The following is a 57,671-nucleotide window of genomic DNA, read 5'->3' as shown; positions in this document are numbered from 1 at the left end:
GACATACTCCTTTTTCATGACAACACGATTGCCTTGTTTGGAAAACGTACAAGACAAGTCTGCCCAATGGGTATGCGACGCAAAAGGAGCAGGGAGTTCCTGCACACGCATTCCTTTTGGTACAGAGAGACTGACCTTGCGCACATTCTTCAGTTTCATACCTATCATATAGTCGGAAACCCGCTTGGCAGTATCTACTTTCTCCAACAACACATCTTTGTCCTGATTCATATCCACATAGAGATATTGGTCTGCCGACACTCCCACGTTTCCTTTATAAAAAGAGGAAGAGATGGCGAGCTTTTCGTCTTGGGGCCTACTACCTTTGAGCACCACATCCCTCATTTCGTCCTTATTGCCGTCCATTCCCAACAAACGAGACAGAAATTGCTGTCTGTCATCTTGCGCAGCTGCGTCGTATGCCGACATGACCATGGCTTTCATATCTCCTTTCCAAGAAGAATTCAGAGTGCCCTTCATGGCATAATTGCCATCCTTCTCTACGGAAAGTGCACAATCGTATTCCACAGATGAGGAACAAGCTTCCAGGGGCAATGTGGGCAACGTATAGACCCGGCATCCTTCTCCTTCTTCCACCAAAGCCTGTCGTCCCTGAATATTTGTAGGAATATACCCTAAGGGTATGTAAGAATTGGTGGCATCAAGATAATAGGGCTTACCCTGATAGAACACCGTGCATATCGCATGATTGACAGAGGAAATGGTGGGTACTTCATGCGATGTATAAGGAATGTCATCTGTTCCGATATCTGTCTGTCGCGCATCAAAACCCTGAGCTTTCAACAAGGTTTTCAGCAAGAGCGACATGGCCTTACAGTCACCATATCGCTTACGGATCGTTTCGGCAGGAGTGGCTGGCTGATGGGCAGAAACGCCGGCCTCGTATGCCAAATAGCGTATGTGGCTTTGCACCCAGGCAAAGGTGTTGGCAATTTTCTCCTTGTCACTCTTTGCTCCTTGGGCTATCTCTGCAAGGATTTCCGCTTGGTTGGGAATCGTACAGTCGACATCTGCCATTTTCTTAGACCAAGCGAACATATCCTGTTCATCCTTGAACGAACCTATTACGAGCAAATGAGGAACAGTATAGCCCCAGGCTGGAGCTCCCTCCTCGGAAACTGGCACAGACAAGCCGTGCATGACATAGGTAAACACGGAGTCGCCAGCCTCATCGGCCACAGCTGTCTTGACCACATCGGCAGGAAGATTACACTCCTTGAGATGATATTGAGATAAAGCCTTCGGTATAACCACCTGGACGGTTTTGTTCTCTACATAATAGTCTTCGGGAAAAGAGATTCTCGTGAAATAAACAGCATCGGTAAAGGTTCGTGCAAAAGAGGCCTTCAAAGTCTTACCCACCTTGGGTATCCGATAATTGAAATAACAGACCTTGGTGTCATCAAAGAAGATATTCTCAGGTGTAGCTGACTTATATTGTGCCGTGCCCTTGGAGGAAGCTTTGTCCAAACGGATAAAATCTCCATAGTAGACATTCGGCTGAACAAGTGCTGCATATTTTGTCACGCCATATTCCAAATCCGTCGTATTCGAGATGACAGGAATACCATCGGAATTCACCTTAAACTTATACCGATCCACACAGTTTACTATATGCACATTGTCGTCCACGCCTTGAGCCGCAGCAGACAATACGCTCAGAAAACACAGATAAATAAATACAGGTTTTATTGTCATCAGAATGGTGTTATGAATTAAATGCCCCCCCGAAGTATAAAACAAAGGAAGGGCATTTTATATTATTCAAGTTTCTAAAGTTCAATCACTTAGAACTCTGCGTTCTTAGGAGTACGTGGGAAAGGAATCACGTCACGGATGTTCTGCATACCTGTAACAAAAAGAATCAGGCGCTCAAAACCGAGACCGAAACCAGCATGAGGACATGAACCATACTTACGGGTGTCGAGATACCACTCCATATCCTTCATTGGGATGTTGCGGTCCTTGATCTCGCCCATCAGCTTGTCATAGCTCTCCTCACGGACAGAACCACCGATGATCTCGCCTATCTGTGGGAAAAGCACATCGGTACCCTGAACGGTCTGGCCGCTCTTGCCACCGAAGCCACTCTCCTCCTCGTCTATCTTCATATAGAAAGCCTTGATGGCCTTAGGATAGTTGGTCATGATAACAGGCTTCTTGAAGTGCTCCTCTACCAAGAAACGCTCGTGCTCTGAAGCCAAGTCGTCGCCCCACTCACATGGGAACTCAAACTTCTTGCCATTGGCAATAGCCTCCTGCAAGATGCGGATACCTTCAGTATAGGGCAGATGAACGAATTCGGAGTTCAGCACACTTTCCAATCGGGCAATCAGACCCTTGTCAATCATCTTGTTCAGGAATGCAAGATCGTCCTTGCAGTTGTCGAGTGCCCAGCGGATGCAGTACTTGATGAAATCTTCCTCCAGTTCCATCAAACCAGCCATGTCCAGGAATGCCACCTCAGGCTCTACCATCCAGAACTCTGCCAGGTGGCGGGGAGTATTACTGTTCTCTGCACGGAAAGTTGGACCGAATGTATAAATAGCACCAAGGGCTGTGGCACCCAACTCGCCCTCCAACTGACCTGAAACAGTCAATGAAGTCTGCTTGCCGAAGAAATCATCAGAGTAGTCTATCTTGCCATCCTCTGTCTTCTTCAGGTTGTAGAGGTTCTTGGTAGTTACCTGGAACATCTGACCTGCACCCTCGCAGTCGCTGGCTGTGATGAGAGGTGTATTGAAGTAGAAGTAGCCATGCTCATGGAAGTAGGTATGGATAGCCATCGCCATGTTATGACGAATACGCATCACGGCACCAAAGGTGTTGGTACGGAGGCGCAGGTGAGCATACTGACGCATGTACTCAAAGCTCTGACCCTTCTTCTGCATAGGATAATCGCTTCCGCAGAGACCGTAAATTTCAATGCTTTCGCACTGGATTTCAACACTCTGTCCGGCACCCTGACTTTCAACCAAAGTACCTACTGCACTGATGCAGGCGCCAGTGGTAATCTGACGGAGCTGATTCTCATCGACCTTGGATGGGTCGACTACTATCTGAATATTATTAATAGTAGAACCATCGTTAAGAGCGATAAAATCGACTGCTTTGCTACTACGATGGGTACGCACCCATCCCTTTACATTCACGATTGAGCCATAGGCTGTGCTCTTGAGCAAGTCTACAACCTTAGTTCTTTTTACTGTTTCCATTGTTAATATTATGCTTCAAGGAGTTAAAGAAGTTAAGGAGCTAAGGAGTCAACTCCTTAACTCCTTAACTTCATATTATTGTTTCTTATTCAAAAGCACCCATGCGGAGCATGTCAACTTCCTTCTCTGTGAGGAAGCGCCAGTCGCCACGACGGAGGTTCTTCTTAGTCAGACCGGCAAACTGTACACGGTCGAGCTTGGTGACACGATAGCCAAGGCTCTCGAAAATACGACGAACGATACGGTTCTTGCCACTATGGATCTCGATACCTACCTGTGCCTTGTCGTTGTCATCAGCATACTCTACTGCGTCTGCCTTGATCTCGCCATCCTCAAGAGTGATACCGTCACGAATCTGCTGCAGGTCGTGAGCTGTCACGTTGCGGTCGAGATGTACGTGATAAACCTTCTTCTTCAAGAACTTAGGATGGGTAAGCTTGCTGGCCAGGTCGCCATCGTTGGTCAAAAGAAGCACACCTGTGGTGTTGCGGTCAAGACGGCCTACTGGATAAATACGCTCTGGACAAACATCCTTCACGAGATCCATCACTGTCTTGCGCTGCTGAGGATCGTCGCTTGTTGTCACATAGTCCTTTGGCTTGTTGAGAAGCACGTAAACCTTCTTCTCCAAGCTGACAGGAGCATCGTGGAACTTCACTTCGTCGGTACGCAGAATCTTGGTTCCCAACTCGGTTACTACCTCACCGTTGACAGTAACCACACCTGCCTGAATAAACTCATCAGCCTCACGGCGTGAGCAGATACCGGCATTGGCGAGGAACTTGTTCAAGCGCAATGGCTCGTTAGGATCGATGTTCTCCTCCTTATATTCAATACGCTTCTTGAGATTATATTTTGCATTGGGATCGTAGCCTGGTGTGTGTGGACGACCATATCCACCACGGTTGTTGTAGCCACCGCCCTGTGGACGACCATAACCGCCACGGTTGTTGTAGCCACCGCCCTGTGGACGACCATATCCGCCACGGTTGTTGTTGTAGCCACCACCTTGTGGACGACCATAACCGCCCTGCTGACGAGACTGATAACCGCCACGGTTGTTGTTGTAGCCACCACTCTGTGGACGACCATAACCGCCCTGCTGACGAGGCTGATAGCCACCCTCTTCATCATTGTTGTTGAAACGAGGACGATAACCACCCTGTGGACGATTCTGATATCCGCCACGGTTGTTGTTGTAGCCACCACCCTGAGGACGGCCATAACCGCCCTGCTGACGAGGCTGATAACCACCACGCTGCTGATAACCACCTTGGCGATGTTCACCATTGTTCTGCTGAAGAGCCATTCCGAAACCTTCTGGGCGGAATCCACCTTCATTGCTGCGATCGCTGCTGTAAGCACGCTGCGAGTTGATACGAGGACGCTGTGGGCGTCCGTTACTGCGATAATTTTTCTGATAACCGCCTGCTGGGGTATAACCCTCACGGGCACCTTCATTCGCAGTCGATTCGCTCTGAGGTTTGTTGTCAAATTCTGAATCCATTTTCCTTTTTCTTTCTTAAAAGCCTCACGGCTGGGTTAATAACTTTTTTAAAAAATAATTCTTTTAGTTCTTTATATATATATATGGTATATGATAAATACTTCGATAGGTAGCGATTGGGAATTGAAGATTAATATCTGTTAGATTCCTGTATAGTTGCTGGGGGTGATAGCCATCAGTTCTGCCTTCACACTGTCGCTCACATTCAAGCCCTGGATGAACTCATGAATGGTCTCCTCGGTCATGTGCTTGTTGGTGCGGGTAAGCGCCTTCAATGCCTCATAAGGATGTGGGTAAGCCTCGCGACGCAAGATGGTCTGAATGGCTTCTGCCACTACTGCCCAGGTGTTGTCGAGGTCTTCCTGCAACTTCTCTTCATGAAGAATGAGCTTGCGAAGTCCCTTCAAAGTGCTCTGAATGGCAATCACACTGTGACCGAAAGGTACACCGATGTTACGCAATACGGTACTGTCGGTGAGGTCGCGTTGCAGACGGCTTACAGGAAGTTTCTGTGCCAGGAACTGGAGTATGGCATTGGCTATGCCCAGGTTGCCCTCGCTGTTCTCATAGTCTATAGGATTCACCTTGTGAGGCATGGCACTTGAGCCTACCTCGCCAGCCTTGATCTTCTGCTTGAAGTAATCCATAGAGATATACATCCAGAAGTCGCGATCGAGGTCGATAATAATGGTGTTGATACGACGAACGGCATCAAAGATGGCACCCAAATAGTCGTAATTGCTGATCTGTGTGGTGTACTGCTCACGCTCCAAGCCCAGCTTCTCGCTGACAAACTTATTGCCGAAAGCACGCCAGTCGTACTGAGGATAAGCCACATGGTGAGCATTGTAATTGCCGGTAGCACCACCAAACTTGGCAGTCACCTTGCATGCCTTCAAACTGTTGAGCTGCTCGGTAAGACGATAGACATACACCATAATCTCCTTGCCCAAACGGGTTGGAGAGGCTGGCTGACCATGAGTCTTGGCAAGCATTGGTACATCCTTCCACTCATCGGCATAGGTCTGCAGCTGAGCTATCAACTCCTCTACCTGTGGATAAAAAACATCCTGAAGTGCTTCCTTCACAGAAAGAGGCACACTGGTATTGTTGATGTCCTGAGAGGTCAAACCGAAATGGATAAACTCCTTGTAAGCATCCAATCCGCCAATCTTATCAAACTCTTCCTTGATAAAATACTCTACAGCCTTGACATCGTGGTTGGTAACCTTCTCGATATCCTTGACACGCTGCGCATCATTCTCATCAAAGTTCTGATATATCTCACGCAAACGAGCAAACAAAGCAGAATCGAAAGAAGCAAGCTGCGGCAAAGGCAACTCACACAAAGTGATAAAATACTCAATCTCTACACGAACACGATATCGTATGAGCGCATACTCGGAAAAATAGTTTGCGAGTGGCTCTGTCTTTCCCCTGTAACGTCCATCTATAGGGGAAATTGCTGTCAGTAAATCTAAATTCATAACCAATACGTATTATTTATAGGGTGCAAAGGTAAAAAAAATCAATGAAAAAGCCGAACAAATAATGATAAATTAGCTTAAAAAGAAAAAAGTCTTGCAACTTTTATGTTGCAAGACCTTCATTTGTGGGCGTTGACGGATTCGAACCGCCGACCCTCTGCTTGTAAGGCAGATGCTCTAAACCAGCTGAGCTAAACGCCCTTACTTTTCGTAAGCGGTTGCAAAGGTACTAACATTTTTTGTATCCACCAAACTTTTAGCCAACTTTTTTCATTTTTTCTGCAAAAAAGTTGTTTTTACTATCTTTTTTGCCTCTTTTCGCCCTTCAAAAGTCAGATACGCCACCTTTTCATCGTGGCATATAAACCCTTGCCGTTTCCCGTGATTTGAAATTGATAAAAGACAGTCATCCCAAAAACGTGATTTCTATGGATAGGCTTTACCTTACAGAACTTTTGAGTCTTCAGGGCGTGTGGGATAAAACTTGGGAAACTTGAGCTGGATAATATGAAAGATGTATTGAAAATAACTGCCTGCGCATAAATGTTTTTTGCGGAAAAAGTATCATAGTATCATTATTTAGTACGATAAACTTATAAACATCTGATATACTGCACAATATAAGAATGATACTTTTTCGTTTATTTTACAGAAAGTATCATAGAAGTATCATAAATCACAAGAAACATCATTAAATTCGGCTTTGAGTCGATTTAAAAGACTAAAGTTTCAAAACTTTAGCACCTACTCTTCCAGTATGTAAAGAATGCATATACAAACTATGAATAAGAAGAAAGATTGACAAGCTGGATTAGGAATAAAATCACATAAGCCGTTCTGTAAGAGACCATCAGGTGGCCTGTCTTGCCCGTCAAGTGGGCACTCAGTGAACAAGCGCTGGGCATCGACTGAACAAGCGTCGGGCATCGACTGAACAAGCATCGGGCATCGACTGAACAAGCATCGGGCATTGATTGCCCGTGCGGTGTGCACAGAGTGCCCAAAAGTCAGGCGATTCTTGGGCACTCCTTGTAGATCGGCGGCTTTGCTTTTATACATAATGCCTCATGACGATTTTGTGATACTTAGATGACGTTTTTTATGATACTTCTATCAGATTTATGATACTTCTATGATACTTCTTGTAAGATAATCCAAAATGTATCATTTCTCTATCTTATTATATATCAGCAATTTATCTCTACGTTCTGCCAAAAGATGATACTTTGACACTTTTTTCATAAAAAAAACTTTTAACGTACGAGCACATACTCAACGGTAAATCCAAAAAGTATCTGATATGAAATCTTATAGATACAAGTTTCGCAAGTAAGCCCCACACGCCCAGAACCAACGGTCACCGGCGCGTAGCGGAATTGAAAATCGCTGGCCGAAGGGTAAAGCAAAGGTAAAGGGCAGAAGCTCATAGAAGTTGCACGCCCTGAAAGGGCAGAAGCTCTTAGCCCAGGGCAGCGCCCTGGGTATAATGGCAATCAGCAAGGCGCCCTGTAAGGGCAAAAGCTTTGTTAATTGCTTGGTATTGAAAGCTTTTGCCCTTACAGGGCGACAGGTTTGCGTCCATAAACACCCAGGGCGATGCCCTGGGCTAAGAGCTTCTGCCCTTTCAGGGCGTGCTGCTTCAAGGAGCTTCTGCCCCTTCAGGGCGTGCTGCCTGCGTTTAGCCTGCGTGCTGCTTCTTCTCTTTCCTTCGGCAGAGGAGATAAAGCTGCTGAAAGTGGAGATGTAGATTACGAATATCACCATATAATCAAGGGTCTATACGCCACCTTTTCATCGTGGCATATAGACCCTTGTCGTTTTCCCATGAGGTGCGGTAAAAGTCACTGTATTAAGGACTTATACAACATCCTTTTCTTGTTCAGCAGCAAACGCCAGCATATAACTTATCTATTGGAAATATCAAATCCCAATTCTTTCCCCAAACGATATTACCAAACTCTATCTTGAACTTTTTGAATTTGTTTTCATTCAAGTAAGAGTTATATTGCGGATGTGGGTGATTTCTGATAAAAGCACCTACATCTATCGTCTTAATGGTATCATCATTAAAGTGTAATTCAACTTTTAATGGCGCCACATATTTTGCAGAAACGATACTTAAGTTCATAATTTCTTCGTTATTTTAGTTGAACGTATTCTTTTCTTATAAATAAAGAAGTTTACCCATTTATCAACTATATTCTTATAGTACTTCTTCACAAAGGCCTCTGCTGTAGCAGCATCCTTCTCACTTAAAGGTGGTATCTTGTTAGAAGTTCTTCTATGAATTTCAACAAGTTCACCATTTTCTAATATTATCTCGAAAATAGCTTCATGTCCATCCTTCATTACATGAACGTGTATTGGTTCATGCTCATTTGAATAGAACAGAAAGATAAATCCGAAGTATTCAAATATCTTTGGCATCGCAACCTCCTTTTTTAATCTATCTTGATTACAAATTTACGACTTTATTTTGAAAACGCAAAGAAAACGGGAGAAAAGTTTCGGGAAAAGTTTGGATTCCCGTATTTTATAAGATAAAGGATAGCCATCCCATACCAATACTAATCCGGAATACATCGGTAGGGAACAAATACTCGTTTATTGCTTTCTGTTCTCATAATAAATAATGTTTAAGAACCTCACGATTTACACAAAGGTACTTCAAACCATGAAAACAGGCAGCACGAAACCACCACACTGCCATATCATCCACTCAACAGGTATCAAGACACGATGAAGGGTCTATACGCCACCTTTTCATCGTGGCATATAGACCCTTGTCGTTTTCCGATAATGATGTTAATTTCATTCAAATATTTGGCGTTATCAAGATTTTGAAGTATATTTGCATCCAAAAGAATTTAAATGTGAATCAAATGGTTAAGCATTTATTAAATTAGAAAAGGTTTTATCATTCTTTTAAATAGAGTCGCCCTTTGCGGCATGGATTTAAAAAACAGATGATTATGAAGCAGGTAGAAGAAAGATACATCAGCTTGCTGACCGATTTCGGTTTCAAGCGAATTTTTGGAACAGCAATGAACAAGGATTTGCTCATTTGCTTCCTCAACAGCTTGTTTAATGGCAAACAGGTTGTGAAAGACGTATCGTATCTGAACCCAGAGCACGTGGGAGATGTCTATACCGACCGCAGAGCCATCTTTGATGTATATTGTGAGGGCGAAAACGGCGAGAAGTTCATCGTAGAAATGCAGAATGCCTACCAGACGTATTTCAAGGATCGCGCCCTTTTCTACTCAACCTTCCCTATCCGTGAACAGGCACCAAAGGGGAATGAATGGGATTTCAAACTCAATCATGTCTATACCGTAGCCCTGCTCAACTTCAGCATGAACGAGGACGCCTTCGACAAGGAGAAAATCCGCCATCATGTGCAGTTGTGCGACACAGCTACCCACAAAGTATTTTACGACAAACTCGAATATATTTATGTAGAGATTTCCAAGTTCAACACACCCCTGGAAGAACTGGATTCTCTATACGAGAAGTGGCTCTATGCACTGAAGAACCTCTATAAGCTTACCCAGCGCCCTAAAGAGCTGTGTGATAAAGTCTTCGACCGCCTCTTCGAGGAAGCCGAGATAGCCAAGTTTACTCCGCAGGAAATGAGGGAGTACGAGACCAGCAAGATGGCATATCGCGACATCAAGAATTCCGTAGACACAGCCAAGCGTGAAGGTCTTGCGGAGGGTATTGAAATCGGTATGAATCAGAAAGCTCAGGATATAGCAAAGAATATGCTGGCAATGGGACTTTCTGCCGAACAGGTTGCCAAAGCTACCCAGCTGTCTTTGGAAATCATTAAGAATCTGAGCAATTCATAAAAAACAGAAAGCAGAGATGTAGATTACGAATGTCACCATATAATCAAGGGTCTATACGCCACCTGTTCATCGTGGCATATAGACCCTTGTCAACCAAGTTAATTGCAGATTTACTATATTATTCGGGCTTTGTATCAAAGAAACCGATAAACTCATCAAAATCTCGAAGAATGTCATTCAACTTAGGATTACTCTTTTGAACTATAATGGCTATGTAATTATCAACTTCTTCATCTCTAAGAATAGAAACCTTGACACAAAAACGATCTCGTTTATCGAATTCGTTAAACCATCTGGTAAAAAGGCGAGCTCGCATAGCCTGTCTGCTATCACCCGTTTCACATTGATATAGTAGAATATCGGGATTCGTAAGAAAGAATTCCTCTATAATACATTGTATAGTTGCTTTAACTTTAGAATCGTTAGGAGAATTCTTCTTGTTTTCATTGAGAATACCGAATTCATACGCTTTTTCATCCTCCCAAATATTATTGTTTTCAACAAATTCTATTCGATACTGAACACCATAATCTGTCAAGAACTTATATGCTCCATTATCTATTCAGACCTTATAAGGAGAATGAAAATTGAGGCGAGTTAAGTTAAAGGCATGCATAACAGTCTGCAGCCTCCTCTCGTGCTTTAGCAAAGTCTATTTGAGCCTTTGCTTCCATTTCTTTTTTACGTCTAACCATATCTCGTAATACAGCAATTGCTTCTTCACGAGTTTTAATTTTTAAAGCCATACTTATTCATTTTAAAGTTCTACTTCATGTTGATTGCAAAGATAAGCTTTTATTTTGAAAGTGCAAAGAAAACGGGAGAAAAGTTTCGGGAAAAGTTAGGATTTCAAAACCACTGCCCACACCCATATCATCCACCCAACAGGTATCAAGACACGATGAAGGGTCTATACGCCCACCTTTTCATCGTGGCATATAGACCCTTGTCGTTTCCCGTGAAGTGCGGGTGAATATATGTTGCTGAGCAACTTATACTCCTTGCCCAGCTTAGGAGTTAAATAATCTACTTTATTATTCAAATTTATATCTACACGTTATGGACTTAAATTCATACCCAAGGAATTTTTTGCTGACATGTTCATTACTAAGATCATAATCTGTAATAATATCAGCAGTCCAACAATACCTACCTTCGGCTTCGCCATCATTCATAGCTTTCTGGTCTTTTGACAAAACCAAATCGATGTATTTAGTGTCGAGACCATCAAAGATACCATTCTCTCTGACATTACCATATACTTTTGTAAGATTGCCTAAAACTACTTTTTGAAGCCCTGAACAATCTGAAAAAGCATTTTCCTCGATTTCTGTAACATCTGGGAGGACTATGGATTTCAGCATGTCAAAATGCAAAAATCCTCTTGAAGGAATCTTCTTACATCCTATCAAAGTAAGGTTTATACTCCCATCCCTTGCATCTTTAAGTCCGATATTTATTGCTTCCAATGTTTCTTTATCCACATCGGGAGCAAGAATGAGATTGATGTAAGTCTTGCCCGCATACAATTCCTTCTTGACGTCTTCCACAATTTGATCGAAAGTGAGACCTTCGTCAGCCAGCGAAACAACAGTAGCATCCAGTGCATAACTCTTAGCATTTACTGTTGCTTGCAAGAATGTATGAGATGCCAAAGGAGCTTCTTCATATTTCACAGTGAATTGGGAATTTGTTACAAAATTACCATATAAATAGGCATTGCCCTTTTCATCAGATGTAAGGGCATATTTTTGATCCCATTTCATATCGCTGCTGCCCGCAGGAGTGTATCTATCGATGGTTACTGTTATTGGCTTATTTGGCATAGTTGCGATGCGGAGGCGTGAATAGTTGCGTGTTGCCTTGGAAAATTCTACGGTTATAGCCTGACCATTAGGGGTGATATTGGCTTCTCCCTCGATGTATTCATCGGTTCCTGCAACCTTACCTTCTTTCAAAACTAATTTGCCGGCTTCCCATTTGTAATTAGGGGCATAATATACATGAGGAAAGGTTGGCACTTCGTCTTCTTTATAAGACAGCTCTCCACTTGCCAATTCCCAGCTACTGCCATTATATTTAAAAGCAGCATACTTAGTCCCGAAAGTCTTACTGGTCATCTCCAGAAGCAACTCATCTCCTTCAGCCCATGAAGTCTTGCCTTCATCAGGTGTACCTATAGCACGAGTCTGTGAATCTCCGAATGCAGGAAATTCACCAACAACCAACTGTACGTTGCTCTTGCCTGTTGTTGCGGTTGGTTCTTCTATATCACTTGTGCATGACGCCATTACTATTGTAACGACTGCCAGCATGATGTATTGAAATATCTTGCGCATAGTTATATCCTCCATTGTTTATTTGAGTTCTTCTTCATTTGTCCATCCAGTCACATTATCTATGCTGATTCTGGTCAGGTCCACTTTGTCTTTTCCTACATCGAGTTTGTAGGTGTAGCGATAGCCCTCTTGAAATTCCGTATTGATCTTCATTTTTGCATAGAAGTTCTTGTCGCCTATCTTGAATTTCACGAATCTTTCATCTTTAATGTATGAACCAGGGATAACGATTGCAGAAAACATACCATCGTCATGCTTACAGGCTTTTACCCAATCAGGATTGCCAGAAGGTGTACCCATTACAAATTTCCCCTGGTCTGGGTCGCTAAAAAATCTAACACTGTTGTTTTTTGAATACACTTGTGGTTCACTAATATCCATATCAGGATAATCCGCAGTTCCAACATGATATACTATCGTGACCAGCGACATGCGATGCTTCATAGGAATGTCTACATAATCTTTAGGGACATCGTACCAATAGCCGTTTATTAAATCTGCAGCTTTCAACTTGGTCTCATCACTTTGGTCTATATGCAAATTATAGATAGAAGGATTGGTTATATCATAAGGATACCAAGCAATCAATTCGCATCTTCCCACTTTTTCCCAGCGAAGTCTTCTGATAGGTTCCCAACGGTATAACCCATTTTCTTCCACATATTTATATTCACCAGTTTTAGTAGTTTCATCACCGAAAATTTGCAGTACACTTATTCGGTCCTCATTCTCCCAACTGTTACCGTGTCCCAATGTATTGACACGAGTCTGCATACCTCCAACAGAGAAAGTGGCATTGATTTCCTGCCCTTTCAGCGTAGGAGCCATATCTTCATTTTGCGTACATGCTGTAAAGCCCATAGCCATAAGGCCCATTACCGCATAGGAAATTCTTTGTTTTATCGTCTTCATAATCTTCAGTTTTTTATTGTTAGTGAGTTAGTGAGCGGCCAAGCTCACTAACCCTGTATTCCCTATTTTCAGTACCTTATTTATCATTACAAAGCTATATCTGCATCTAAATCACCTGAATCACCATTTCCCCAAGGAACTATATTAGCATTTTCTATAGTAATCCCAGTATTTTTAACAGTTATGTTGTATGTATATTTTTTGCCACCTTCAAATTGTCCATTGGTGGATGGTGGTATAGAGGTTGTGTATTTTACTTCGCTATCATTCAACAACAAGTAAATTTCTATATCCATCTTATTGCTTTCAAGGCTTTGCGGCAACATGATATAAGCAAAACTTTCTTCGCTTTCAAAAGATACATCATAAAAAGGACGAGTAAGAGTAGCTCTGTCACCAATAGTTTCAACCGAACCTGTTCTTGTGTCAAATTTACCGCTTGTAAATATTCCTTTCAACTCTACGCGATTGAATTTATAATTGTTATATTTGACACCCTGCCCTGGTTTAATTTTGAATTCAACCAAACTCATACAATGCTTAAAGCGATGTTCGATATCTGTAAAATTCACAATTGGAGATGCTTTGCTTGCAGTAGCTCCTGAGGCAAAAAGTACATCAGCCTTACAAGGTTGGTTTGCTACTACCTCAGCTATATTCCAATTCATTTTACCATCAGTTAAGAATTTGTTATAAGGATAGTATGCACTAAATGTTGTCTCTTTGTTGTCCTTGAAATAGATGATGTTGTTATTGTCAGCAGCTTCAAAAGTACCATCCCCATTTGTTGTTACATACTTTTTGTTGTCTCCTGTTGTATTGCCTGTTGATGTGACATTTACGCCAATGGCATCATTCTTAGACCATGTATCGTCAGTGGTGGCACGTGTGATGTTTTTAACAATATCCGCCTGTACGGTAGCAGCAACAGGACCATTGTTGCCGATACCGTCTTCTTCGTTAGCGCAAGCTGCAAACAGCAATGCTGCGGCAGCGATGTATAAGAATCTAAATTTCTTCATAAATGTTGTATTTTAATAGTTGTTATTGTGCTATATGTTCATTATTGTCTCCTGCCTCTGTCCAAGACTTAATGGTTCCAGAAATATCTACGGCAGAACGACTCAATTTTACTACTGTATAATGGTATCTTTTGCCACCCTCAAGTTTTACAGGCATTGTCCATACAAAAGGAGCGTCGTAACCATTCTTGAGGTCAAACTCTATCACTCGACTTGCTTCTTCTGTAGGGAGCAGGATTGCCTCATACAGCTTGCCAGCTTCGGTAGTTTTCATCGTGATGTCCGCAGGAGTTTCTTCACCAGAGATAGTTCCATCCACAAGATTGAAAGTGGCTTTGGTATTCTGACCTTTCACTGTCACAGTCATTTTCTTAAGGTCTTCTTGCGTGAGACCGTTACCTGGTTGAACATCCAAAATAAGATTGCTTAACTTATGGAAGAACTTCAAGTCAACCTGTGGCGTAGCTTTGTTGCAGCCTTCTGTCTTGGCATACATGAAGTCGATAGCTTCCTGTTTCGTTTGGTCTGTTACATCAAGTGCAACCTTGTAGTCATTGACAGTGGTCTGTGGATAGTAAGAATAGAAGTCCACATCTCCATCTATCGGGAAGAAAATAGTCTTACCACCAGAAACAGGTGAAAAGGCTATACTTCCATTTGACTGATAGCAAACATTGTCAACACCCTCTCTGATTACATCCGCAGAGAGTGTCTTGCCAGCTTCTGTCATGAAGATACCAATCTTGTCACCATCAGCCCAAGCTACACCAGCAGCACGGGTGCTAACGCTGATACCACCAGTAAACTGCACGGCTACCTTACCATTCTGGGTAGAAGGTGCAATATCTTCTGTACTGCATGAAACCATTGCACCAGCCAAGAGTGCAAGGGCGAAAAACTTCGTCATCTTTTTCATATTATCAATATTTTAAAAGTTATTATTATTATTTGATTTCTACTTCATTGTTGAGGTTCGTCCAACCGTTAATGGTAGCTTCCAGATTCATCTTTGGCTGCATTTGGTTGTAGTTGAGTCGCATCTCATACTTTCCTCCAACCTTCATCGCAGGAGCGGTGATGTCATACTCTTGCAAGGTCCCGTTAGGCAGCAAGAGGCGGAGATAAACATGAGAGGCGGGGCTTCCCTGTATGGTCGGCATCAGCCGGATGACTTCCGATTTCAGGGTTGATTCCGTAGCCAAGATAGTAGGTATTTCTACTTCCGTTGGCTCTATGCTCGGCAAACCGTAGTCTCCATCACTGTTCTTCAGTGTAGGGAACAGACACCAGGCTGCATCTAATGCCTTGCCACTCATCTCTGTACCTTTCGGCACATTCTCAATGATGACGGTCAGTTCCGAAAGCACGCTCTTCATCGGGTTTTGCACCACATAGCTGCCTTCCTTGTTATCTATCTTCACATCGGCAACTCCGAAATAGGCATTGTTCCTTACATCCTTAGGATTGGTCAAGCCTATCTGGATATTGTTCCAGTTGGTCAAAGCCCGGGTCTGGTCAGTGGTGAAGAATGGCTCTATGAGATTGGTAATAGCCAATATCTGATAATGCCCTTCAGGAAGAGCGAAGCGTTGGCTTGCCACCTCCTGCGCACTGCCATAATGTTTTTCCTCTACTAATGAACCGTCATCGGCATTGAATATCCAGAGCTTCACATCCTTCACTTCCGTACCTTGGTCGGCTTCATCCGCCCAAGTGAGCGATACTGACAAACCACCCTTATCCTCACCATCATGAACATTATGGTCGCAACTTGCCAACAGGCATGGGACGCATAACAGCACCCATAACCAAATATTAAATCTTCTTTTTGCTTTCATTTTCTATCTTGTTTTATGGGTTACTTATGATTGTCTTTAGTCTCTACTCGGCGAGCCTTATCCGCATCTTGGGTGTCATCGCTACCATTTCCTATTGCAGTAATGCGATTAGCCTCTATGCCATTCTTCACAAGCCAAGTCTTTACGGCTTCTGCACGCTGGCGAGATATACGTTTATTGACAGTCACGCTGCCTTTTGTGTCACACCAACCTGTTACCGTCACCTTCATGTTCGGATTCTCTTTCAATGTTTTGAGAATAGCATTCAATTTAGTCTCTTCATTTTGTTGGATGTCGATACTGTTGAAGGTGAAATATATGACAGGGAAAGTCACCTTTGCAGATTCTTTTATGTCTTGTTCAACAACTCTTGTTTCTGCCTTATCCACAGTTTCTTTCTGATTGACATTCTCCGAAGAAGAAGTTGGTTCTTGTTGTAGAACTTCCTTTTGTGGAACTTCCTTTTGTGGAACTGATGGAGTTTCTGCTACCTTGTTCTTCTTTTTAGAGAGGTTTATCCCCAATCTAACTCCACTTTCCCAAACAAAGTTGTTCTTATGCAGATGTTCTGGCATTCCGTCCATATGTTCTCCAGTAAGACGGGTCAGACCGGAATAGATGCCCAATTTCAGACATGAAGTCAGTTGGTAGCCCACTTGCAAGTCTGCACCATAACCCAAATGCCAGTTGGTAGAGCCTTTCATCACCTTAGCATCATCGGCTATAGTACGGATGTCAGCCTTGGTCGTTACTGCATATATATGAGGTGAAACAGTCAAATCCCATCGGCTGTCAGCTGTTTGATGGAACAACCCAAGAAGATTGATATTTACTCTTGCTCCATATTGCCCCATCCTGACATGGCTTTTCAGATTGGCATATTCCCAACTGTCCATGCCTAAGACACCTGCCTTGTAAAGCACACCGTCGCTCCCCAACCAATAGTTACGTTCTACGCAGCAGTCTTGTGCAGACAAGTTCATCTCTCCATACTTAGCAGATAACTCTGCCGAGAAAATGGAGTTGAAACGATAGCCCCCATATAAGCCAGCAGCCCAACCGAGGTGCGTCTTGTCATGTCCGAAACTTGAGAAAGTAGAGAAACCGAAAGGTATTCCACCCTCAATACCGACGTACCAGCCATGCGATGGGATAAGTACATCTTTTCCTTCTTCAGCTTTCATTATGGAAAGCGGAAGCACTGATGCAAGTATTGCAATCAGCAATCTAATCCGTATTGTCAAATAATTTGCCATATTATTTCGTTTATATTAAATCGTAAAGATAAAGAGTTTTCTCCTAATAATCAAAATGGATGACTACCATGAAGCCTTTTGTTTCATTCTAACCGAAACTCACTCTAAGAAATACAAGAGGTTTGTCAGGGAAATAAAAATGAAAGCCAACAGCAGAAAGATATAAAAGCGTTCTCTCTTGATGAAGTCACGAAAGCTATAGCGAGCCTTCCAATGATTCTCAAGATACATCCTGTAGTCATTTATCATGGCATATCCTAAGATCATACATAATATGAGTATAAACACCCCGATGATGATCAGGGCTAATTCTATCCTTGGCATGGTTTCTATCATTTCTTTCATGTCGCAAATATAGTGTTTTTCATCCGAAAAAGGTGTCGCATTCCTATGTTCAGGTGTCTACTTCCTATGTTTTAGGTGTCTACTTCGTAGGAATGCGACACCCTTTTGGCTGTTTTTTGTAGAAAATTTTGCTTTTTCTTTGGTATTTTACGAAAAAATGGTTATGCTCCATTTGAACCATTTTGTGCTGCATCTGTAGAGTGGAAGTCTCTCCATTCTGTAGGAGAACAGTCTTCTTTTGTCTTGAAGATTCGGTAAAGATGCGTGCGGCAAGAGAATCCCCAACTATTTCAGTAACTTTTCCCCGAAATCTCTTGCTGATATGAAAATTAAACCGTAATTTTGCGGAAAAGTTCATATAAAGACAGGAATTATGATAGAGACAAACGATAGAAGATTGCCAGTAGGCATCCAGTCTTTTGATGTAATTAGAAAAGAAGGATACCTTTATGTTGACAAGACAGATATCATCTGGCAACTTGCCAACAGAAATAAAAAGTATAATTACCTGAGCCGCCCACGCCGCTTTGGTAAATCTGTGCTGGTCGATACACTTGAAGCCTACTTCATGGGAAAGAAGGAACTCTTCGAGGGGCTGAAGATCATGCAGCTGGAGACGGAATGGGTGAAGCGACCTGTCATCAGACTGGATATGAGTCGTGCGGGCGCAGAACCGGAAACTTTGCGCTCTTATCTCGACATCACTTTCGACAGATTAGAGAAGGAATATGGCATTACACCTAAGCCAACCGCCCAGCTTGCCGACCGCTTCAATGCAATAATCGTTGGTTCGTATGAGCAAACTGGCCAACAGGTTGCCATTCTCATTGACGAATACGATTCTCCATTGCAGCATTCCTGGAAAACTCCTCACCACGAAGCATGTACCTCTATTTATAGAGAGGTTTTTGCCATTCTCAAGGCAGATGATAAATACGAGAAGTTTGTCTTCATCACCGGCATCACCAAGTTTACGCAGATTTCTCTCTTCTCTGTACTCAATAATCTGAGCAATATCAGCTTTGAGCCGGAATATGCAGCCATCTGTGGTATTACAAAAGAAGAGGTGCTGCGCGATTTTAAGCCGGAAATCAATAAATTGGCAGAATACGAAAACTGGACATTCGATGAAGCTGTAGCGAAGCTGACGGCATATTATGACGGCTATCATTTCAGCCGCCGCAATATGGTGGATGTATTCAATCCGTTCAGTCTTATCAATGCCTTGGCAGATTCTGACTTGAAGAACTACTGGGCTTCGTCGGGCGCAAACTCGTTGCTTCCAAAGTTTGTGGATGACATGGAGATTCGTTTGAAGGATTTTGATCATAGTGCCCTGTTGGACACAATCATAGAAACTTCTGACGTAACAGGCGGTGGAGCAGAGCTGTTCCTCTATCAGTCGGGCTATCTCACGATTAAGGGTTACATAAACGGAACTTATCTTCTTGGCATTCCTAACTTCGAGGTTCGGCAAGCCTTGAATGAAATCGTGTTGCCAACGCTTGCCATGCGCAAGAATAATGACCTTCAATCTACTCAGGCATTTCTGAATGTTCACCTCAGCCTTGGCAATCTTCCCGAAGCCATGAAATGCCTGAAGGCGCTTATTGCTGACGTGCCTTACAGCAACAAGAAACTTGCCAGCATGGATATGGAGGAGCGCTACCGCCTGATTCTGAGCACCATCTTCAATGCCATCGGTTGCAGGGTAGAAGTAGAAAAGATGATTGCTACGGGCAGAATAGATATGGTGGTGGAAACCACTAACTTTATCTATGTGCTGGAGTTAAAGCTGAGCAACAATGGTGGTGTGGATGCTGCCGAAGAGCAGATGAAAGCCAAGCAGTATGCCGAACCTTTCAAGGCTGATAAGCGCAAGGTGATTGCCCTTGCCATAGAACTGGATGATATGGGAAAGGGACTGGTTGATTGGAAGGAAGTATAATATTGCAAAAAGGGTCTATACGCCCACCTATCATCGTGGCATATAGACCCTTGTCGTTTCCCGTGAAGTGCGGGGGGATAACACCCCGATGATGATCAGGGCTAATTCTATCCTTGGCATGGTTTCTATCATTTCTTTCATGTCGCAAATATAGTGTTTTTCATCCGAAAAAGGTGTCGCATTCCTATGTTCAGGTGTCTACTTCGTAGGAATGCGACACCTTTTTGGCTGTTTTTTGTAGAAAATACGCTGCACCTCAGCAATACATTCAAGCGAGCTTGATGATATTGCATTCGGTTTGCAGTATTTTTCGATAAAGATTTTGCTTTTTCTTTGGTACTTTACGAATAAAAGGTTATGCTCAATTTGAGTCATTTTGTGCTGCATCTGTAGAGTGGAAGTCTCTCCATTCTGTAGGAGAACAGTCTTCTTTTGTCTTGAAGATTCGGTAAAGATGCGTGCGGCAAGAGAATCCACACTCGGCTGAAGACTGTTGATAAGAGAAAGGTAGTTCTGTTTGTTGATTTTATTCGGTAACAGCGAATAGAATTATGCCATTTTATTCGCTGCTACCGAATAAAAAGAGCCTTTAAATTTTGTAGTATCAAATAAAACTCGTACTTTTGCCCCCAAAAATAAGTATATGGAAAAGGAATTGTTTCGAACGATAATAGCTGAGAGCCAAGAATATATAGGTCGTATTCATTTGGTACAGCGTCCTCTATATTTAGAGGAATATGGCAATTATGTGTTTGTAGGAGTAAGACAAGCAGGAAAATCCTATTTGCTATACCAGAGAATACAGCAATTGCTGACATATGGAGTTGATATAGAAGACATCGTGTATGTCAACTTTGACGATGAACGTTTGCAAGGAATGTCGGTTGCAGACTTAGATTTCATATTGCAAGCCTATCATAGCATGTATGAAGGTCAGCCCATCTTCTTCTTTGATGAGATACAGAATGTTGAAGGGTGGGCGAACTTTGCACGCCGTCTAGCCAACCAAAAATATCGTGTCTATATAACTGGCAGTAATGCCAAAATGCTGAGTCGTGACATAGAGACTGTGTTGGGAGGAAGATACCTGGACATCAGCGTGTTTCCATATAGCTTTTCTGAATATCTGAAAGCTGTTGAAGTCTTGCTTTCAAAGAATTGGCAATATGGCCGAAAAGCAAATGAACTGCAGCGCCATTTCCGAACTTACTTTGATTGGGGTGGTTTCCCTGAGCTTGTGCATTTTCAAGAAAAGAGAATATGGCTCAACAGCTTATATAATCGTATTTTCTTTAATGACCTGGTGGTTCGGCACAAAATAAAGAACGAAGATGCCTTACGCCTTTGTGTAAGAAGATTGGCAGAAAGCGTGAAACAGCCATGCTCCTTGAATCGTTTGAGCAATCTGATAAAAGCAACCGGTACTCCATGTAGCCCATCAACAGTAATGGAGTATGTTCGCTATCTGCAAGAATCATGCTTGTTGATTTCTATTGACAATTATGTTTCCAAGTTCGTGGAGAAAGAAACAATTAAAAAACATTATTTTGTAGATAATGGGCTGCTGCATCTCTTCATCAACAATCCGAACACCTCTCTGCTGGAGAACCTTTGCGCAATTACATTATACAAGAAATACGCCAAGGGCTTATACTATTATAATAAAAACATAGAGGTTGATTTCTATGTGCCAGATGAGGGGTTAGCTGTTCAGGCGAGCTATCAGATGAGCGATGGGGAAACCATAGAGCGAGAAGTGAAAGCATTAGTAGCCTTGCATGGTTTGCATCCTCTGAAGAGAGCAATGATAATCACCTATGAGGATGAAGGGGAGATTGTGCGTGATGGACTCAGAATAGAAATAAAACCTGCATGGAAATGGGTATTGGAAGGCCGAAGATAATACACAATACGAGTACAAACACCCCGATGATGATCAGGGCTAATTCTATCCTTGGCATGGTTTCTATCATTTCTTTCATGTCGCAAATATAGTGTTTTTCATCCGAAAATTACGCTAAAATCAGCCGAATAGCTAAAAATGAACTATTTATGAGTTTTTCACCTCAACAGAGGTAATGATTTAGCAACAGTTCTAAATTCTGCAATCTGCATACGTTTGCTGCCTAACAACTCTTTTCGGCTGCAAAAATACAAAAAAATAATGAATCTAAGAATTTTATTAAACAAAAAATATCAAACAGAGAAATATGTTGCAAAAAGCACTGTCTTACTAGTGGTCTGTAAAGTCTAAAAGTTGAGTAAAACGTCGTTCGTCACATACTGATGATTGATGAAATATCACACGTGCCTTACTAAACTTTTAGACTTTACAATCTACTAGTTGTTTATTTTGCGAAATACGTATTTACAACATTTGTTGTTGTATTTTGCAATTTTAGCAACTTGTCGGTAAATTCTAAAACTTTAAACTTAACAGAGAAAGTTTTTGTACCCTTTCCTTCTGATGGAAAAATAACATAAAATGTTTCTACGTTTTCCTGCTGTATTAAGTATGGCTTCTCTATAGTATGAGTCTGTCCATTAAAGGAGAAACTAGTTGTGTATGTCGTATCTTTGAATATAAGACTCGAAGTATAAGACTTTCCTTTTGGCAATTGCAACTCCCATTTTTTACCTTTTAAGCTGTCGATTTTAAATGATTGTGCATGAACTAATTGCCCATTTAGGAACAATAGAGAAATAAAAAAATATTTAAAAATCAACTTCATATTTATTTAATTACTTTATACCTGTTAATACTATATTATAATCTTGTAAAAAATACCCAGCATTAACTGAGTACATACAAGCAAGCTCAGGGTCCATATAAATAGCAGCACCCGTATTGGAGTTATATCCTACACATAACACATTATGGGTAGAGCTTTCTATTTGGCTATTTACATCAGTCATGACGGGATGCTTGGCATCTATTGCAGACTTATAATTTGTAAATGTTTGAGTTTTAAAGAAATGTGTTACAAAAGGCTCGATATAATCCAAAGAAACACCATCAATCAAAGGATTTGAATTATATGTCTGTGTATAATATAGAATATACGCTCCCTCATTTACTGTTCCACCAAAAATTTTATTGTTTGCATACTCCATAATTGATGTTACGCAGGCATTAGGTATTTGCTTTGCCATTGTTGTTGGCAAACTGCTTTTGACAAAGACATCACCTTTTTGTTTTGAATATTTTGTCGGGTTATAAATTATTTGAGTGGAAATCTGTTCTTTCGACACATTGTCTGGCTCGATTAAATCAGTCCCCTTCACATGCGACCAAAAAAGTCACAGGAATAAAAAATAACAAATGTTTTATCTTCATATACATTTTCCTTTCCAAATGGTTTCGTCATTCAATTCTTGCACTTGTAGCAACCATCTTTAAATCTACAAGATTCTATATTTTTTTGCAAATTTACAAAAAAAATATTTTAAGTGTTGAAAAATTAAAATTATTTATCCTTTTTAACAATATATCTTTGTTTGCCTAGAAATATCTTTTTAAATTTTGACGCTACAAAGATAGCGTGATTTTTCTGACATATCCAAATCCTGAGCAACTTTTTGTTGCTCAGGTCTTTAGATTTTTTCTTCTTTATTTATCTTCGGATTTAAGGTTCTTCTATCTTTTGAGATATTCCATTGCTCCTTGAACCATTCAACAATAGGCTGTCTATTGATACACAGAAACAATTGGTTCGGTTTGGTAGAATCAGAGAACACCTTGATTTCTGCATTCTCCACATTGAACTTTCTTCTGTGCTTCTCGGAATAAAGTGAACCGCTAAAGTTGAGTGCCTTTCCAGCAAGGAGCACACTAATTTGTTCAGCCGTGAAGCCTATCCTCTTGCACAAACTTTCTATTTGCAAGTATGCCTCCAACATCGGGAACCAACGCTTGGCTTTGCGGATGATGTTGTTGAGCATCGTTACCTCCGTGGAGTGCTTGCTTTTCAAATCAACGACCTCTGCTTGGTGTTTCTGTTGCATCTCGCCGAGTTGTTGGGTGTGGCTGTCCTCCATTCGCTGCATTTTCCCATGGAGTTCGTCAATGTATTGCTCTCTGTCTGTCACAAGCTCGCACAACTTTTGGTTGTGCTGCTCCACCTCCTTCAATTTTCCACTACCTAAAAGAGAACAAATCTTCGACACAAAGGCAGTCTTGGCTTCCGTCTTAGCAGCCTGTAGTTTCTCCGTGTTGATTTCGCTCTTGGTCTGTTTGAGCAGTCGCTCTGCTTCCTCCACATCGGATTGCAGCAGTTTCATGCAGTTTTGAAGTCTCTCCGTCTCTCGCTTGATGTTACGGTAATACTGTGCCGTGGAGGTATGCCTCGCATCCGACCCACGGACACCTCGCTTCAAGCCATACTTGCCCATGGCTTCAGCATAGCTGTCGTGATAGCCAACCATCTTGTCACGGTTGAGCACATCATCGGCACACAACCTCACGACATTGGCTTTCTTGCGGTATGTCCGCTTGCCCTCTTCCGTTGTCTTGTTCTTCGCCTTTCTCCGTTCGCCAGTCACTATCGGAACGATGGAGGCGTGGAGATGTGGCGTGTGCTCGTCCATGTGGAGAACCACCGACACGACATTCTCCTTGCCGAACGTGTCCTGCAACCACTTCAAGCTGTCGTTGCACCAATCGTCAAGCTGATCATTGGCTGCGATGTTCATCATGTCCTCGTGCGTTCCAGACAGCACGGTTCTAATCACCCTCACCTGGTCATTGGTTATCTTGCGCTTGATGCCTGCCGTCTTGATGCGGTGGGCGATGGCTTCGTCACGACCATACACACCGCTCGGCATCTTGACAAGCTCACGGTTGAGGTGAGTTCTCGTAGGGTCGGCATTGTCTGGTATCACCTTGCGCTCGATGTGGTCTGATTCCCTTGCGTCCGAGCTGCCCTTTGCCTTCTTGAAATCCAAACTGAAATGTCCCATAATAAACTTGTTTTTGAGTTGTACAAATCCGCTTGCCGCATTGCGCCCTGCGCATGGCTCACGGGGTTTCAAAAGGGGATACCCCTTTGCTCAATGGGCGTTTTTAGCGGTGGCGTGCCACTGCGTCAAGAAAACGCCCTATTGAGCTATGGCTTTTCCGTTCAGAATAGCCATTGGAGCAGGAACCGCCTACATGCCCAAGGCTGCGCCTCTCTTCCGAGGTGGAACAGTCCGCTTAACAGGCTGTACTTGGTGTACCGACTGTTTGGATTTCACTCTGCACAGATAGTCGTTCAAGTCGTTGTACTCACTGTACAAGTGGGAGGCATCCCTCACACGATAGCCGAGGGCAGTCTCGATGGCATGCGTTGCCTTCCGCCCTGCTTCATCGTTGTCGAGCAGACAACTGATGCGCTCGTAGCCATGGAGTGCATCAATTGCCTTGTCCACGTTGCTTGTGGAGTTGAGTATCACATAATCCTGCGCATCCAATGACGGACAAGCAGGAAACTTCTCCAAGCGTAACGAGAGAAAAGAAAGATAATCCATCATGCCCTCGAAAACATAGCAAGCGTATCTTGGCTCGCCTTGATGTCGGATATGGGTGATGTCCTTGGGGGACATACACCCCTTGAAGAATCGGTTGCGCACCTCGTAACCGCCCGACTTGTTCTTGAAGCCGATGGCGAAGTAGTTCTTGCCATCATGTGAGAAATGAAGTTCGACACATTCCTTTCGGGCGATGCGCAGGTCAATATTCCGCTCGCTTAGATAGCGCAGGAGTGCAGGATGGTTGAGTTCCCTAACCTCCAATATCTCAAAACTCGGCTCGGAGGCTTGCTGAGGGAAAGAAAAGTCGGTCGGGTGCACATGGGGTGCTTGCTTCTCCAACTTGTCCAAGAGATATGGCAAGCTGTCTGATGCGTAGAGGTATGACGCAAGGGTGATGATGTTGCCGCCCTTGCCCATTCCGAAGTCGAACCAACTGTTCATCGTGGTGTTCACCTTAAAAGATGCCTCGCTTTCGTTTCTCAGCGGTGACTTGTACCAAAGGTTTGCACCCTGCTGCTTGACAGGGCGGTGTCCCAAACTTTGCAGATAGTCTGCAATCTTGATTTGCTTTGCTTCTTGAATGTTCATGTCTTACTGTGGATTAAGTGGTGTATATATTTCTGATGAATTGTTGAAAATAGTATGTATTGATATGATAACCAAAGGCTTATCTTCTCAACAAACTCTCAACAAATGGTTCTTTTCAACAAAATCACTGGGCAAAAGAGAAAGACAGGCATTAGCTGTCATGTTTTCTCTTTTCAACAGTCTCTTTCTTTTGTTGAGAGATTTTTTGAGAAAATGTTGAGCCTTAAATACTTGATATTCAACACTTTTTTCATCATATTCAACAATTCAACAAAATTATATGCTATTTAGCTTGTCCCTCGTTACAGTGTAGAACCTGCCCACACGTTTTGTTGGCGAGTAGTGACCGCTGTTGTTGTAGGTGTACTCGTATGAGGTGTAGGTGAGGGCGTTCTCTGAAGGTTGCAGCTTCCAATTGTCCTGCACTATCTTTCGCACAAGGTGCTTCTCCGCTTTCACGTGGTTGCATTGCAACAAGGCGATTGCGTCATTGAGGCAGAACTGCAAGCTGTCGGTCTGGGTGTTCTCCATGACCTCAAGGAACAGCTCCGACATTTCCACCTCAAGCCTGTTACGGTTGCAGCGTATGATTCTCCTCAGAGCATCGGTCGCTATCTGTTCGGGGGCGAACCACATACGGCTCTTCCGCTCTGTGGACAGCGTTCTGCCTTGCAGATGGAACAGAAAAGCGGGTATCTCCGCCTTCAGTTTCTCCAAGAAGTCGGTATCGTCAGATTGCAACGATAAAATCTTCCTCACCCAATATCGGGTCTCGCCCTCGTCAATGATGACAGGGAGTGATTCGTTGTTGGAGCACAGCACGAACTTGGCAAAGAAGGAAATCTCGTTCCTGTCCTTGCCCTTGGCTTCCACCTTGTACGAGAATGTGGTGCTGAGGTTCTTCAACCGCTCGGAATCCTCCCTGCGGCTGAGCAATACCTCGTCCACGACTATGAGCAGTTTGCCAGCCCAATCGGAGTTGAACTGACTGCGGAAGTCCTCGTTGGTGTTGAATGTCACGTTGTCCTGGAACAATGCCTTCAGAAAGTTCAAGAACGTGGTCTTGCCTGTGTTTCTTTCCTCTGATACAAGCAATAGAATAGGCAGCTTCTGCACTGGTCTGAGATAAAGAAGTTGCAGGTAGTCCATGCCAAGCTCATATTGCTCACCGAAGATGTGACTAACCAACTTCTTGATATTTGGGAAGCCCCCTTGCATCGGCTTATGTCCTATCGGCTCGTATAGGTTGAGGAAACCGTCTATCACCGTGCGGTGGTTCACATGTTCGGGAACAGTACAGAAGCCGTCATACTTGTGAACGTACTTGATGAACTCCTTGCCGTAGTCCTGACGCAAGGTCTCCATGTTCCATGGGATGCGCTTTCTTACCTTTCCTCCATTGATGGTAGGTTGGTCAACCACCTTGTACAAGGTTGTGCCAACACGGATGAACACCTCGTTTGTCGGAGGTGCAGCCTGTGGCTTTGCATTTGCCACGCCTACAAGCTGATTGTTGTCGTTTGTCTTGCTCATAATCTAACCTTTGTGAGTTGATAAATTAAAGTTGCAAAGGTAAGGGCGGAAAATCAAAACGCAAAACACAAACTTGCGCAGAATGGAGAAGTTTGCACCGACAATGTTAAAAGATTGGAAATCAATGTGCTTGATGTAGCCTTTCGGGATAAGATAAAACGAAAAATCCCGAAGAGAGGCTTCCTTGCAAACCTTTCCTCGGGATGAACAAAAATGTATTCCTGCATGTCATACGTTTTATATGTCATACGATAAAACTGTAAAACGTTTGACATCAGCAGTTCTTCGTTCTTCACAGAAATGCTTGATACGACAGTGAATCAGTACGTAGGCAAGTCAATACGACAGTGAATAATAGAAGCGTCAAAGATACAACCAATCTCAGCTAATGGCATTTGTCCCTCCGTAGAGTTGTAGAACAATGGCTGCTTTCTCTTTTGCTCCGTACAGCCTCTTGAAGATGGCATTACGAAGTTGCATAGCCCCATTAGAGGTGAGACGGAAGCAAATGGCAACAACCATAGGGAATCCATACAATGTTTGCCAAATACCCTTGGAAGTTTCTTGTCTTTGTTGGACTTCCGACATAGACAACATGCCTTCTTTATATATGACTTGTATCACAGAGTTGAGTTTTGGGGCGGTAACATGAAGCATATTGACCAATTCTCCCTCACTCATCCACAAGTTCTCCAAGTTGGACGGAATGGAAAGTATTCCATTTCCGTCCACGGTGATTACAGTCCTTTTCATACCATTCCTCCCATAACAGGCAAGTGCCCCTTGATTCGACTTTCAAAGACTGCTATGTCATGGTCAAGTTTGTTGCTTGTCACCTTGGCGTATATCTGCGTCGTGGTGATGTTTGTATGGCCAAGAATCTTGCTCACGCTCTCTATCGGCATACCATATTCCAAGGCTAAAACAGCCCAAGAGTGGCGAGACACGTGAAATGAAACCCGCTTCTTGATGCCACACATTGCAGCAACTTTCTTGATGCGCTTGTTGATGTTGCTAAGATTGCCGATATTGAATACGTGGCTTCCTTTTCTGAAAGACTTGTATCTCTCAATAATCTGCATGGGAATATCCATCAACTTGATTTGAAAAGGTACACCAGTCTTCTGACGCTTGGACACAATCCAAGGAGCACCGTTTATCATGCTGATGTTATCTTCCGTCAAGTTCTTGATGTCGATGAAAGAGATACCTGTCCAACAACCAAAGAGAAAGAGGTCTCTCGCAAATGCCATATTCGGGTCTTCCAACTTCATCTCTGTCATGGCGGTAAGCTCGTCCAAGGTCAAGAACTCACGTTCCTTGTGATCTGGGTCAACGTGGTACATGGCAAACGGATTTCTTGGTATCTTGCCGTTGTAGTGAGCTGCCGTTACGATATGTTTCAGTGGTATGGAGTAAATCCAAATAGAGGACTGCGCAAGTCCTACAACATTCTTCAAGTACAGACAATAGTCACGAATGAACTCCTCTGTAAGCTCATTCATGGACATATCGCTGCGCTTGTACTGATACTTGATGAACTCGGCAACATACTTTCTTACCGTCAGATACTTGCGGTAGGTGTTCTTGGCTCTGTCCTTGCCTACACGCTTGGCAAAGGCTGCGTTCTCCTTGTCAAAGGCTCTGAGCAAGGTCTCGTACTCTGTGCCTATGCCTTGGTAGGCATTTCTCACCATCTCAGCTGTAACGAACGCCTCACGGTCGGAAAGGCGTTGGTAATGCTTGGCGATTTGAGCCTTGATGTTGTCAAGCGCAAAGTTCACCTCCTTGGCTTCCTTGCTCTTGCCAATGGCTCTGTTGCCCTTGGCATCCCAGATAGCCTTGGTCACGCTCTGCTTGCAACTGAACTGTGCGATAGTTCCGTTGATTGTCACTCGTCCCATGATAGGGACAATTCCGTTTCTCTCCTTGCTTCCATTTATATAGAAGACTGTCTTGAAAGTGCATCTCATAATTCTTACTTTTTTGTTCGGTGCAAAATTAAACTATGAGAGCTGCATGACAAAACCAAAACTTACGCAGAATGGGGAAATATGAACCGTCACCGTTAAAAATGCTTATTAGGGCGTTTCTGCGAGGTAATGATTTGAAAGCGTTTCTATTTCATCAATCTGCGTTTTCCGCATTTCCTTGTCTGTGCCACTTAAAGCCAACGGCTGCCACAACCAATTGAAACTCAAAATAAAAGCATCATTCTGCTATTTTTTGCTTTTTTAGGCGTTATTTTCATAAAAAAAGGTGTCGCATTCCTATGTTCAGGTGTCTACTTCCTATGTTTTAGGTGTCTACTTCGTAGGAATGCGACACCCATTTTAACGATTACTTTGTTAATAATCAGAAAAACGCTTGCTTTATGAAATATTATCTGTATCTTTGTGCTGGGATTAAAAAGATTAAGATTATGGCTTCAAAGAGATATCCTTTGGGAATACAAACGTTCTCCGAAATCGTGAAGGGGAATTACTTCTATGCTGACAAGACGGCTATCGTCTATCAGTTGGCCCATTATGCCAAGTTTCATTTTCTGAGTCGCCCACGTCGATTCGGAAAGTCCTTGTTTGTATCTACCCTCCAGGCTTACTTCGAGGGTAAGAAAGAACTGTTCAAGGGACTTGCCATCGAACTGATGGAGAAGGAGTGGACGGCATATCCTGTCATCCACCTGGATCTGAGTTGTGGTAAATATTATAGTTTGGAGAATACTAAAATCATATTAAATAATATCCTTAAAGTTGAAGAGCAGAAATATGGAATAGAAGTTCCTGAATCTGAGCGTGAAGGCTTTGGGGGGCGCTTTAGGGATATCTTGTTGGCTGCCACGGCTCAAACAGGTAAGCAAGTTGTTGTTCTCATCGACGAATATGATGCTCCAATGCATGATTCTGTCAGTGACGAAGAGTTGCAGAAGACCATCCGCAACATCATGCGCGATTTCTTCAGCCCCTTGAAGCAGCAAGAGGGAAACATTCGCTTTGTTTTTATCACAGGCATCTCTAAGTTTAGTCAGCTCAGCATCTTTAGTGAGTTGAACAATCTCAAGATTCTCACGTTGAAGGATGAATACAGTAGCTGTTGTGGTATCACCAAGAGTGAATTGACTCAGTATTTCCGTGAGGGTATCGAGGAGATGGCAGAGCATAATGGACTCACTTATGAGGAGACCTTGCGGCAACTCAAGCAGCATTATGATGGCTACCATTTCAGTATCAATAGCGAGGATATCTTCAATCCTTATAGTATTATCAATGCTTTGGACGATAAGGAGTTTAATAGCTATTGGTTTACATCTGGTACGCCTACGTTCTTGATAGAACTGATGCAGCAGAAGAATTTGGACATGCTCAATCTGGACGATTTGTGGATACAGGCATCACGTTTTGATACACCTACGGAAAGGCTTACTGATCCTATTCCTGTTCTTTTCCAAAGTGGCTATCTAACTATTAAGGGATACGAAAAAAATGGTAAATTGTATCATCTATGTTTCCCAAATCAAGAAGTAAGACAAGGTTTCTCGGAAAGTCTCGTTTGGTATTATACTGCGCAAGACATGAAAAGATATGATGCCATCGTGTATGCTTATTCCAAGAATGTGCTCGTCAATGACGACATGGGAGCCTTTATGCCTCACTTGAAGGCATTCTATGATAAGTTCCCATATACGATTATCAACAATAATGAGCGTCATTATCAAGCCGTGATGTTCACTATCTTTACCATGCTTGGCGAAGATGTGAAGGTGGAGCATACCACTTCGGATGGAAGAATAGACCTTGTGCTCAAGACGGACAAGAGTATCTTTTTCTTTGAGTTGAAATATGAGAAGTCTGCTGATACCGCTATGGCGCAAATCAGCGGCAAGGACTATGCCAAGGCTTTTGCCGATGATGAGCGGAAGGTTGTGAAAGTGGGTGTCAACTTCTCTGAAGATCAGCGAAGCATAGAGGATTGGGCGATAGAATAAATGACATCTTGAGGTTGATAAAACGCAGAATCCTGCCGGCATTACTGCCAACAGGATTTTTTTTGCTACAGCTCTCAACTTAGAGTTCTGGTGGCAGCCTGTTCTTCTCTCCATTCGGCAGGCGTGCAACCCTCCTTGGTCTTGAAGACCCGATACAGATAGGTTCGGGCAGAGAAGCCACACTCGGCTGAAATGATATCATTGCTATAATCAGGATAATCCAACATCATCTTCTTTGCCGCATTGAAACGGATCTCGCTGAGCCATATTCTGAATGTAGACTGCATATACTGGTCGAAGAATATAGACAATTCCTCCTTGGAGATACTCAGTGTACGGGAGAGGGTCAGCATATTCACAGCACAGTCCTTATATCCCAAATCAGCACACCATTCGTCAAGACGCTGCCGGATAAAGTCGATGCGCTCCTCTGACAGCTGCTGTAAAGTTTCTGTACCTGTCCTGCAGCTTTTGTCTTTGTTCAAACTTGCCCCCCCCAGATGTTTTCTGGTGTCCTGTTCTCACCGACGCGCTGATTTCCTCTTCTTTGTCCAACAGTTCTTCGGTTGGGGTATAACTGTTGCCGAGAGCGATAAACGTAAGATTGAAGAACAGCAGGGCAAACAATACGACGGGACCTACTATATATAATAAAGTAGTGGAAAAGATGGCAACCGGCATAGCGAGAACTGCGAGCCAGAGAATAATGACACTGGTTCGGGAATATCTTACGTAAGGCAACATATCCGTTGCTACCATAGTCTCCAACAACTTCTTGCGTCTGATCATCTCGCGGATAATCATGAATATGCAATAGATGACACTTAGGCAGAACAGAGCCAGCATCAGATAGAGTCCTTCTCTGATATACAGGCTATGATGAAGACTGATTCCCACGCAAAAGACAAGGAGAATGGCTGCATAAATACCACAGCACATCTGAATCATCTTCCTGAGGTTGGCACGGGTGGTTTCTATGTTGTAGATTCCCATGGAGATAAGCGAGAAACAAGGGGTATAGATGAGGATGTTGACGACCGCCCCTAAATTATCGTGCATGGCACGGAATCCGAAAACCATCTGCACCGCATATTGCATCGCCAATCCTATCATGGCGGCAACGATCATCCATCGTGAACGCTCATACCGCTTGTTCTCCCATCTCACTTGCAGATGAGAGACTGCCACGATGAAGGCATTGACGAGCATGAATATGAGACATGCAAACTGTAATAGATATAATGAGTCCATACGCTTCTTATCCTTATAAAATAAGTAATTATGCTTGCAAAGGTAAAATAATTATTTCAGAAAAAGGTACAATTAGGTCAAAATATTAATGAAAATACAAGAATGCTGTGTGCCTATTTATGGGGTTTCAAATAACCAAGAGAAGAAAAGCTTATATAGAGACAAAAAAAATCCCTGCAGCCCAAAATTGGAACCACAGGGAAACACCCCTTAGTGGGCGTTGACGGATTCGAACCGCCGACCCTCTGCTTGTAAGGCAGATGCTCTAAACCAGCTGAGCTAAACGCCCTTACTTCTCGTAAGCGGTTGCAAAGGTACGAACATTTTTTGTTTCCACCAAATTTTAGGGCAACTTTTTTCATTTTTATTTCAAAAAAGGCGTTTCAGACCTTCGTTACTCCATCAAAGCATCATGAAACAGCAGAAAAAACATGCTTATCATAAGGAAAAACACAATAGGCTTCGATGGACAACGAAATAGGCTTCGATGGACAATGAAAGCAATTGCGATGCCCATCGAAGCCTATTGCGTTTTTTAAAGGAATCAAAATGCAGAAATGGGGGGGACTGTGGATTTCGCAAAAAATAAGAAAGGGTGCTTCCACGAAAGAAGCACCCTTATATTCTCTACTATGCGAGCTATGACAGCTCAACAATAGATATTACTCGACAACCTGTACGGTAGCACGACGGTTGAATGAGATAGGAGACATATCGTCAACACCACCTTTACCCTTAGTTGTGATGTTAGCTCTCTTGACACCCATCTTAACCAACTCACCGGCAACAGTCTCGGCACGACCCTCAGACAACTTCAGGTTGATCTGCTCATTACCAGTAGCCTTGTCAGCATAACCGCAAACGAGCAAGTTAGAGTTGTTGGCAATAGCATACTTAGCCAAAGCATGTACGTTTACGAGGTCGTACTGTGAAGCTACGTTTGTCTTGTTGATATCGAAGAATACAGATACAGGAGTTGTAACGAATTCCTTAACAGTCTTAGGAGTTACAGTCTCAACTGGCTTCTGGTTAGCCAAGAGATCCTTCAGACGGTTGTTCTCTGCATTAGCATCATTCAACTTAGCATTGAGAGCATCGAGCTCTGACTGATGAAGAGCGTTGATTGCGTCAACATCTGGAGTCTTGTCCCAAGTAGACTTGCCAAGCTTGAAAGTCAAACCGATTTCAGCATAGAGGTTGTTGTCGTGAGAATCCCAACCGCGCTCACCGCCGTTGCAACCACCATCGATATCAGACTCGAAACGGTTCCAGCCTGCCTCAAGATAAACGTTCACCTTCTTGGCTACCTTCCATGTAGACTGAAGACCAACGCAGAGATCCATTGAATAAAGGTTGTGAGTCATAGTGCGACCGAAGCCACCACCAGCGAAAGGAATCACATTCCATACACGGTTCTCGTTATAGCCCAAAAGCAAGTTGCTGAGGTTGAACATTACCTGCTCGTTAACAACCCAATATCTGTTGAAGCTACCCTTAGTCTCTGTCTCAGGATCCCAAACGCGCTTGCCCCAGATACCCTGAACCTTTGTACGCAAACCGAGGCCAGGAGTAAACCACTTACCTACAGCTACAGAAGCGCCTGCATTAGAACGGAACTTCTTGAAAGGACTTGTTGCAAAATTCTGACCATGTTCCTCACCTGAATACCACGCATTCCAGTCGGCACCTGCCTCGATAAACCAATTGCTCCAGAATGAGTTTGTAGCAACACTATACTGCTGAGTAGGTGTTGCATCCTGAGCGAAACCGCTCATTGAAAGACCAGCAAATGCCAGTACAGCTAAAAACTTTTTCATAACAATTAAATTTTAACTTCCTTATATATAATATATATTTAAATTTACTACTCTTTTACTGTATCACAATCTACTTTATGGAATACGGGGGCAAAGTTAATAATATTTTTTTAAATCTTCCTTTTTTTTTGAAAAAAAATAGCTTTTCCTCTAAAAAAAACAAAATTTGCTAACTTTTTCGCACTTTTATCCCAAGAGTTGCTCGATTTCCCGCTGTTGCAGAATGCACAACACATTTTTGCCATCGGGCGTGTAATTGACATTGCTACAGCCAAACAAGTTATTGACCAAACCCTCCATCTCGTCGTTGCCAAGAACCTGGCCTACAGGAATTGCCGCAGCACGGGCCATGGACAATGCCAGCGACTTGTTGATCTCGTCTATCGCCGACGCCCCGCTCTCCTTGGCTGCCTCCACCATGTCACGAATCAACGATACTGGGTTCAGCCCATCAAGTCCGGCAGGTACGGCATTGACAGCATAACTGCCCCTGCCCAAGTCTTCCAACTCAAAGCCGAAAGCCTTTACCTGGGGTAGCAATTTATTCAATATCACATCGTCAGAAGCGGGGAACTGCACCACTTCCGGGAACAGAACCTTCTGAGAATGGTTCTCGTGAGCAGCCAACTGGGCAAGATACTGCTCATAGAGTACACGAACGTGAGCACGATGCTGGTCGATAATCATCAAGCCCGACTTCACCGCCGTCATAATATACTTACCCTTATACTGATAATGGGTAGGCGACTTCTCGGCAATGATGCTTGTCTGGCCGCTCTCCTCCGTCTGTAAAGACTCAAACAAATCGGGCTCCTCGTCTTGCGGAGCATCTGACAATCCCTCATAGAGATCTTCCCAACGCTGGTCAACTGGTGCTGACGTACGAGATCCTGAGCCGCCATGCGCCTTGAAGGGATTATAGTTGGGATCGACACTTATCTTAGGGGCAGTAGCCTTAGGAAACATCTCGGGATTATACACAGGAATGTCGGGCTTGTCCTCAGTATCAAAGTCAATGGTTGGCACATCATTATACATTCCTAAAGACTCCTTGACTGCAGCAGAGAGAATCTGCCAGATGGCCTGTTCGTTCTCAAACTTGATCTCGGTTTTCGTGGGATGTATGTTCACATCAATGTCACCGGGAGCCACTGTGAAGTAAAGGAAATAAGGAACCTGTTCGCCCTGAGGAACCATTCGCTCGAAAGCCGTCATGACTGCCTTGTTGAAATAAGGGTGCTTCATGTAACGGTCGTTGACGAAGAAGAACTGATGGGCACCTTTCTTACGCGCAGACTCCGGTTTTCCCACAAAGCCTGTTATCTTACACATCGTAGTGTCTACATTGACAGGCAGCAGATCCTGATTCAGCCGCTTGCCAAAGACGTCGATGATACGCTGGCGTAGGTTGGCGGCACGAAGATTCATCAGCTCGGTTCCATTACTCTGCAGGGTAAAAGTGATTTGCGGATTAACCAAGACGATGCGCTCGAAGGCTGTAAGAATGTTGTTCAACTCGGTAGAGTTTGACTTCAGGAACTTGCGGCGGGCAGGAACATTATAGAATAAGTTGTTAATGCTGAAGCTGCTGCCCTGAGGACAAGAACAAGGCTCCTGTGACTCTATCTTAGAGCCTGAGATGACAAGCTGCGTACCTACCTCCTCTGTGGCAAGACGCGACTTGAGGGTTACCTGAGCCACTGCGGCTATAGAGGCCAAAGCCTCACCACGGAAACCCATGGTATGAAGATCGAAGAGGTCGTCGGCCTGGCGGATCTTGGAGGTGGCATGACGCTCAAACGACAGACGGGCATCGGTTTCCGACATTCCCTTTCCATCATCTATCACCAGTATACTTGTACGCCCGGCATCGACTACAGCCACATCAATACGTGTGGCACCTGCATCAACCGAATTCTCCACCAACTCCTTGATGACAGAGGCAGGACGCTGTATCACCTCTCCTGCAGCTATCTGGTTGGCTACCGAATCGGGTAAAAGCTGAATTATATCACTCATTCGTTTCTTTCTGTTTTAAAGTAAAACCATGAAGGCAAGAAGCAACAGCAACAGTACGACAAGCAGCAAAACATGCTGCCGGCGCACAGGACGACGCCCCGAATGGAAATCGAAGCCTTGACGGCGGGAATATCGGGGTGTGTACCTGAACTGACGTGGTTTGCGGGTAGGAAACAGCATCATATCAGTTTACCTTTTCGTCTTTCTTCTCTTCGACGGCTGCAGTTTTTGACAATACCTGCAGAGGTGCCTCATGGCGCTTGATGTTCTTAAGTTCCATGCCCTTAGCCTTGCCTCGCCAAACAAAGATGTCGTTCTTGTCCTTGGGACGAATATCATCGAACCAGGCAAAATTGGGCAGTTTGTACTTTGTCGGAGGAATCTGCGTCATAGGATACATGACACTCGTGAATTTATTGGTCCATATATGCTCCAGCTGGCGCTGGGGCGACATATACATACGCATCGTGTCTGTCTCCAGGAAGTTGAGTCCCATCAGCGAACTGTCCTTATCATCCACAGGATAATAAATGGTCTGCACATTGCCGATAGACTCTGCCATACGGATCTGTCCTTTGAGGAAATGAGCCTTCATCTCCTTGGAAGTGATCTGGTTATAATGAATGCTGTCGGGCAACATCTCTACCGACAAGGCCTGTCCTACGACATGAACCAAACGCAAGGTTGAGTCGCGCATATAGGCATGGATAACCTCGCCCAACAACTGGCGATTGCCATTCCATGCGATAGGGTCTTTATACATCGTCATGCAGGAATCCTGCGAGTTGTAGACCAAGGAGTCGCACACTGCCTGCACATCCTGACGGAAGGCACGCACCTTATGGAATGCATGTATTTTGCGATATACAGAATCTGTACCTATATGATAGGTATAGATCTTCATGGTGTCGGAATGAAGCCACATGGTGTCTTTCTGAGAAAAGTCGATGGCAACGGGATTCTTGGTGGCAAAGCCATAACCTGTCTTTTCGTTGTAACGCAAATAGTTGCAGGTAAGAGAGTTCTTGTTCTTCTTGTCCACATACACCACATTGCCATAACCGCGACTGTAGCCATTCTTCACATAATACAGGCTGTCGCCCGTGATCGTCTTGTCCTTATCCGACAAGGTGGAGCGACCATACAACTGGGCACTCTTGGTTTTGGTGTCGTAATAACCATCCTTGGTATGGACGACACTGTTGCCGGAAATCACTTTGGAAGGACCTACCATGTGGGCCTTCGACTTGGGCACGTCATAATATAAGGTGTCGGTAGTCACCAAGTCCTTGCCACTACGGAGTTTCACGTTATACACAAACTTAGCCTCGCGTGTCTGGGTATGATACTCGCCCCAGTCGGAAACCAACTTGTCCTTACCGTCGATAAGCGTTCCTCCATCAAAGAAGTTGGCCATTTCATAAAGACGGTCGTAATCCAAGCTGTCGGTACGCAACACCTGTCGGCGATGGCGCAGCACCACATTCTTACGGGCACGCATCATCTGCATCTGACCATCATACTCGGCACGCTCACATACCAAGGACAGTGTATCACCCTGACGGAAATGAACATGTCCAAAAGCCTTCACCGAATTGGAGCCTTCATAGAAATAAGCACTGTCGCAGGTGAGATGAGCACCCTGATGCGAGAATGACACCTTACCCTTTACGATCTGCGCATCGGGATGAGGGCCATACATATCATATCGCAACTCATCTGCATGAAGCAAGTAAACTCTGTCGCCATGCGGGCGCTTCCTGGCACGCTTCTTAGGAGCCTGCATGGCCTGGACAAGACATAGTCCAAACAGGCATAGAATCAAGAAAAAGAAGATTCTATGCCCGTCGATATGTCGCTTTATGATGTTTTTTACTGTCATTACTTAACCCAACCTTGATATTCAAATTTGCAATCCTTATATCGGTCGTTCATTCGTACATAAGTACTCTTTATCTTGCTTACCACCCAGTCGTGCAAGGTCTTCTCACGCTCCTTGGCCAGAACTACATCCTGCATCACCTGGAAGTCTTCGGTAATGGTGGCACGATGACCCTCTACCCTGCTCACCAGTTTCACCAGAGCACAGGTGGTCTTGCCACGGCTGTTGATCATCTGGAATGAGCGAGAAACCTCACCCACCTTCATTGTATCAACCATACGAGCTATCTCGGTGGGCAATTCCTTCATCTGGAACTTGGATGTACGCACACCAGCCTGAGAGGTATTGGCCATCAAACCACGGTTGTTCTTGGTGTCCTTGTCGTCAGACAATACAGACACAGCCGACTCAAAAGAGAATTTTCCGCTGCGGATATCGTCGCCGATAGAATCGAGACGCAATATCGCCTTATCGATGGACTCCTGTGGAACAACAGGCTTGCGAAGGATATGGCGAACCTTGATTTTGTCGCCACGCTTGTCTATCAACTGGATGATATGATAGCCGAATTCTGACTCTACAATCTTGGAAATCTTCTTGGGGTCGGTCAGATTGAAAGCCACATTGGCAAAAGCAGGGTCCAACATACCTCTACCGACATAGTCCATCTCGCCACCCATACGGGCAGAGCCGGGATCTTCAGAATACAGACGAGCCAATGTAGAGAAGGTTGTCTCGCCCTTGTTGACACGGTCGGTGTATTCGCGCAACTCGTCCTTGACACGATTGATTTCCTCCATAGGGATCCTTGGTTGCTGGGTAAGTATCTCCACCTCTACCTCTGTTGGCACAAAAGGAATACTGTCGGCAGGAAGATTGTTGAAATAACGACGAACCTGAGCTGGCGAAACCTTTATATCCTTCACCAGTTTCTCCTTCATCTTCTGAATCAACTGACGGTTCTTGAAATCATCGTGCATCTGCTGACGCATCTGGGTGACACTCTGCTTGCGATACTCCTCTAACTTCTCGCGTGAGCCAATCATATTGATCCAATAATTGATCTGCTCGTCGATACCAGCCATCACCTCAGACTCAGATACCTCGATACTGTCGATGGCTGCCTGATGCAGGAAGAGTTTCTGTACAGCTATCTGCTCGGGGATGCTGCAATCAGGATCGCCTGCATACTTGATGCCTTCGGCCTCACCCTGCAATCGGGTTACCTCGACATCAGACTTCAGGATAGGCTCGTCGCCTACTACCCAGATCACCTCATCCACAACACTACCCTCGTTCAGGACCGGCTCGTCCTTCACCTGGTTAGTATCGCCTGAAACCGAATCGCCCATGACATACGCCTTAGCAAGGCGAGAAGCCCTGTTGGTATTTGCGCTCATGCCCATGATAAACATCAGAGCAACAAAAGCCAAAGCGATCTTATTCTCTATTTTCATGTATCTTTGTTTTTCGTTTGATTAATGTTTGTTGACTGTCGCCAATACATCCTTGTTGACTACTACTGGATATTTCTTTCTCAGGGCTGTCACCCATTCTTTCTCCAACATATCCTGATAGTCGGCTATCACCTGTGACTTGACATCGGTATAATCCTCAGGAGCTTTCTTCAGCACTTTGCCGAAGGTGGCATCAATGGGGTAATCCTTCAAAGCCTTGACAGTGGTATCTTTCTTGAAGACCATCTTGTCGACGACAGCATTGTCGCCTTTCTTGAAAATACCCTTCTCCACACGGATACGAATCACAGAATCCTTGTTGAATGTATTGCGCAGAATTTCTGCCCACTCAGAGAAAGCCTTTCCCTTGATGCTCTTCTTGACAGCCTCAACGTCTGCCGCATCCTTTACATGATAAGCTATTCCCTTGAATCGGGGCTCATTCCATTTGAATCGTTTTTTGTTCTTGGCAAAGTAGGCTGCCTGCCCCTTCTCGTCCTTGGAAGCCTTGTCCCATACCAGACGATTGCTGATTTCATAGAGCAGCAAGCCGTCATGATACTCGCGAATCAGGTTCTTCAAATCGCTGTCCTTGGCAGACAGTTCTTCTGCCTTCTTGTCGAGAATGCTCTCGGCTGTTGTACCGGCGGGCATACTCTTGGCAAGAGAGTCCAACTTGTCGTTGATAATTTTTTCCCTTATCCCTCTTGCGTCAATAAAACGGATGATATCCGTCCTAAGCGAGTCATAGGGGAAGAAATTCTGTGTTCCCTCCTTTTTAATAATATGGTAACCAAACTCTGAAAGAACAGGCTTGCTGATCTCACCCACTTTGAGCGAATAAGCTGCATCCTCAAAAGCCTTCACAGTCTGACCTTTACTGATCCAGGGCAGTTCGCCACCCTTGACAGCCGTACTCTTGTCGTCAGAGAATTTCTTTGCCAACTCAGCAAAGTTGCCTCCCTTCTTCAAAACCGTATAAATAGAGTCAGCACGGCTCTTCAACTTGGCATTCTCGGCAGGAGTCGCTTTCTGACCAAGCATCAGCAGAATATGAGAAACCTTTACCATTCCTCCATTTCCATCAATGCGCTGACGTGTGTCCTCATAGATACGATGCGCTTCGTTCTCGACATCCTGTTCGGTAATCATAGATGGACGAATCTGCTGGTCACGATAAGTGGCGAACTCTTTCTTGAAAGAGCTCAAGGTGTCGAGGCGGGCATCCAGGGCTGCCTGTACCTTCAGCTTATAGTTGACAAACAAATCCACATACTCGCCGACAGTCTTCTTGTCGATGACTCCTTCTGAATTGTTCTTATTGTAAGAATACTCGAATTCTGAACGGGTGACAGGTGCTCCATTAATGGTCATAATCACAGGATCAACCTGAGCAAAAGCTATGCTCCCCGAAAGGAGCATAGCTGCTAAAAGCGCATTTATTTTCATTTCTTTCAATTCATTATTATTCAGGACGGCTGTAGTTTGGAGCCTCACTGGTAATGGTAATGTCGTGTGGATGACTCTCCAGAACACCGGCATTGGTAATGCGGGTAAACTTAGCATTGTGCAAGTTCTGAATTGTCGCAGCGCCACAATAGCCCATACCAGAACGCAAACCACCAATCAACTGATAGATAACCTCCTGTACAGTTCCCTTGTAAGGTACACGACCAGCGATACCTTCCGGTACGAGTTTCTTCACATCCTTGGTGTCGCTCTGGAAGTAACGGTCCTTAGAACCATTCTTCTGCTCCATAGCCTCCAAAGAACCCATACCACGATAGCTCTTGAACTTACGGCCATTGAAGATGATAGTATCACCAGGGCTCTCCTCAGTACCGGCAACCAGCGAACCAATCATGACGCAACTGCCACCGGCAGCCAAAGCCTTAACGATATCGCCAGAATAGCGCAAACCACCATCGGCAATCAATGGAACGCCAGTACCCTTCAAGGCTGAGTAAACATCATAGACAGCGCTCAACTGTGGAACACCCACACCGGCAACCACACGAGTTGTACAGATAGAACCAGGACCGATACCTACCTTTACGCCATCAGCGCCATTGTCTACCAAGTATTTAGCAGCCTCACCTGTTGCCACATTACCGACAACAACATCTACCTGAGGGAAGGCAGCCTTTACTGCATGCAACTTCTCAATAACGCCCTTGGAATGTCCGTGAGCAGTATCAATAACGATAGCATCGGCACCAGCCTCAACCAAAGCCTTGGCTCTGTCGAGAGTATCGACAGTAACACCAACTCCAGCCGCAACACGCAGACGACCTTTCTCGTCCTTGCATGCCATTGGCTTGTCCTTAGCCTTTGTGATATCCTTATAAGTAATCAAACCTACAAGATGGTTTGCATTATCCACAACAGGAAGTTTCTCGATCTTGTTCTCCTGAAGAATCTGAGCAGCTGCTGTCAAGTCGGTCTGCTGATGGGTAGTAACAAGATTCTCAGAAGTCATCACCTCATCTATCTTCTTGTCAAGATGACGCTCGAAACGCAAGTCACGATTTGTTACAATACCAACCAGATGGTTTTCGTCATCAACAACAGGAATACCACCAATATGATAGTCATGCATCATATCAAGAGCATCCTGCACTGTGCTTCCGCGACGAATAGTGACTGGATCGTAAATCATTCCATTCTCGGCACGCTTTACAATGGCCACCTGGCGTGCTTGCTCCTCAATAGACATGTTCTTGTGGATAACACCGATACCTCCCTCACGAGCTATGGCTATGGCCATAGACGCCTCGGTAACAGTATCCATAGCGGCTGTTACGAATGGAACGTTCAACTCGATATTACGAGAGAACTTGGTTTTCAACTCTACCTCTTTAGGCAGTACCTCTGAATAAGCAGGGATAAGAAGGACGTCGTCGTAAGTGAGGCCGTCCATTACAATTTTATCTGCAACAAATGATGACATATTGTAACCTTTAAAAATTTATTGCGTGCAAATTTAGCAATAATATTTCATATTTTGCCCTTTTTTCACGAATTTCACTCCTTATTAATGCTATTTAACGTGATTAGTGACGGTGAAAAATAAATTGGTATGATTTGAGCCTCATATTTTTGAGATATTTAAATCGTACCAAGTTATTATTTAACGTCACTTAGTTGGCCTGTTCGGACAAAAACTTAATTCTAACCAACCTGATTTCGTCTTCTGAATAGTCCTCACCCAATTCATTTTGCGCTGTATCCAAGTCGTCGGTATCGCTCTCCATGAAATAGTCATAAATGTCGTCAACATGCTCATCATCGATGACTTCTTCTATGAAATAATCTATGTTCAACTTGGTTCCGCTATAGACGATAGCCTCTATTTCATCCAAGAGATCATCGAAATCAAGTCCCTTTGCCTCAGCAAGGTCATCGAGTGCTATCTGTCGGTCGATACTCTGAATGATACTAACCTTCAGCATGGATTTCTTTGCCACGGTACGAACACGCAACTCTTCGGGACGCTCGATATCGTTCTCCTCACAATATTTCTTGATAAGGGCACAGAACTCCTTGCCATAGCGCTTTGCCTTGCCGGCACCTACACCCTGGATGTTCTGCAACTCCTGCAAATCAACAGGATACATGGTTGCCATCTGTTCCAAGGAGACATCCTGGAACACGACATAAGGCGGAAGTTTGTGCTTCTTAGACATATCAGAACGCAAGTCCTTGAGCATGGCAAACAACTCTGGATCGAGAGCCTCACTGCCAGCGCTGTGACTCTCCAGTCCATAATCATCCTTGAACACCTTGTCTTCCACTATCATGAATGACTCTGGGTTCTTGATAAAACGCTTGCCTGCTGCAGTCAGTTTCAGCAAGCCATAGTTCTCGACATCTTTTTTCAGATATCCAGCTATCAATGCCTGACGGATAACAGGATTCCACATCTTGCTGTCCATGTCCTCACCGGCACCAAAAGCCTCCAGCTCGTTGTGCTTGTGCGACACGATGTCATCGGTAGCCCTTCCCTTCACAAAATCTATAATATATTCCTGACGGAAGTTCTCTTTGACGGCTGCCACCGCTCTTAATATAACCACCAACTCGTCCTTGGCCTCTATCTTTGTCGTAGGGTGCAGGCAGTTGTCACAGTTGTGGCAGTTTTCCTCCTGGTATTCTTCACCGAAATAATGGAGCAACATCTTGCGACGGCATACTGACGACTCGGCATAAGCTGCCGTTTCCTGCAGAAGCTGTCGACCGATATCCTGTTCTGCCACAGGCTTGTTCTCCATAAACTTTTCTAATTTCTTCAGGTCTTTACGAGCATAGAAAGCAATACAGATGCCCTCGCCGCCATCACGACCGGCACGGCCAGTCTCCTGATAATAGCCTTCCAGACTCTTTGGAATGTCATAATGGATGACAAAGCGCACATCAGGCTTGTCGATACCCATACCAAAAGCTATCGTTGCCACTATGACATCTATTCGCTCCATCAGGAAATCATCTTGAGTCTGCGAACGGGTTGCAGAATCCAAGCCCGCATGATAAGGTGCCGCCTTGATTTCATTGGCCTTCAAGACTTCGGCCAACTCCTCCACCTTCTTTCGAGAAAGACAATAGATAATACCACTCTTGCCGGCATGCTGACGGATGAACATGATGATCTGCTTGTCTATCTCATTGGTCTTGGGACGTACCTCATAATACAGATTGGGGCGATTGAAAGAACTCTTGAACTCTTTGGCATCCATAATGCCTAAGCTTTTCTTGATATCTGTCCTAACCTTATCCGTAGCTGTGGCGGTCAAGGCTATGACGGGTGCATTACCGATTTCGTTGATAATGGGGCGGATACGACGGTACTCCGGACGGAAATCATGTCCCCACTCAGAAATACAGTGAGCCTCATCAATGGCATAGAACGAAATCTTCACGTCTTTCAGAAAGTCCACATTGTCCTCCTTGGTCAACGACTCTGGTGCCACATACAGCAACTTGGTCTTGCCAGAGAGAATATCGCTCTTCACTTTCTCTATAGCCGACTTATTTAGAGAGGAGTTGAGATAATGGGCCACTCCATCCTCCTCGCTAAGACCATTGATAACATCCACCTGATTTTTCATCAGGGCAATCAATGGAGAAACAACAATAGCTGTTCCCTCCATGATTAAGGACGGCAACTGATAGCACAAGCTTTTTCCTCCACCTGTAGGCATCAACACAAATGTATCATTACCACTCATCAGATTTTTAATAATCGATTCCTGGTCGCCTTTAAAAGAGTCAAAGCCGAAATAGTGTTTCAACTGTTCCGTAAGATTCATCTGTTCCGTCATATCCACCTATTTAATATATATAATGTATACTTGTATCGGTAAAAGTCATTGAGCAAGTATGGTAACAAGCTCATCTTAAGCACTCTCCATCTGCTGCAGATTGGTTTTCTCCAACTGCTGCTTGGCATAGTCCAATGTCACAGTGAAAGTAGTAATCTTCTGGGATGGGACATCAAACATAGCATCCATCATGACCGCCTCTACGATAGAGCGCAGGCCTCGGGCACCAAGTTTGTACTCCACAGCCTTGTCTACCATATAGTCGAGAGCCTCCTGGTCGAAGTTCAATTTGATGCCATCCATCTCGAGCAACTTGACATACTGTTTGATGATAGAGTTCTTGGGCTCTACCAATATCTTGCGCAAGGCTTCCCTATCCAAAGGATTCAGATAGGTAAGTACAGGCAGACGACCGATGATCTCGGGAATCAGTCCGAAAGATTTCAGGTCCTGTGGAAGGATATATTTCATCAGGTCGGTCTTGTCTATCTTGCTGACATTCTGCACAGAATTGAAACCTACCACATGCGTATTGAGGCGCTGCGCTATCTTTCGCTCTATTCCGTCGAATGCACCACCGCAGATAAAGAGAATATTCTTGGTATCGACGTGAATATAATCCTGGTCAGGATGCTTACGGCCTCCCTTTGGCGGTACATTTACCATCGTGCCTTCCAGCAACTTGAGCAAGCCCTGCTGTACTCCCTCACCGCTCACATCGCGGGTGATAGAAGGATTGTCGCTCTTGCGGGCAATCTTGTCTATCTCGTCAATAAACACGATACCTTTTTCTGCAGCTGCCACATCATAGTCGGCCACCTGGAGCAGACGACTCAGAATACTTTCCACATCTTCGCCCACATAACCAGCCTCGGTAAATACCGTAGCATCAACAATAGTGAAAGGCACATCCAACAGTTTGGCGATTGTACGGGCCAGAAGAGTCTTTCCCGTTCCGGTGCTGCCCACCATGATGATGTTGCTCTTCTCTATTTCAACACCTCCGTCGTCCACAGTCTGCTGCAAACGCTTATAGTGATTGTACACCGCCACGGCAAGGGAGCGCTTGGCGCCATCCTGTCCGATAATATACTGATCCAGATATTGCTTGATCTCTACAGGCTTAGGCACCTGCTTCAATGCGAACTTATCATTCTTCTTATCGTTTAAAACGCCTGAAGACAACACGATATCGTATGCCTGCTTGGCACAATTCTCGCAGATATAGCCCTTGATGCCTGTTATCAGCAACTTCACTTCGCTCTCACTTCTTCCGCAAAAGCTACATACATTCTTTGGCATTATTCTTCTACTCCTTTTTTACGGGTCAACACTGCATCTATCATACCATACTCCTTGGCCTCTTCTGCCGTCATCCAATAGTTACGGTCACTGTCTGCCCACACCTTCTCGTATGGAGTGTGTGAATGATTAGATATAATGGTATAAAGTTCTTTCTTGAATTTCTGAATCTCCTTGGCCTCGATCTCAATATCAGAAGCCTGACCCTGTACGCCACCCAGTGGCTGATGAATCATCACACGACTGTGAGGCAAAGCTGAGCGCTTGCCTTCCTGACCAGCCACCAAAAGAACGGCACCCATAGACGCTGCCATACCAGTACAGATGGTAGACACATCGCTGGAGATAAACTGCATGGTGTCGTATATGCCAAGACCTGCCGTAACACTTCCGCCAGGGCTGTTGATATAAATAGAAATATCCTTGCCACTGTCTACAGAGTCAAGATAAAGCAGCTGAGCCTGCAGGGTGTTGGCTGTATAGTCATCAATCTCGGTGCCCAAGAAGATCACACGGTCCATCATCAATCTTGAGAAAACATCCATCTGAGTCACATTCAGCTGACGTTCCTCCAAGATATAAGGATTCATATAACGAGCCTGTGCCTTCACTACATCGTCAAGCACCATTCCGCTCATACCTAAATGCTGCGTAGCATACTTTCTAAAATCGTTCATATTATCATTTTTTTCTATTCAAAATAAGACAAAAAGAGAGGTTATCGACCTCTATTTCTCGTTCCGTGGAACAAAGATAATAAAAAAAGTCGATAACCTCGTATTTATTTGAAGTTTTTTTTCAAAAAAAATATTAGCCCTGCATCATCTTATTGAAATCCTCTACAGAAATCTCCTTTTCGTTGAGCTTAACAACGCCCTTAAGAGCGGCAGCCAACTTACGGTCTACTGCACGGTCAACAAGCGCCTCGGTGCTTTCACCCTTCTTGAGAATTTCGTTAGCATAGTTCTCAATATACTCCTCAGGAATATTGGTCATACCATACTGAGCGAACTGAGCGCGAGCAGCCTCCTTGGCTGTCTCCTTGATATCAGCATCCTCGATTTTGATATTCTGAGCGCTGACGAGCTGCTCCTTGATGAGGTGCCAAGTCAACTCCTTGATGCTCATCTCGTAGTTCTTCTCTACGAAGTCCTCACCCTTGTCCTTGTTGTTGGCCAACATGATGCGCTTCAACAAAGCGTCTGGGTACTCCAACTTGCCAACCTTCTTCTCGCAGTGAGCACGAACATCAAGAAGGAACTTGAAGTCAGAATCGTTAACGAGCTGTTCATTCAGGCCCTCTGCTATCTTAGCACGGAAAGCAGCCTCGTCCTTCACGTCAGTATCCTCACCGAATACCTGCTTGAAGAGCTCCTCGTTTACCTCGTGCTTCTTGAAGCGCTGAATCTCAGTAATCTGATAGCTGAACTCAGACTCCATGTCCTTCACAGCATCACGCTCTATCTTCAAGAGCTGAGAAACCTCAGTATCATTGTCTGGATAAGCCTTGCGTGGATTGAAAGTGATGATGTCGCCCAACTTGGCACCATCAAACAACTTCTTCTGGTCATCTACCTTGATATAGCTTGGCATCAGGACAGCGCTCTCAACTGTAATACCGCCTTCCTTAGTGTTGCCATTCTCGTCAAGCTCACGCAAATCACCCTTGAGCATATCATTGCCCTCGTAGTTCTCTGCCTTCTCATAGCTACCAGAACGAGATGCCAACATATCTACCTGCTGGTCGATAGTCTTGTCGTCAACAACGATTTTGTAGTAATCCACCTTATCGCGACCAGTGAGAGACACCTTCATCTCAGGAGCCACTGCTATGTCAAACATAAAGGTGTAAGGACCGTCCTTCTCGATATCTACAGGAGCCTGCTTCTCAGAAGTAAGAGGCTCGCCAAGCATCTGGATCTTATTGTCCTGAACATACTTGTAGATCTGCTGGCCGATAATCTTGTTGACAGCTTCCATCTTAACTGAAGGACCAAACTGACGCTTGATCATTCCCATTGGAGCCTGACCAGGACGGAATCCAGGAACATTAGCTTTCTTACGATAGTCCTTCAATGTCTTCTCGACATCATTCTTGTAATCCTCTTCTTCGACAACGATAGTCAAAAGACCATTGATCTTGTCAGGATTTTCAAATGAAATTTTCATCTTGATGTTTTGTTTTTATATTATTAATTATTTTCTCTTTTATTCACATTGGCTTGCAAAATTACTCATATTTGTTGAATATACCTAATATATAAAAGAAAAATTTGTTTTTTTAACCATCTTACTTGCCTTCTTCGGCTCTTTTCTGCTCATCCGATAGCTGGAAATCTTTCTTTCTGAGCACAAATCCAGTAGTGAGGTATTTCTCTTTTACGATCTTGTTTTCTGCCAATTCCTCAGGTGAGCCCTGGAAAAGAATACGGCCTTCGAAGAGCAAATAGGCACGGTCGGTAATAGCCAACGTCTCATCTACATTATGGTCGGTGATAAGAATACCAATATTGCGGTATTTCAGGCGCCAGACAATATTCTGTATCTCTTCTACCTGGATAGGGTCGACACCGGCAAAAGGCTCATCGAGCATGATAAACTTTGGATCGTTGGCAAGACAACGGGCAATCTCCGTCCTACGGCGCTCACCTCCCGACAACTGGTCACCCAAGTTCTTGCGAACCTTTTGCAGATCGAAATCATTGATAAGGCTTTCCAGTTTCTCCATCTGGTACTCGCGGGGCTTGCCTGTCATCTCCAAGACCGACAAGATATTATCCTCCACACTCATCTTGCGAAAAACGCTGGCTTCCTGTGGCAAATAACCGATTCCGGCACGGGCACGCTTGTACACAGGATAACCAGTGATATCCTGATCGTCCAAATACACATGACCTGCATTGGGCACTACCAATCCTGTCGTCATATAGAAAGAGGTGGTCTTGCCCGCACCATTAGGACCGAGCAAACCCACAATCTCACCTTGCTTTACGTTGATGGTTACTCCATTGGCAACAGTTCGCTTACCATAGCGCTTTACCAAGCCCTCAGTTCGCAAAACCATGTGCTTGTCGGTATCCACCTGTGATGCAGTTTTTTGAATTTCATCCATAATATATACAATGTTTGAAAGGTGAGAGAATATATTCTCCACATTTTTGGTGCAAAAATACTAAAAAACGAGCAAATATCACTTATAAAATCAAAAACTATTCTGAATATTGCAGTTTTTTAGAGGATTTTGGTTACTTTTGCACCATAAAACGAAGAATTATTGACATGCTAATATCAAAATGGCTTACCACCTTCGGTAAATATCTCATTCTCATGGGCAGGTCGTTCTCACGTCCTGAACGCATGCGTATGTTTCTGAAGCAGTACGTGAAGGAGATGTCTCAACTGGGTGTCGACTCCATAGGAATCGTTCTGCTGATATCTTTCTTTATCGGTGCTGTCATCTGTATCCAGATGAAGCTCAATATCCAAAGTCCATGGATGCCACGATGGGTTTCGGGTTATACCACACGCGAGATCATGCTCCTGGAGTTCTCTTCCAGTATCATGTGTTTGATATTGGCAGGAAAGGTGGGCTCCAATATCGCATCAGAATTAGGCACGATGCGTGTTACCCAGCAAATTGACGCCCTCGACATCATGGGTGTCAATTCGGCTTGCTACTTGGTATTGCCAAAGATTTTAGGACTGGTTACCATCATGCCTTTCCTTGTCATCTTCAGCTCTGCAATGGGTATCATCGGTGCCTACGGAACAGCATTCATAGGACATATTCTTTCGCCTGACGACCTGACTTTGGGATTGCAGCATGCTTTCAACCAGTGGTTTGTATGGATGAGTATCGTGAAGAGCCTCTTCTTTGCATTTATCATCTCGAGTGTTTCCTCTTACTTCGGCTATACGGTGGAAGGAGGATCGGTCGAGGTAGGAAAAGCTTCGACTGATGCCGTAGTATGTTCCAGCGTACTGATTCTTTTCTCTGACGTTTTCCTCACACAAATACTTTCGTAAACTATGATAGAAGTTAAAGACTTGACAAAAGCATTCGGCGACAAGACTGTGCTCGACAAAATAAATATGGTTTTTGAGACAGGAAAGACCAATCTTATCATCGGACAGAGTGGTTCAGGAAAGACTGTCTTGATGAAAAACCTCGTAGGTCTGCTGACCCCGACAAGCGGACAAGTCCTATACGACGGTCGAAACTTTGTGGAAATGTCGAAGAAGGAAAAGATTTCCATGCGACGCGAGATGGGCATGATATTCCAAAGTGCAGCCCTCTTCGACTCCTTGTCGGTACTCAAGAATGTAATGTTTCCACTCGACATGTTTTCATCTATGAACTATAGAGAACGTGTAAAGAGAGCTCAGGAATGTCTTGACAGAGTAAACCTGATTGAAGCACAGGAGAAGTTTCCTGGAGAAATATCAGGAGGTATGCAGAAACGTGTGGCCATAGCAAGAGCCATCGTGATGAACCCTAAATATCTGTTTTGCGATGAACCCAACTCAGGACTTGACCCCAAGACCTCTTTGGTAATTGATGAACTCCTGTCGGGAATCACGAAAGACTACAACATGACAACCATCATCAATACTCACGACATGAACTCAGTGATGGGTATTGGTGAAAATATATGTTTCATCTACAAAGGACAAAAAGAATGGCAAGGCAACAAAGACGAGATTATGAGTTCTACCAACGAGAAGCTCAACGACCTGGTCTTCGCTTCCGATCTGTTCAGAAAAGTTAAGAAAGTTGAGATGGAAGAGGAAAAGACAGCCCAATAATGAGGCTTTCCATAATGCATTGCCGAAACATTTGCTATAAGCATATCAACGCTTATTTTAAACACAGACAGGCTTCAATGGTCAATGCAAGTATCCTTCATAAACAAACGCAAGTACTTTCATCATGCAATGAAAATACTTGCGTTTTTATAGCAGTCAATATATATATTTAGAACCGTATTCTTCCGGAAGCCAGACAGAAACACCGTTCATTGAACTATCCATGAATACCGCTCTTCATCTATCTCATTTTCCATTTTTTCTCCACCTCTACCATAGGCACAACTATCTGCTCCTTGGTACTGTCGCCATAGGTTACAGAGAGATAGACATCAGCTAAATGATGAGCCGTATCAGCCTTGGCATCAAGAATCTGAAAGGCTTTCATTCCACGATGCTCATTCTTCTGCTGCTCTACGAACATCTTGGCATTAAGAACCAATTGCTGCCGATATCCTTCAGGAATACGATGGGGCATATTCTGCCCTTCTACAAATTCATCATATCTGCCTTCCAGTAACATATCGTAATAGCCTTTGGCAGCTATTCCTGCATAATAGCCCGGATCCGGTGCTTTCTCCTTACAAGAGAATAACAACATGACACTGAGTAGGAAAAACAAGATTTTCTTCATTATTATATTTCTGCTTTAATAAGCCCCGACTACGATGTTTATAACCCGTAGACTAACGTTACTTCTGACGGATAAATATATTGATAGGACAACCATGAAGCGACCAATTCTCACGTATCTTGTTCTCCAAGAATCGGCGATAGTTCTCCTTCACATACTGAGGCAAGTTGGCATAGAACACAAACGAAGGAATCGTTGTATTGGGCAACTGAGTGCAATACTTGATCTTGATGTACTTGCCTTTCACACTCTGTGGAGGGTAAGCCTCGATGATAGGCAACATCACCTCGTTCAGCTTGGAAGTACCTATGTGAGCCTTTCGGTTCTGATAAACCTGCTTGGCTGTTTCCAACACCTTAAAAATACGCTGTTTGGTCAATGCCGATGCAAAGATAATAGGGAAATCTACAAATGGAGCCATGCGGTTGCGGATCGCTGTCTCAAATGTAGTGATAACCTTTTGGTCTTTGTTTTCAACCAAGTCCCACTTGTTGACGACAACCACCAAACTCTTGTTGTTCTTCTGAATCAACTGGAAGATATTCATATCCTGAGTCTCTATACCACGGGTAGCATCCAACATCAGAATACACACATCACTGTTCTCAATGGCACGGATAGAGCGCATGACAGAATAGAACTCCAAGTCTTCACTCACCTTATTCTTTCGACGGATACCAGCGGTATCAACCAAATAGAAATCGAAACCAAACTTATCGTATCGGGTATAGATACTGTCACGGGTTGTTCCTGCGATTTCGGTTACAATATTTCTGTCTTCACCGATGAAGGCATTGATGATACTGCTCTTGCCGGCATTAGGACGACCTACCACAGCGAAACGAGGGATGTCTTCCACAATGGCTTCTTCAGGATTATCCTGCAACTTATTCAATATCATGTCGAGCAAGTCACCAGTACCTCCACCTGTAGCAGCACTGATGCACTGGGGGTCGCCCAAACCTAACTTATAGAATTCGGCAGCTTCATAATATTCTGCACTGTTGTCTACCTTATTAGCAACAAGGATAACAGGCAATTTGGCACGGCGCAAAATAAGAGCCACGTCCTCATCCCAATCTGTAAGGCCCGTATTCACATCAACAAGAAAGAGAACCAAATCGGCCTCTTCTGTTGCAACCAATACCTGCTTGCGGATAGCATCCTCGAAAATATCATCAGATTTCACTACCCAACCACCGGTATCTACAACAGAGAACTCTCTGCCATTCCAGCTACACTTGCCATACTGACGGTCGCGAGTAGTGCCAGCTGTATCGCTAACAATAGCACGACGAGATTGAGTCAAACGATTAAATAAAGTAGACTTGCCCACGTTTGGACGGCCTACAATTGCTACTAAATTTGCCATAATAGTCATTTCTCTCCTTCCTTAAGGAGGCTTTCAGGATGTGGTCTCTGCATCCTAATTAATACTTTCCCGAAGCTGACCATGCTCCGGCCCTCACCCTTTTGGCAAGAGTCATCCCCTCAATTACATTCAGGAGAAAGCAAGATATTCTTTTTTCAAGATATTTGTTTTAATCAAGAATTCGAGATGAAGAAAATTTTATAGACTGCATTGAAATCTCAAATTTTCCAATCCTCTCATTATTGACTACCAAAACATCACCAGAAATCTTCTACTCTGGATTATATCCAAAGGCATCAAGTTCTTTCTGAGAGCTGCGCCAATCCTTGTCAACCTTGACGAAGGTCTCGAGAAATATCTTCTTATTGAAGAATTTCTCCAATGACTTGCGCGATTCCATATTCACCTTCTTCAGGGCAACACCCTGATGCCCAATGATAATACCCTTTTGAGAATCACGTTCTACATAAATGACCGCATTGATACGGATGCGGTCATCCTCTTCCTTAAAACGCTCCACACGCACCTCTACAGAATAAGGAATCTCCTTACTATAATACAGTAAAATCTTCTCTCTGATAATCTCAGACACAAAGAACCTGGCTGGCTTGTCAGTGAGCTGGTCCTTATCAAAGAAAGCAGGCGATTCGGGCAACAACTCCTTGATACGTTTCAAGAGCATATCGGTACCAAACTTGTTCTTGGCAGAAATGGGAAGGATTTCGGCATTGGGCAACAATGCATGCCATTTCTCTACAATATCTCCCAACTTAGTCTGATCGCTCTCGTCAATCTTGTTTATAAGCAAGAGAACAGGAATACTCATCTTTTTAACCTTGTCTAAGAAGTCCATGTTCTTTTCTGGATTCTCAATGACATCGGTCACATAAAGCAGAATATCAGCATCAGCCAAAGCACTCTCCGAGAAAGCAAGCATCATCTCCTGCATCTTGTAATTAGGCTTCAAGACACCTGGAGTGTCTGAAAAAACAATCTGCATATCATCAGTATTCACGATTCCCATGATACGGTGACGAGTGGTCTGAGCCTTGAAAGTTGCTATACTGATACGCTCACCCACCAGCTGATTCATCAGTGTACTTTTACCAACATTGGGATTTCCAACGATGTTTACAAAACCTGCTTTATGCATAATAACTTGATTTTAAAGCTAATTGATTTTAAGCTAAAAAAACGCATCCCTTATGATAATATAAGAAAGATGCGTTTTTTATATAAATATGGATATCTTTATCTCAACTTATTTACCATAAGCAGCACCATCGTAAGCCCACTTATAGTAAGAAGCACCATGTACAAAACCTGCACCGAATGCTGTAAAGATAATATTATCCCCCTTTTTCAGTTTGCTCTCAGCATCCCAAAGCGCCAGAGGAATTGTGGCAGCACTGGTATTGCCATAATGGTCAATGTTGACAACAACTTTTTCCAAAGGAATACCCGCACGCTTGGTAACAGCCTCAATAATGCGGAGGTTTGCCTCATGTGGAATAACCCAATTCACGTCATCTGCTGTAAGATTATTCATCTCCAAAATCTTCAACACATCATTGCTCATGTCTGTCACTGCGTAACGGAACACAGTACGACCCTCCTGATAGAGGTAATGCATGCGATGATCAACAGTAAAACGTGAAGGAGGACAAACAGAACCACCAGCCTTCATGTGAAGGAAAGGCAAGCCCTTGCCATCAGTACGAAGATATGAGTTCTGAACACCTACATTCTCCTCCTCAGTAGCCTCCACAAGCACTGCGCCTGCTCCGTCACCGAAGAGTACGCAAGTAGCACGGTCGGTATAGTCGACCAATGAAGACATCTTGTCTGCGCCTATCACAATAATTTTCTTGTAACGACCACTCTGAATCATGCTTGCAGCAACATCAAGTGTATACAAGAAACCACAACAAGCAGCCGAGAAATCAAACGCAAATGCATTTTTCAAACCCAACTTGCCCAATACGATAGATGCTGTTGAAGGGAATTTGTAATCTGGTGTTGTGGTAGTTACAATCAGTGCATCGATTGTATCAGGATCCACTCCAGTCTTCTGAATCAATTCCTTGGCAGCCTTACGGGCCAAATAACTGGTTCCAAGACCTTCCTCTGTCAGGATGCGGCGTTCCTTGATACCAACTCGAGTGGTAATCCATTCATCGTTGGTATCTACCATGCGCGACAACTCCTCGTTGTTGAGGATATAATCTGGCACGTAGCCACCGACACCTGTTATAACAGCATTAATTTTACCCATTATTCAGCTGCTTCCTTAACAATTGCAACCTTGCCTCTGTAGTAACCGCAAGTTGAACATACTGTGTGATATACATAGTAAGCACCGCAGTTAGGACAAACTGCCAATGTAGGAGCTACTGCCTTATCATGAGTTCTTCTCTTGAGTGTACGTGTCTTTGACTGTCTTCTTTTAGGATGTGCCATAATTTTTTAATTTTAAATTTTTTGAATTTTACTTTTTTAGTTTTAAGAGTGCCGCCCAGCGTGGATCTACAACTTCCTCATCCTCCTCACCGCTTCGGGCGGCAGAATGCTCTTTCAGCATCTCAATCATAGCAGGGTTGCATTTTCCAGGTGCATGCACGTGCTTGATGGGAATATTGAGGGCTATAAATTCGTAAATGAACCACGAGACATCGAGTATTCCTTCGTTCTCGGCCACAGTCACGAGGTCATCATCTTCTGAGTAGTCTTCTCCGAATTTTACGACTAACCTGTTATCGGTCTCTATGGACTGATCCATATCATCCAAACAAATGTCGCAAGGTATGTGTATCACTCCTTCTGTATGAAAATTGAGTTCGAAAAAGTCTTCCGTTCTATCTACGGAAAGACAGCACGACAACTCGCCTCTCTCAACATCAGGAGCGTCTATCGCCTTAAAATATTCATCATTGAGCCTGTACTGATAAGTACTTACGCCCTGAGGCAAGGCTTTCAAATCTATTCTAAATTGCTCTATGCTACACATATATACAATATCTACATATTGTTTTCGGGCTGCAAAGTTACGATTTTTTTTTGATATAGAGTAATTTTTTTCTCAAAAAATCTCTAAAATAGAGTATATTAAGCAGTTATTATAGCTTTAACTCAATTCTGAAAGTGGTTCCCTTGCCTACTTCCGAACTTTTTACACATATTTTACCATGATGATACTCTTCTACTATTCGGCGGGCCAATGACAAACCTAAGCCCCATCCGCGCTTTTTGGTAGTAAAACCTGGCCGAAACACATTACCTATATCTTTCTTTTTTATACCCTTTCCTGTATCAGAAACCTCGATAACAGCCTTATCTGCTTCCTCCTCAACATGCAACGTGATGACTCCGGCCTTTCCCCCCATCGCATCTACAGCATTCTTGGCTAAGTTTTCTATCACCCATTCAAACAAAGAGGCATTAATGGTAACAATCAGATCGTGAACCGGCAATTCCTTCATTATCTTTATAGACTGTGAAGTACGACGGTCCATATAGTCACATACATGATCCATAATCTGATTCAAACTGGAAGGCACAAGCTCAGGCTGAGAACCGATTTTAGAAAAACGGTCAGCTATCAGTTGCAGTCGTTTCACATCCTTATCCATCTCGGGAATTAGATCGTCCTTAGGATATGTCTCCTTCAATATTTCCGTCCAGGCCATCAAACTGGAGATAGGCGTACCCAACTGATGGGCAGTTTCCTTCGACAAGCCTACCCAAACCTTGTTCTGTTCTGCGCGCTTTGACGTAAGCAAAGCAAATATAGCGACAACGACAAAAATCAGAACCACCCCTAATTGCACCATAGGATAAGCTGCCAGTCGAGTGATCATGACCGATTCACCATAACATACTTGTATGTAGTCATGCGTAGAATCGTTAAGCATAATCTTGATATTTTTACCTTTCGCCAAAAGATGTCTGCCAACTACAGCCGCATGAGCGAGACTGTCATTATAATCAGTTCCATCTACTTTGATATTTCTAAACAACTGCGCATTCCCATTAGAATCAAGAACAATAACGGGAATTGTATTGTTTTCATTGATAACCTTCAGCACCAGTTGCAAATCAGTGTTCTCATCGGCCATATTCAGCGAACGCATAGCTTCAGCCCAAACCTCCATCCTACTACGCTCTTCTTGGGCCAAGTCTCTGACCAGAAAATGGGATACGACAAGCGAAGCTACAGCTATCAACACAGCTGCAACAACCAATAATATTTTAACTTGTCGTATTCTGTCTGTCCAAATCATACATATATATAACGAAAAAGCCTCGATTACATTGTAATCGAGGCTAAAAAAAATATAAAAGGAGGCGGCTACCTACTCTCCCGCATTGCATTGCAGTACCATCGGCGCAAGTGGGCTTAACTTCTCTGTTCGGAATGGGAAGAGGTGGGACCCCACCGCAATAACCACCTGATAA

Annotated in this window: 48 protein-coding genes, 2 tRNA genes and 1 rRNA gene (1 of these 51 running past the window's edge); 6 read left to right on the top strand and 45 right to left on the bottom strand. The window is 43.8% G+C overall.

Features of this window, described 5'->3' with window-relative positions; translation table 11 throughout:
- The 7 genes from P3T48_RS10465 to P3T48_RS10435 all read right to left on the bottom strand — a co-directional run.
- Positions 1-1,719: the 5' portion of a transglutaminase-like domain-containing protein gene (locus P3T48_RS10465; protein WP_276506644.1), read on the bottom strand. 105 nt of this gene lie to the left of the window's left edge; the window shows 1,719 of its 1,824 coding nt (coding positions 1-1,719); the start codon lies at positions 1,717-1,719; the stop codon falls past the left edge of the window.
- A gap of 89 nt (positions 1,720-1,808) precedes the next feature.
- On the bottom strand, positions 1,809-3,236 hold the full coding sequence (asnS, locus tag P3T48_RS10460) for an asparagine--tRNA ligase (RefSeq protein ID WP_158463247.1): 1,428 nt from the start codon (positions 3,234-3,236) through the stop codon (positions 1,809-1,811).
- A gap of 85 nt (positions 3,237-3,321) precedes the next feature.
- Entirely contained in the window at positions 3,322-4,743 is a 1,422-nt protein-coding gene (locus P3T48_RS10455) for a pseudouridine synthase (RefSeq protein ID WP_276506643.1), read from the bottom strand.
- Positions 4,744-4,883: 140 nt separating this feature from the next.
- Positions 4,884-6,230, bottom strand: coding sequence for an adenylosuccinate lyase (purB, locus tag P3T48_RS10450; protein WP_276506642.1), 1,347 nt, complete (start codon positions 6,228-6,230; stop codon positions 4,884-4,886).
- Positions 6,231-6,356: 126 nt separating this feature from the next.
- Positions 6,357-6,431, bottom strand: a tRNA-Val gene (locus tag P3T48_RS10445).
- 1,678 nt (positions 6,432-8,109) lie between these two features.
- Positions 8,110-8,358, bottom strand: coding sequence for a DUF2442 domain-containing protein (locus tag P3T48_RS10440; protein WP_022251301.1), 249 nt, complete (start codon positions 8,356-8,358; stop codon positions 8,110-8,112).
- Positions 8,355-8,657, bottom strand: a complete 303-nt coding sequence (locus tag P3T48_RS10435) for a DUF4160 domain-containing protein (protein ID WP_276506641.1) — start codon at positions 8,655-8,657, stop codon at positions 8,355-8,357. The genes P3T48_RS10440 and P3T48_RS10435 overlap by 4 nt, the downstream gene beginning before the upstream one ends.
- Before the next feature lie 545 nt (positions 8,658-9,202).
- On the opposite strand from P3T48_RS10435, the gene P3T48_RS10430 reads away from it, so the two are divergent.
- Positions 9,203-10,081 carry an Rpn family recombination-promoting nuclease/putative transposase gene (locus P3T48_RS10430; protein WP_443217187.1) on the top strand — a complete coding sequence of 293 codons (879 nt, stop codon included), beginning with the start codon at positions 9,203-9,205 and terminating at the stop codon, positions 10,079-10,081.
- 118 nt (positions 10,082-10,199) lie between these two features.
- Here P3T48_RS10430 and P3T48_RS10425 read toward each other — a convergent pair whose 3' ends face one another.
- From P3T48_RS10425 to P3T48_RS10385, 9 genes are all read right to left on the bottom strand, one after another.
- Entirely contained in the window at positions 10,200-10,619 is a 420-nt protein-coding gene (locus P3T48_RS10425) for a DUF6169 family protein (RefSeq protein WP_158463213.1), read from the bottom strand.
- Positions 10,620-10,683: 64 nt separating this feature from the next.
- Positions 10,684-10,827 (bottom strand): hypothetical protein, encoded by a 144-nt coding sequence (locus tag P3T48_RS10420; RefSeq protein ID WP_153082491.1) that lies wholly within the window; start codon positions 10,825-10,827, stop codon positions 10,684-10,686.
- A gap of 288 nt (positions 10,828-11,115) precedes the next feature.
- Positions 11,116-12,420: a leucine-rich repeat domain-containing protein gene (locus tag P3T48_RS10415; protein WP_276506639.1), complete on the bottom strand. Its 1,305-nt coding sequence runs from the start codon at positions 12,418-12,420 to the stop codon at positions 11,116-11,118.
- A gap of 18 nt (positions 12,421-12,438) precedes the next feature.
- On the bottom strand, positions 12,439-13,332 hold the full coding sequence (locus P3T48_RS10410) for a fimbrillin family protein (protein WP_276506638.1): 894 nt from the start codon (positions 13,330-13,332) through the stop codon (positions 12,439-12,441).
- Between the two features lie 86 nt (positions 13,333-13,418).
- The gene (locus P3T48_RS10405; protein ID WP_276506637.1) at positions 13,419-14,354 is read right to left on the bottom strand and encodes a fimbrillin family protein; all 936 of its coding nucleotides are present in this window, start codon (positions 14,352-14,354) and stop codon (positions 13,419-13,421) included.
- Between the two features lie 22 nt (positions 14,355-14,376).
- Positions 14,377-15,270: a fimbrillin family protein gene (locus tag P3T48_RS10400; RefSeq protein ID WP_276506636.1), complete on the bottom strand. Its 894-nt coding sequence runs from the start codon at positions 15,268-15,270 to the stop codon at positions 14,377-14,379.
- A gap of 28 nt (positions 15,271-15,298) precedes the next feature.
- Positions 15,299-16,192, bottom strand: coding sequence for a FimB/Mfa2 family fimbrial subunit (locus tag P3T48_RS10395; protein WP_276506635.1), 894 nt, complete (start codon positions 16,190-16,192; stop codon positions 15,299-15,301).
- A 20-nt stretch (positions 16,193-16,212) separates the two neighbouring features.
- Entirely contained in the window at positions 16,213-17,376 is a 1,164-nt protein-coding gene (locus P3T48_RS10390; RefSeq protein WP_276506634.1) for an OmpA family protein, read from the bottom strand.
- 171 nt (positions 17,377-17,547) lie between these two features.
- On the bottom strand, positions 17,548-17,793 hold the full coding sequence (locus P3T48_RS10385; RefSeq protein WP_276506632.1) for a hypothetical protein: 246 nt from the start codon (positions 17,791-17,793) through the stop codon (positions 17,548-17,550).
- 373 nt (positions 17,794-18,166) lie between these two features.
- Here P3T48_RS10385 and P3T48_RS10380 point away from each other — a divergent pair, with 373 nt between their 5' ends.
- Together P3T48_RS10380 and P3T48_RS10375 are read left to right on the top strand one after the other, a co-directional pair.
- On the top strand, positions 18,167-19,741 hold the full coding sequence (locus P3T48_RS10380) for a PD-(D/E)XK nuclease domain-containing ATP-binding protein (protein WP_276506631.1): 1,575 nt from the start codon (positions 18,167-18,169) through the stop codon (positions 19,739-19,741).
- A 643-nt stretch (positions 19,742-20,384) separates the two neighbouring features.
- Entirely contained in the window at positions 20,385-21,644 is a 1,260-nt protein-coding gene (locus tag P3T48_RS10375) for an ATP-binding protein (protein WP_276506630.1), read from the top strand.
- Positions 21,645-22,089: 445 nt separating this feature from the next.
- On the opposite strand, the gene P3T48_RS10370 is transcribed toward P3T48_RS10375, so the two are convergent.
- From P3T48_RS10370 to P3T48_RS10340, 7 genes are all read right to left on the bottom strand, one after another.
- Positions 22,090-22,473 carry a hypothetical protein gene (locus tag P3T48_RS10370; RefSeq protein WP_089544302.1) on the bottom strand — a complete coding sequence of 128 codons (384 nt, stop codon included), beginning with the start codon at positions 22,471-22,473 and terminating at the stop codon, positions 22,090-22,092.
- Positions 22,474-22,483: 10 nt separating this feature from the next.
- Positions 22,484-22,993 carry a C39 family peptidase gene (locus P3T48_RS10365; protein ID WP_276506629.1) on the bottom strand — a complete coding sequence of 170 codons (510 nt, stop codon included), beginning with the start codon at positions 22,991-22,993 and terminating at the stop codon, positions 22,484-22,486.
- Between the two features lie 342 nt (positions 22,994-23,335).
- Entirely contained in the window at positions 23,336-24,700 is a 1,365-nt protein-coding gene (gene mobV, locus P3T48_RS10360) for a MobV family relaxase (protein WP_117694495.1), read from the bottom strand.
- A gap of 189 nt (positions 24,701-24,889) precedes the next feature.
- Positions 24,890-25,840, bottom strand: a complete 951-nt coding sequence (locus P3T48_RS10355) for a DUF8464 domain-containing protein (protein ID WP_119238593.1) — start codon at positions 25,838-25,840, stop codon at positions 24,890-24,892.
- Positions 25,841-26,116: 276 nt separating this feature from the next.
- Entirely contained in the window at positions 26,117-27,373 is a 1,257-nt protein-coding gene (locus P3T48_RS10350; protein ID WP_276506628.1) for a primase-helicase family protein, read from the bottom strand.
- Between the two features lie 381 nt (positions 27,374-27,754).
- A complete protein-coding gene (locus tag P3T48_RS10345; protein WP_089544307.1) occupies positions 27,755-28,126 on the bottom strand; it encodes a hypothetical protein in 372 nt (123 codons plus the stop codon).
- A complete protein-coding gene (locus P3T48_RS10340; protein WP_089544308.1) occupies positions 28,123-29,346 on the bottom strand; it encodes a site-specific integrase in 1,224 nt (407 codons plus the stop codon). The genes P3T48_RS10345 and P3T48_RS10340 overlap by 4 nt, the downstream gene beginning before the upstream one ends.
- Positions 29,347-29,795: 449 nt before the next feature.
- Here P3T48_RS10340 and P3T48_RS10335 point away from each other — a divergent pair, with 449 nt between their 5' ends.
- Entirely contained in the window at positions 29,796-31,358 is a 1,563-nt protein-coding gene (locus P3T48_RS10335) for a PD-(D/E)XK nuclease domain-containing ATP-binding protein (protein WP_276506627.1), read from the top strand.
- A 74-nt stretch (positions 31,359-31,432) separates the two neighbouring features.
- On the opposite strand, the gene P3T48_RS10330 is transcribed toward P3T48_RS10335, so the two are convergent.
- The 14 genes from P3T48_RS10330 to lptB all read right to left on the bottom strand — a co-directional run bounded on the left by P3T48_RS10330 (position 31,433) and on the right by lptB (position 49,516).
- Positions 31,433-31,843 carry a helix-turn-helix domain-containing protein gene (locus tag P3T48_RS10330; protein WP_228114123.1) on the bottom strand — a complete coding sequence of 137 codons (411 nt, stop codon included), beginning with the start codon at positions 31,841-31,843 and terminating at the stop codon, positions 31,433-31,435.
- Positions 31,755-32,609: a hypothetical protein gene (locus tag P3T48_RS10325; RefSeq protein ID WP_276506626.1), complete on the bottom strand. Its 855-nt coding sequence runs from the start codon at positions 32,607-32,609 to the stop codon at positions 31,755-31,757. The genes P3T48_RS10330 and P3T48_RS10325 overlap by 89 nt, the downstream gene beginning before the upstream one ends.
- Positions 32,610-32,823: 214 nt before the next feature.
- Positions 32,824-32,898: transfer RNA gene (locus tag P3T48_RS10320), tRNA-Val, on the bottom strand.
- Positions 32,899-33,271: 373 nt separating this feature from the next.
- Entirely contained in the window at positions 33,272-34,426 is a 1,155-nt protein-coding gene (locus tag P3T48_RS10315) for an OmpA family protein (protein WP_022251479.1), read from the bottom strand.
- Between the two features lie 186 nt (positions 34,427-34,612).
- Entirely contained in the window at positions 34,613-36,445 is a 1,833-nt protein-coding gene (gene mutL / locus P3T48_RS10310) for a DNA mismatch repair endonuclease MutL (RefSeq protein ID WP_276506625.1), read from the bottom strand.
- Between the two features lie 184 nt (positions 36,446-36,629).
- Entirely contained in the window at positions 36,630-38,327 is a 1,698-nt protein-coding gene (locus P3T48_RS10305; protein WP_276506624.1) for an OstA-like protein, read from the bottom strand.
- Positions 38,327-39,784: a peptidylprolyl isomerase gene (locus tag P3T48_RS10300; protein ID WP_276506623.1), complete on the bottom strand. Its 1,458-nt coding sequence runs from the start codon at positions 39,782-39,784 to the stop codon at positions 38,327-38,329. Before P3T48_RS10300 ends, P3T48_RS10305 begins: the two co-directional genes overlap by 1 nt.
- A gap of 21 nt (positions 39,785-39,805) precedes the next feature.
- On the bottom strand, positions 39,806-41,233 hold the full coding sequence (locus P3T48_RS10295) for a foldase protein PrsA (RefSeq protein ID WP_276506622.1): 1,428 nt from the start codon (positions 41,231-41,233) through the stop codon (positions 39,806-39,808).
- A 16-nt stretch (positions 41,234-41,249) separates the two neighbouring features.
- Positions 41,250-42,734: an IMP dehydrogenase gene (guaB, locus tag P3T48_RS10290; RefSeq protein WP_276506621.1), complete on the bottom strand. Its 1,485-nt coding sequence runs from the start codon at positions 42,732-42,734 to the stop codon at positions 41,250-41,252.
- Positions 42,735-42,924: 190 nt separating this feature from the next.
- Positions 42,925-45,102: a DNA helicase RecQ gene (gene recQ, locus P3T48_RS10285; protein ID WP_022251473.1), complete on the bottom strand. Its 2,178-nt coding sequence runs from the start codon at positions 45,100-45,102 to the stop codon at positions 42,925-42,927.
- Positions 45,103-45,177: 75 nt separating this feature from the next.
- Positions 45,178-46,404, bottom strand: a complete 1,227-nt coding sequence (gene clpX / locus P3T48_RS10280; protein WP_276506620.1) for an ATP-dependent Clp protease ATP-binding subunit ClpX — start codon at positions 46,402-46,404, stop codon at positions 45,178-45,180.
- Positions 46,404-47,081, bottom strand: coding sequence for an ATP-dependent Clp endopeptidase proteolytic subunit ClpP (gene clpP / locus P3T48_RS10275; RefSeq protein ID WP_022251471.1), 678 nt, complete (start codon positions 47,079-47,081; stop codon positions 46,404-46,406). Before clpP ends, clpX begins: the two co-directional genes overlap by 1 nt.
- Before the next feature lie 133 nt (positions 47,082-47,214).
- Positions 47,215-48,573, bottom strand: a complete 1,359-nt coding sequence (gene tig, locus P3T48_RS10270) for a trigger factor (RefSeq protein WP_276506619.1) — start codon at positions 48,571-48,573, stop codon at positions 47,215-47,217.
- Between the two features lie 121 nt (positions 48,574-48,694).
- Positions 48,695-49,516 carry an LPS export ABC transporter ATP-binding protein gene (gene lptB, locus P3T48_RS10265; protein ID WP_228114178.1) on the bottom strand — a complete coding sequence of 274 codons (822 nt, stop codon included), beginning with the start codon at positions 49,514-49,516 and terminating at the stop codon, positions 48,695-48,697.
- 167 nt (positions 49,517-49,683) lie between these two features.
- Between lptB and P3T48_RS10260 the strand changes: the two genes are divergently transcribed.
- Positions 49,684-50,430, top strand: a complete 747-nt coding sequence (locus tag P3T48_RS10260; protein ID WP_158464083.1) for an MlaE family ABC transporter permease — start codon at positions 49,684-49,686, stop codon at positions 50,428-50,430.
- 3 nt (positions 50,431-50,433) lie between these two features.
- Positions 50,434-51,210, top strand: coding sequence for an ABC transporter ATP-binding protein (locus P3T48_RS10255; protein ID WP_276506618.1), 777 nt, complete (start codon positions 50,434-50,436; stop codon positions 51,208-51,210).
- Between the two features lie 241 nt (positions 51,211-51,451).
- Here P3T48_RS10255 and P3T48_RS10250 read toward each other — a convergent pair whose 3' ends face one another.
- The 8 genes from P3T48_RS10250 to rrf all read right to left on the bottom strand — a co-directional run bounded on the left by P3T48_RS10250 (position 51,452) and on the right by rrf (position 57,668).
- Positions 51,452-51,844, bottom strand: a complete 393-nt coding sequence (locus tag P3T48_RS10250; RefSeq protein ID WP_276506617.1) for a hypothetical protein — start codon at positions 51,842-51,844, stop codon at positions 51,452-51,454.
- Between the two features lie 58 nt (positions 51,845-51,902).
- The gene (gene der / locus P3T48_RS10245) at positions 51,903-53,216 is read right to left on the bottom strand and encodes a ribosome biogenesis GTPase Der (RefSeq protein ID WP_276506616.1); all 1,314 of its coding nucleotides are present in this window, start codon (positions 53,214-53,216) and stop codon (positions 51,903-51,905) included.
- Between the two features lie 271 nt (positions 53,217-53,487).
- A complete protein-coding gene (era, locus tag P3T48_RS10240) occupies positions 53,488-54,369 on the bottom strand; it encodes a GTPase Era (RefSeq protein WP_022251464.1) in 882 nt (293 codons plus the stop codon).
- 108 nt (positions 54,370-54,477) lie between these two features.
- On the bottom strand, positions 54,478-55,491 hold the full coding sequence (locus P3T48_RS10235; protein WP_022251463.1) for a beta-ketoacyl-ACP synthase III: 1,014 nt from the start codon (positions 55,489-55,491) through the stop codon (positions 54,478-54,480).
- Positions 55,491-55,676: a 50S ribosomal protein L32 gene (rpmF, locus tag P3T48_RS10230; protein ID WP_276506615.1), complete on the bottom strand. Its 186-nt coding sequence runs from the start codon at positions 55,674-55,676 to the stop codon at positions 55,491-55,493. The genes P3T48_RS10235 and rpmF overlap by 1 nt, the downstream gene beginning before the upstream one ends.
- A gap of 28 nt (positions 55,677-55,704) precedes the next feature.
- Complete coding sequence (locus tag P3T48_RS10225; RefSeq protein WP_022251462.1) at positions 55,705-56,223, bottom strand: YceD family protein; 519 nt, start codon at positions 56,221-56,223, stop codon at positions 55,705-55,707.
- Between the two features lie 109 nt (positions 56,224-56,332).
- The gene (locus P3T48_RS10220) at positions 56,333-57,496 is read right to left on the bottom strand and encodes a sensor histidine kinase (RefSeq protein WP_276506614.1); all 1,164 of its coding nucleotides are present in this window, start codon (positions 57,494-57,496) and stop codon (positions 56,333-56,335) included.
- Between the two features lie 59 nt (positions 57,497-57,555).
- Positions 57,556-57,668 (bottom strand): 5S ribosomal RNA (rrf, locus tag P3T48_RS10215).
- Positions 57,669-57,671: the final 3 nt, after the last annotated feature.

The organism is Segatella intestinalis, from assembly GCF_029348455.1.
Lineage (GTDB): Bacteria > Bacteroidota > Bacteroidia > Bacteroidales > Bacteroidaceae > Prevotella.
Note: the sequence above shows the minus strand (reverse complement) of the source record. Positions and strands in the feature narration are given on the sequence as shown.

What these genes read in the sequence shown, in the direction of transcription:
- asnS (WP_158463247.1), bottom strand. Translation starts at nt 3,236, where the DNA reads ATGGAAACAGTAAAAAGAACTAAGGTTGTAGACTTGCTCAAGAGCACA.
- P3T48_RS10395 (WP_276506635.1), bottom strand. Translation starts at nt 16,192, where the DNA reads ATGAAAGCAAAAAGAAGATTTAATATTTGGTTATGGGTGCTGTTATGC.
- P3T48_RS10370 (WP_089544302.1), bottom strand. Translation starts at nt 22,473, where the DNA reads ATGAAGTTGATTTTTAAATATTTTTTTATTTCTCTATTGTTCCTAAAT.
- mobV (WP_117694495.1), bottom strand. Translation starts at nt 24,700, where the DNA reads ATGGGACATTTCAGTTTGGATTTCAAGAAGGCAAAGGGCAGCTCGGAC.
- P3T48_RS10410 (WP_276506638.1), bottom strand. Translation starts at nt 13,332, where the DNA reads ATGAAGACGATAAAACAAAGAATTTCCTATGCGGTAATGGGCCTTATG.
- P3T48_RS10430 (WP_443217187.1), top strand. Translation starts at nt 9,203, where the DNA reads ATGAAGCAGGTAGAAGAAAGATACATCAGCTTGCTGACCGATTTCGGT.
- recQ (WP_022251473.1), bottom strand. Translation starts at nt 45,102, where the DNA reads ATGACGGAACAGATGAATCTTACGGAACAGTTGAAACACTATTTCGGC.
- P3T48_RS10375 (WP_276506630.1), top strand. Translation starts at nt 20,385, where the DNA reads ATGGAAAAGGAATTGTTTCGAACGATAATAGCTGAGAGCCAAGAATAT.
- clpP (WP_022251471.1), bottom strand. Translation starts at nt 47,081, where the DNA reads ATGAACGATTTTAGAAAGTATGCTACGCAGCATTTAGGTATGAGCGGA.
- tig (WP_276506619.1), bottom strand. Translation starts at nt 48,573, where the DNA reads ATGAAAATTTCATTTGAAAATCCTGACAAGATCAATGGTCTTTTGACT.
- der (WP_276506616.1), bottom strand. Translation starts at nt 53,216, where the DNA reads ATGGCAAATTTAGTAGCAATTGTAGGCCGTCCAAACGTGGGCAAGTCT.
- P3T48_RS10385 (WP_276506632.1), bottom strand. Translation starts at nt 17,793, where the DNA reads ATGAAAGAAATGATAGAAACCATGCCAAGGATAGAATTAGCCCTGATC.
- P3T48_RS10340 (WP_089544308.1), bottom strand. Translation starts at nt 29,346, where the DNA reads ATGAGATGCACTTTCAAGACAGTCTTCTATATAAATGGAAGCAAGGAG.
- P3T48_RS10305 (WP_276506624.1), bottom strand. Translation starts at nt 38,327, where the DNA reads ATGACAGTAAAAAACATCATAAAGCGACATATCGACGGGCATAGAATC.
- P3T48_RS10260 (WP_158464083.1), top strand. Translation starts at nt 49,684, where the DNA reads ATGCTAATATCAAAATGGCTTACCACCTTCGGTAAATATCTCATTCTC.
- P3T48_RS10390 (WP_276506634.1), bottom strand. Translation starts at nt 17,376, where the DNA reads ATGAAAGCTGAAGAAGGAAAAGATGTACTTATCCCATCGCATGGCTGG.
- lptB (WP_228114178.1), bottom strand. Translation starts at nt 49,516, where the DNA reads ATGGATGAAATTCAAAAAACTGCATCACAGGTGGATACCGACAAGCAC.
- P3T48_RS10405 (WP_276506637.1), bottom strand. Translation starts at nt 14,354, where the DNA reads ATGAAGAAATTTAGATTCTTATACATCGCTGCCGCAGCATTGCTGTTT.
- P3T48_RS10325 (WP_276506626.1), bottom strand. Translation starts at nt 32,609, where the DNA reads ATGGACTCATTATATCTATTACAGTTTGCATGTCTCATATTCATGCTC.
- P3T48_RS10350 (WP_276506628.1), bottom strand. Translation starts at nt 27,373, where the DNA reads ATGAGCAAGACAAACGACAACAATCAGCTTGTAGGCGTGGCAAATGCA.
- P3T48_RS10250 (WP_276506617.1), bottom strand. Translation starts at nt 51,844, where the DNA reads ATGAAGAAAATCTTGTTTTTCCTACTCAGTGTCATGTTGTTATTCTCT.
- P3T48_RS10295 (WP_276506622.1), bottom strand. Translation starts at nt 41,233, where the DNA reads ATGAAAATAAATGCGCTTTTAGCAGCTATGCTCCTTTCGGGGAGCATA.
- P3T48_RS10420 (WP_153082491.1), bottom strand. Translation starts at nt 10,827, where the DNA reads ATGGCTTTAAAAATTAAAACTCGTGAAGAAGCAATTGCTGTATTACGA.
- era (WP_022251464.1), bottom strand. Translation starts at nt 54,369, where the DNA reads ATGCATAAAGCAGGTTTTGTAAACATCGTTGGAAATCCCAATGTTGGT.
- P3T48_RS10225 (WP_022251462.1), bottom strand. Translation starts at nt 56,223, where the DNA reads ATGTGTAGCATAGAGCAATTTAGAATAGATTTGAAAGCCTTGCCTCAG.
- P3T48_RS10300 (WP_276506623.1), bottom strand. Translation starts at nt 39,784, where the DNA reads ATGAAAATAGAGAATAAGATCGCTTTGGCTTTTGTTGCTCTGATGTTT.
- P3T48_RS10235 (WP_022251463.1), bottom strand. Translation starts at nt 55,491, where the DNA reads ATGGGTAAAATTAATGCTGTTATAACAGGTGTCGGTGGCTACGTGCCA.
- P3T48_RS10220 (WP_276506614.1), bottom strand. Translation starts at nt 57,496, where the DNA reads ATGATTTGGACAGACAGAATACGACAAGTTAAAATATTATTGGTTGTT.
- P3T48_RS10455 (WP_276506643.1), bottom strand. Translation starts at nt 4,743, where the DNA reads ATGGATTCAGAATTTGACAACAAACCTCAGAGCGAATCGACTGCGAAT.
- P3T48_RS10345 (WP_089544307.1), bottom strand. Translation starts at nt 28,126, where the DNA reads ATGAAAAGGACTGTAATCACCGTGGACGGAAATGGAATACTTTCCATT.
- P3T48_RS10435 (WP_276506641.1), bottom strand. Translation starts at nt 8,657, where the DNA reads ATGCCAAAGATATTTGAATACTTCGGATTTATCTTTCTGTTCTATTCA.
- P3T48_RS10355 (WP_119238593.1), bottom strand. Translation starts at nt 25,840, where the DNA reads ATGAACATTCAAGAAGCAAAGCAAATCAAGATTGCAGACTATCTGCAA.
- P3T48_RS10255 (WP_276506618.1), top strand. Translation starts at nt 50,434, where the DNA reads ATGATAGAAGTTAAAGACTTGACAAAAGCATTCGGCGACAAGACTGTG.
- P3T48_RS10335 (WP_276506627.1), top strand. Translation starts at nt 29,796, where the DNA reads ATGGCTTCAAAGAGATATCCTTTGGGAATACAAACGTTCTCCGAAATC.
- rpmF (WP_276506615.1), bottom strand. Translation starts at nt 55,676, where the DNA reads ATGGCACATCCTAAAAGAAGACAGTCAAAGACACGTACACTCAAGAGA.
- P3T48_RS10315 (WP_022251479.1), bottom strand. Translation starts at nt 34,426, where the DNA reads ATGAAAAAGTTTTTAGCTGTACTGGCATTTGCTGGTCTTTCAATGAGC.
- P3T48_RS10400 (WP_276506636.1), bottom strand. Translation starts at nt 15,270, where the DNA reads ATGAAAAAGATGACGAAGTTTTTCGCCCTTGCACTCTTGGCTGGTGCA.
- guaB (WP_276506621.1), bottom strand. Translation starts at nt 42,734, where the DNA reads ATGTCATCATTTGTTGCAGATAAAATTGTAATGGACGGCCTCACTTAC.
- P3T48_RS10415 (WP_276506639.1), bottom strand. Translation starts at nt 12,420, where the DNA reads ATGCGCAAGATATTTCAATACATCATGCTGGCAGTCGTTACAATAGTA.
- mutL (WP_276506625.1), bottom strand. Translation starts at nt 36,445, where the DNA reads ATGAGTGATATAATTCAGCTTTTACCCGATTCGGTAGCCAACCAGATA.
- P3T48_RS10380 (WP_276506631.1), top strand. Translation starts at nt 18,167, where the DNA reads ATGATAGAGACAAACGATAGAAGATTGCCAGTAGGCATCCAGTCTTTT.
- clpX (WP_276506620.1), bottom strand. Translation starts at nt 46,404, where the DNA reads ATGCCAAAGAATGTATGTAGCTTTTGCGGAAGAAGTGAGAGCGAAGTG.
- P3T48_RS10440 (WP_022251301.1), bottom strand. Translation starts at nt 8,358, where the DNA reads ATGAACTTAAGTATCGTTTCTGCAAAATATGTGGCGCCATTAAAAGTT.
- purB (WP_276506642.1), bottom strand. Translation starts at nt 6,230, where the DNA reads ATGAATTTAGATTTACTGACAGCAATTTCCCCTATAGATGGACGTTAC.